We start from the raw sequence: 57,671 nt of genomic DNA, 5'->3' as shown, positions 1-57,671 counted from the left end.
AAATGAATTCTAAATGTTAGAGTTAGTAAATTAACTTTATAATTTAGAAGAATAGAGAATAGTTATTTAATAAATGATATAAAGTGATGAATAATAAATTCATCACTTTAATTATATAAAATATAAATAATTAACATTGTAAAAGTAATAAAAGGAGAAATGAAATGGGGAAATTAGGAATATCAATATATCAGGAAAAATCGACAGAAAAAGAAATTTTAAATTATATAGATAGAGCTGCAAAACAAGGATTTTCAAGAATTTTCTCTTGTCTTTTATCAGTAGAGGAAAGTAAGGAAGAAATAGTTAGAAAATTTAAGGTTACTAATGAATATGCAAAAGCAAAGGGATTTGAAATAATAGTGGATGTAAGTCCAAGAGTATTTGAAAACTTAGGAATTAGTTATAATGACTTAAGTTTCTTTAAAGAAATCGGAGCTGATGGATTAAGATTAGATGCTGGATTTACTGGCTCAGAAGAATCACTAATGACATTTAATCCACAAGGTTTAAAAATAGAAATAAATATGAGTAATAATACTCATTATATAGATACAATAATGGATTATATGCCTAATAAGGATAATTTAATTGGATGTCATAATTTCTATCCTCATAATTATAGTGGATTAAATTTTGATCATTTTATGAAATGTACAGAAAACTTTACAAAGTATGGTTTAAGAACAGCAGCATTTATAACAAGTCAAAAAGAAGATACATTTGGACCATGGCCTGTAACATATGGATTACCAACTTTAGAACTACATAGAAATCTACCTATAGATGTTCAAGCTAAGCATTTAATTGCTTTAGGGAATATAAATGATATTATAATTTCAAATTGTTATCCAACAGATGAAGAATTACAAGCTATTGGATCAATGAGAAAAGATATGGTTACATTTGATATAACATTAAATGAAAATACACCAGAAATCGAAAGAAAAATTCTTTTTGAAGAAATGCATTTTAATAGAGGAGATGTATCTGATAATTTCTTAAGATCTACTCAAAGTCGTGTTAAATATAAGGGACATTATTTTGCATTATTCAATGCTCCAGAAGTAATAAAAAGAGGAGATATAATAATAGAAAGTAGTGAATATGGTCATTATGCAGGAGAAGTTCAAATTGCATTAAATGATATGGTTAATAGTGGGAAATCAAATGTGGTAGGTCATATAAGAGAAGAAGAAATATTTATATTAGATTATATTAAACCATGGCAAAAATTCAGTTTTAAAGAAACTAAATAAGGAGATATAGTATGTATTTTTTAGGGGTTGATGGTGGAGGTACTAAGACTACCTTTACTTTAATGGATAAAAATGGAGTGGTTATACATTCAATAACTATGGGGACTTGTCATTTTAATCAAATAGGGTTTGATGGGATTAAAGAACTTTTAAAGAATGGTTTAAAATATATTATTGATGAATCTAATATTTCTAGAAAAGAAATTAAGCATTCATTTTTAGGATTAGCAGGCTATGGAAAGGTTAAAGAGGCTAAACCTAAAATAGAAGCTACTGTTGCAGAAGTATTTAAAGGTTTAGACTATACTATAGATAGTGATGTTAGAGTAGCTATAGCAGGTGCCTTAAGTGGTAACGATGGTATAAACATAATTGCTGGTACAGGGTCTATTGGACTTTCAATAAATGGTGATAAGGTAGAGAGATGCGGAGGCTGGGGAGCTTCTGTTGGAGATGAGGGATCAGCTTTTTGGATAGGAAAAAAAGCTATACAAACTTTCAGTAAAGAATGTGATGGAAGACTTAAAAAAGGAGCTCTTTATGATGTATTCATGAAAGAGCTAAATTTAAAAGATGAAAATGAAATAATTACATTTTTAAATGAGAAAATTAAAAATGATAGAGGGGAAATTGCAAAATTAGCATATTTTTGTTTTGTAGCAGCATTAAAAAATGATGAAAATGCTATAAGAGTTTTTAAAGAAGCTGGAGATGAATTAGCGGAAATAATAAAGGTTCTTATAAGTAATTTTAAAGGTGATAAGGAAATTTTAGTTTCATATACGGGTGGTGTATTTAAGTCTGGTGATTTAATATTAGACCCTATAATAAATAAGTTAAATAAGTATAATGTAAAACTTATGCCACCAGAATTACCACCACATTTAGGTGCTTGTTTACTTGCATATAAAAAATCAGGTAACATACAAACTAAAGAATTAATTAATAATATGAAAAAATTTAGATAGTTTAAATAAAAGTAACAAATTAAATTCTAATGATTTTAATTTGTTACTTTTATTATGTTATGAATATATAAGGATAAAAGTAAATATAAATCTAACTCTAGATTGCTATTTCATCATTATTATTTCCTTGGTTTAATAATTTTGAAGATGTAACTTTTATACCAATAGCACCAATTGGAGCAGTTACTAAAACACTTAAAATAGCGATAGCTTGCATTATTTCTCCACCAACAACTCCCATTTGAAGAGGTATTCCAGCTTTTGCTGATTGGACAGTTGCTTTAGGTAAATATGCAATTACACAAAAAACTCTTTCTTTAAATGATAAATCAGTACCTATTAATGAAATAACTACACCTATAGAACGTACAGTTAAAGATATAATAAGCATTCCTATACCAATCCATAGGTATTCGCCAACAAGACTTGGATTAATGGCCATACCTACAAAGGTAAATAAATATAATTTTCCATACTTCCAAATAACATTAATTCCATCTTGAATTTTTTTAGCCAGATCATCTAAATAAGTTCTTAAGAAAAATCCATAAATCATTATAGTTAATAAAGAATTAAACATTTCTAAATGAAAATTATTTTCTACAAATCTAATTAATAAACAAATAAATAAAGCAAAAGTCACCCTAAATACATTATTATTTATAGATTTTAAAATACCTTTAGTTAAAAGGGAAAGAAGCCATCCAATAGCAATACTTATAAGTATAGTAAGAGGAATTGATATAAGTTCTTTAGAAATAGATACTGATTTTCCACTTACACCAGACATATAAATGCCTAAAAATGTTGTAAATAAGGTAATTGCAACTGTATCATCTGCAGAAGCACCTACTAAAAGCATTTGTGGTATTGCCTTATCTTGTCCAATTTTTCTTTTTATTAAATCAACCATTGAAGGAACTAAAACAGCTGGACTTACAGCAGCAATTATAAAGCCTAAAATAGCTCCTTGTACAAAGGTGAATTTTAAAAATATCATAGATAAAAGAGCAATAGTTAATCCTTCTAAAGTAGCAGGAATAACGCTTAATAAAACAGCAGGTCTACCTATTTTCTTCATTTGATTTAAGCTTATTCCTAGTCCTCCTATAAATAATACTGTTACTAATGCAATATCTTTAATATATGGTGCTATATCTAATGTTATTTTTGGAATAACATTTAAAAATGAAGGACCTATAAACATACCTAGTAAAATCATTCCTATAAGTGATGGAAGTTTTATAAATTCTACTAGCTTTCCTGCATAATTTGCTAAAAGTCCAATTAAAAATAGACTTAAAATGATTAAAAAAACTTTCGTTAACATAATAATTCTCCTTAAAGTTGTATTTAAATTTGATGAAGAACTGAATTTTATATTTCAGTTGTAAATAAAAAAAAGCTAATGATTTCTACAACAAAAAAAGTTGTAGAAGTCATTAGCTATAATAAGCGGTTTTGATAATTATCAAGGGAGAACTTCATTCCCTACAGTTCTTGATTATATCATAAGCAAATATATATTTCAATAAAACTAATATTGGAATAATATTAGTTTTAAAACCATTCTGTTTATAGGTATTATTTGTTTGTTTAGGGAAACTTAATAAGTAAGAGGGTAAAGGAGTGAAACAAATGAAAAGTACTACAATAATAAAGTTAGCTTTAATATCTATATTAATAGGTGGAATTTCAGGATTATTCATAGGTATATTTTTAATACTATTAGAAAAAGCTGTTGATTTAAATTTAAAATATTATTGGTTAATATTTATTTTACCTTTATCAGGAGTTTTTATGACTTATCTTTATACAAAGTTTGGTGATAATTCTCAAAAGGGAAATAATTTAATAATAGAAGATATAAATGGTAGTAAAGAAGAAATAAAATTTATTATGGCTCCTTTAGTTTTTTTAGGGACTATATTAACTCATCTTTTTGGTGGATCAGTAGGTAGAGAGGGTTCAGGAGTACAAATAGGGGGAACAGTAGGAAGTTCTTTAGCTAGAAGTTTTAAAAGTACAGTAGATGAAAAGAAAATTTTGTTAATAAGTGGTGTTGCGGCAGGATTTTCATCAGTTTATGGGACACCTATTACAGGAACAATCTTTGCTTTAGAAATAGCTAATATAGGTAGTCTAAGTTATAACTCTATGGTTTCAGCAATAATAGCTTCTATTACTGGGAATGCCGTTGTTAAGCTTTTAGGTGTAAAGCATAGCCATTATAAAATACCACCAGTTGAAGCTTTTTCATTAATAATGGTATTAAAAGTAATTGTAATGGCAATTTGTTTTGGGTTAGCAAGCAGATTATTTGTATATATGACTCATTGGTTTAAAAAGGTATTAGGAAAGTACTGCAAAAATTCTTATTTAAAGATATTTGTAGGTGGAACCTTAATGGTAATAGCAACATTAATTTTAGGAAATAGATTGTATAATAATTTAAGCCTTGGATTATTAAGTGATGCATTTGAGGGTAATGTTCCTTATTTGGCATTCATAATAAAACTTATATTAACAACTCTTTGCTTGGGGGCTGGATATCAGGGTGGTGAAGTTACGCCTTTATTTGTTATTGGAGCTACTCTTGGAGCAACTTTATCACATACATTTGGAGTTCCTTTTGCATTTGCAGCAGCATTAGGGTTTGTTGGAGTTTTTTCTGGTGCAACTAATGCACCTATAGCCTGTTTTATGATGTATGTGGAGCTTTTTGGAGCTAATGATATAGTTTTTGCAATGATGGTTTGTATAATAGCGGTTTTTGTATCCGGGCATAAAGGAATTTATACATCACAATTATGGAATGAATAAAATACAAACAAAAATTAATATTGACATATACAATGTTCGTGATATAATACGTATGTAAGATGAAAAAATCTCGTATATAATCGGTAATATGGTCCGAATGTTTCTACCTATTAACCTTAAATTAGTAGACTACGAGGAGTTGCAGAGTTAATAAGATTTGAATTTATAGCAACGCCTCAATTTGTTTTGAGACGTTGTTTTTTTAGGACACAATTTACATGGTAGGTATGTTGTATGAAATATTTACTAAAATTTAGTAATAACCGATTAGATATAAAAGGGAAGTTTATAGTTATTAGAAATACTAATACAAAGATGAGAGGAAGATAACCTAATGAAATGTGAAAAGAATTATGAAACGGATATTAATTTAACTTATGGGGTTGATGATAATCCAAGCTTACCAAAGAAAATTTTATTTGGAATTCAGCATATATTTGCAGCATTTGGTGGAATAATAGTAGTTCCATTAGTAATAGCAAGTGCACTTGGATTAGATGCAACAACTACTACGGCGTTAATAAGTGCAACAATTTTAGCATCTGGAATAGCAACTATAATACAAGCTAAGGGAATTGGAAAAGTAGGATCAAGAGTTGCTTGTATAATGGGAACAGACTTTACGTTTGTATCTCCATCCATTTCAGTAGGATCAGTTCTTGGGTTACCAGGAATAATTGGTGCAACTATCCTAGGAGCATTTTTAGAAATTATATTAAGTTTCTTTATAAAACCATTAATGAAGTTATTTCCACCATTAGTAACAGGTACAGTTGTATGCTTAATTGGATTAACTTTATTACCAGTAGCTATAGATTGGGCTGCAGGAGGAGTAGGAGCTTCAGATTATGGTAGCTTAAGAAATATAGGAATAGCAGGATTTGTATTAGTAATAACACTTATATTAAATAGATATGGAAAAGGTATAATAAGTAGTGCGTCTATACTTATAGGAATGATTGTTGGATATATTATTTGTATTCCGTTAGGAATGGTTGATTTTAATGCTGTTAAAGAAGCAAGCTGGATTTCGATTCCTAAGATATTTGAGTATGGAGTAACTTTTGATTTTAAAGCATTATTAGCATTTTTACCAGCATATTTTGTAACTACAATTGAAACTGTTGGATGCTTAAAGGCAGTTGGAGAAAGTTCTAATATAGATATGAAAGAGGAACAAGTTGGTGCAGGTGTTTTAGCAGATGGTGTAGGTAGTATAATTGGTGGAGTAGTTGGTTCATTCCCTAATACATCATTTAGCCAAAATGTTGGAGTTATATCATTAACTAAGGTTGCTAGTAAATATGTAGCTGTTATGGCTGGTATAATATTAGTTGTACTTGGATTTTTACCTAAGGTTGCAGCATTAGTAACTCAAATACCACAACCTGTTTTAGGGGGAGTTGGAATAGTTATGTTTGGTACAGTGGCAGCTGCTGGTATAAAGACTTTAAGTAAGGTTAAACTTACAGAACGTAGTTTATTAATAATTGCTACATCTATTGGATTAGGTTTAGGAGTAACATTTAGACCAGACTTTATTGCTCAGTTACCAGAAGGAATCAAGATGGTATTTTCATCAGGAATTTCTATTGGAACTATAGTAGCTTTAGTACTAAATTTAGTTTTAAAAGAGGATAAAGTTACAAGTGAAAAAATGAATAATGTAGTAACAGCGTAAGATAATATCAATCTCAGTAATCTAAAATTTTGATTGCTGAGATTTTTTTATTTAATTTAAAGTTTAGGTAACACTATTATGTATAGAGAAAATAAATTTGTGATATAGTTACAAAATAAATTTACTAGGAAGTATATACTTACTAAAGTAAGATAGATAATTTGTTTAGGAGGAATAATATATGAAAAGTAATACTTGGATAAAAGGAGCAATAATACTTGGGTTATCTTTTTTTCTTGCAGTATTTCTTGTTAAACCTATAGGTGTTTCAACAGAGTTTTCGGTATTTTCAGGAATTATTCAAAGTAGCATAGATAAAAATATTATTACAGTAGATAATTCAAGAGAAAGTGGATATAAAAGTACTAATGCATACTATGATAAAAATGGTGGAGAAATAGCTAAAAAAATTAAAGAACCTATTAATTATGGAAATATTTTTGTGCTTTCAATACCAGTTGGAAGTTTTATAGGCTATTTATTATTAAGAAATAAAAGGATAAAAAGAAAAGAAGATGAGCAAAATGAAAATTGTAAATTAGGAAGAAACAATCCATTTATAAATACGTATTTAATACCGTTCATTGGTGGATTTATATTATTATTTGGAGCAAGAATGGCTGATGGATGTACTAGTGGACATATGATGAGTGGTATGATGCAAGGTAGTATAAGTGGATATGTATTTGCAGCTGCTGTTTTTGCAGTAGGAATACCAACAGCCATAATTGTTAAGAAAATTAGAACTAGAAAGGTTTAGTAGGTGAATATAGATGAATATTATACTTGCAATATTGTTAGGTGTTTTTTTTGGATTTGCTTTATATTATGTGGGGGCTACTGGGTTTAGTAATATATCAAAGATGTTAAGATTAGAAGATTTATCATTAGCAAAAATAATTTTATTTGCTATAGGTTTTTCAAGTATATTATTATCTATTTCAGCAATGTTAGGTATATTTGATATTTCACATTTAAGCATTAAGTCTATGAATCTTGGTGTTATAATTGGTGGATTAATATTTGGAATTGGATTTGGATTAGCGGGGACTTGTCCTGGAACTTGCTTTGGATCCCTTGGTGGAGTTTTTGGAATTAAAAAGGCAATTAGTGGAGTTATTGGTGGATTATTTGGAGCTTTTACCTTTTCTATTTCATATGGATATTTTAAAGAATTGGGATTATTCAACAGTTTAGATTATGGAAAAATAACTTTATTTAATATAAGTGATAAATATCCAGCTGTAGTTAATGTTGGATATATTGGACTATTAATTTTAGGTGTATTATTTATGTTAGGAGCATATTTATTACCTGAAAAAATATTAAGTGAATAATTATATTTATAAATGTGATATAAAATTGTTTAAATACAAGTTTATATCACATTTTTTATTAAGAAAAACAAATGAATACAGCTTATATATGCTGGAAAGAATATAAATAATGAAATTTAATAACTAAAACTATTGAAAGAGAGAAGAAAATGATAAAAAATTTTAAGAAGATAGATAATACTATTTTAAGATGGATAAATGTTAATTTTAGAAACAAAACTTTTGATAAGATAATGCCTATTATAACTTCAGCGGGGAACTTAGGGATTATATGGATAATAATGTCTGTTTTGTTAATGACAAAAAAGGATTATAGGGTATTAGGACAAATGATACTTATAGCACTTATAATTACGACTATTTTAGGTGAAGGAATAATAAAACATATTGTAAAAAGAAAACGACCGTTTTATGATGATAATGATAAAGAACTTTTAATATCAAGACCAATTACTTATTCATTTCCATCAGGACATACTGCATCATCTTTTGCAGTAGCTGCTGTTTTTATAGAAACGGACAATGCGGCTTCTTTAGAAATAATATTACTAGCAAGTTTAATTGCTTTTTCAAGAATTTATTTAGGTGTACATTATCCTTCAGATGTTATTGGAGGTGGAATAATAGGATTTTTATGTGGATTATTAACTGTAATATTGTTTTTAGGAAGACTTTCTTAAATATAAAGAAGTTTATTTAAAGGAGATTGAAGGTATGACTAATATAAATGATATACTTCAATATATGGGGAAATACGGATATATATTTTTAGGTATTATAGTTTTTTTAGAATATCTAAATTTGCCAGGTTTACCAGCAGGATTAATAATGCCTGCTGCAGGTATATTGATTAAAGCAGATGGATTGAATTTTATATATACTCTTATAATATCAGTGATTGCTGGACTTTTAGGAAGCTTTGTTTTATATGCTTTAGGGCATTATTGTGGAAAACCTATTTTAAACAAATGGGAAAAGCGGTTTCCTAAATCTAAAAGGGCTATAGACAAGACTTTTATGTATATAGATAAATATGGAAATATTGGTATTCTTATATCTAGAATTATACCTGTTGCTAGAACATTAATATCTTTAGTTGCAGGTACATTTAATGTTAAGTTTATACAATTTGCTTTATATTCAACAATAGGTATTACTATATGGAATTTTGCATTTATATATGCGGGATATGCATTTGGACATTTATTCTTGAAATAAAATGTTTTTAGGGAAAATAAGTAGTATTATTTTTAAAATTATATATGAAATAGAAGTTTTTTGTGTTAAAATTGTAATAAATTAACAAAATATTAATATTATAATGAAAGATGCAGAAATAAAAAGGGTTAATTCGTTAACTATTTAGTGTTAATGGTATGGGAGGAAAGTATGAACTTTAAAGTGCTAAATGGGGATATTTATTTTCCAGATGAATTTATTAAGCTAAATGAGATAAGAGCAAAATTTTTACAAGAAGCGTTTAATTCAATTCCGACATTTACTGAAGAATGTACAAAGAAATTTAATAGTATTGAACAATTATTAAAAGATGGGGAAAGTTTTGGATATGAATACTTAGAAGGTTATATTTCTAAAGGAATAAAAATTATTAATGAGTTTGGAATAACTGAAATTGATAATGATACATTTAATAAAAAATACTATCTAAATAGTTATTGTACATGGGAAAAGACTTTAGATGAAATAAAGAACAATAATAAAGACCCGAATAATTCAGGTGATGTAATATATGCTAAGTTAAATATTAACTCTGAATTAATAAAAAGGCCTTTTAAATTGAAGGAAAAAGATATAGTTTTAGAGAAGGAAAAAGTTAAAAATGATATTTCTTTAGAAATTATAAATAAATTAATTAATTCTATGATAGAAAGTATATTTAATATTAACTTTGCAGTAATAGATATTTTAAATGAAAATAATGTGGACAAGGTATCAGCATATAATAGTGTTGAGGATATAAGTAAATCTAATAGGTTAATTAAAAATTTATTAGAAAATAAAATTTCAAAAGGGGAAGAATTAAATACCATAAAAGAAATAATAAAATTAAACCCATATAATGAAAATATATATAAAGCTTTATTATATAAATATGGAGATAAAGGCAATCAATTAGAAGACTTATGTGAGTTTTTAGGATATAATAATATTCGTGAATATAAAAATAACCTGTTAGATGAGTATTATAGGAGTTTATCGGTTAAAACTAAGGAAGATGTAAGTAAAGCAAAAGAACGTATTGTGTTATTTGCAAATAAACTTAGTATTAATGAGTATTCTAAATATATAGACGAGCTTAACAAAATAGTTGAAGATCAGGTTAGTTTAGATAATTCAATAAAAACTAAAGAGATAGAAAGAACTGTTGAAATGGCAACTGTAGAAGTGAATGAAAAAACTATAAAGGATAAAAAAAATAAGAAAATTTTTATATCAGCAGGAATAGTAGTAGGTAGCTTATTAGCAATATATTTAATAATGGCTGCATATTTTAATAGTCACTTCTTTTTTAGAACATATATAAATGGGGTTAATGTTACTGGAAAGAGTGATAAGTCGGCTCAAGAGGTGATGGCTAAAAAAGCAAGTGATTATGTATTAACTATTAATGCGAGAGATGATAGTACTGAAGAGCTAAAGGGAACAGATATTAGTTTAAATTATGATTTTTCTAATGGAATAGATGAGTTATTAGAAAAGCAAAATCCTTTTTTATGGATTAAGTATATATTCAAAAATAATGAATATACAATCACTGATGGAATTTATTATGATGATGTATTATTAAAGCAAGTATTAGGTAATCTTCAATGTTTAAATGAAGAAAACATGAAGGACCCTGTAAATGCATATATTAATTATACAGATGGTGGATATGAAGTTATAAAAGAAGATAGAGGAAATAAAGTGAAATATGATGAATTTTATTCAAAGGTTTTAACTCATATTCAAAATATAAATAATGTTTTAGATTTAGATAAAGAAGGGTGTTATGAAGAGCCTAAATATACGAGTGAAACAGATGTAGTAGTTAAAGCTAAAAATACTGCTGATAAATATATTAAGGCAAAAGTTATTTATAATACTTCAGGGGAACAAATTATAATAGATTCTAGTCTGATAAATACATGGATAAATATAGATGGGGATTTTAATGTTACGTTAAATGAGGATGCTATTAGAGAATATATAAATACTTTAGGAAGTAAATATGATTATTTAGGTAGTTATAGAGATTTTACTAGATGGTCTGGAGAAGCTATAAAAGTTAGCACAACATCAGGAATATATTATATAGATAGAGATACAATTATTAGTGAAATAGTTGAAGCTATAAATAGTGGTAAAGAAATAACAAAAGATTTAACATTTAAAACACCAAATGCAACTGATGATTATGTAATAAATACTTTTGTTGAGGTAAATTTAAGTAATCAAACAGTTGTTTATTATAAAAATGGTGAGTTAATTACTCAAGGAAATGTAGTTACTGGAAATGTAAGTAAAGGAAATGCAACTCCTTCAGGTGTATATAGATTAGACTGGAAGGCTAAAGATTTTGTATTAAGAGGAGACGGATATGCATCACCAGTAAGTTTCTGGATGCCATTTAATGGTGGAATAGGTCTTCATGATGCAAGTTGGAGAGGTAGTTTTGGAGGATCTATTTATAAAACAAATGGATCTCATGGATGTGTTAATATGCCATATAGTGTAGCTGAAGCTATTTATAATAATATAGAAGATAAAACTACTATAATTTGTAGTTATTAATTATAACTTCGTAATACTTTTATTTAATAGTATTACGAAGTTTTTTATTAATATTAGCAATAATAAAACTTAAATATAAGTGCAAATAAAATATATATTTACAAGAACAATGTTCGTGGTATAATACCAATAAGTGAATTTGTAAAAATCTCGTATAAAATCGGTAATTGGTCCGAAAGTTTCTACCTACTGACCGTAAAACAGTAGACTACGAGGAGTTGAATTTATGTTTTTATATTTATAAGCATAAATATAAGTATTATCAACACCTCAATTTATATGAGGTGTTTATTTTTTAAAATAAAAATGTTGTTGAGGAGAGAAGAGATAATGGATATTTTAAAGGAACGTATATTACAAGAGGGTAGAGCGTTAAGTGAAACAGTATTAAAAGTTGATTCTTTTTTAAATCATGGAGTGGATGCAAGGCTAATGTATGAAATAGGAACTTGTTTTAAGGAATACTATAAGAATCATGGAATAACTAAAATATTTACAATTGAAAGTTCAGGAATTGCACCTACAGTAATGACAGCAATGCAGATGGAGCTTCCAATGGTTACATTAAAGAAGCAAAGTTCTAAAATTTTAAATGGAGAAGTATATCAAACAACAGTACACTCATTTACAAAGGGCTCTGATTATGAATTAACATTATCGAAAAATTATATTTCACCAGAAGACAATATATTAATTATAGATGACTTTTTAGCAAATGGAGAAGCTGCATTAGGAGCAATTAGATTAGTTGAGGAAGCTGGAGCGAAGGTTGCAGGTATAGGAATAGTAATAGAAAAATCATTCCAACCAGGAAGAAGAGTTTTAGATCAAAAAGGATATGATGTATACTCTTTAGCTAGAATTGGGAAATTAGGTAAAGGAATTATAGAATTTATTTAATTGACAAATTTAAATTATAGGCATAGTATAAATTAGTAGATAAAAATTAAATAATTTGTTAGGTGAGGCTCCTATAAGGAAAAATGCTGCTGCCCAGAAAAATCTAGAGATTCCAATGGGTTAACAGGAATCATCGCTAAGGTGATTTTTAATGTAGCTGACTATTATTTATTATAGTCTACGCTTTATAGTGCTAAAGCTCTACAATTTAAGAAGTAAGATTTAACAAGGCTTTTTGTTTGTAGGGACAAAGAGTCTTTTTTTGTGTGTAAATAGGAGGTGGTATTTAATGGACTCGTATCTGAGTAAAAGTTTAATTATTGGAAAAATTAAATATATGATATATGGGAATTTAGCTGTTAATACCACTAATTTTAAAAGTAAAATTTTTTTAGTGTTTTAACTTCGATGTACTATTTATAAGTTTTAGCATGCTTTTTCCTATATAAAAGGTAGGAGGAATAGCTATGAAGTTAAATATGAATAAAGAAGAGTTAAGAAAATTTTTATTGCATGCACCACAAGTAAGTATAATTAAGTATTATGAGAATATTCATCCAGTTGATATTCTTGATATATTACGTGAATGTCCAGATGATAAAAGTGATATTTTATGTAGATTACCGGAGGAGTTAATTGCAGATATAATCGATGAGGCTGAAAATGAAGAAAAGTATGATATATTAATGGAATTCTCTGAAAATAAACAAAAGAATATTATAGAAGAAATGTCATCAGATGAATTAACAGATTTACTTGGTATGTTGGATGAAGAACAATCCAATAAGATATTAGAAAAAATGACAGATGAAGATGCTAGAAAGGTTAGACAATTATTAAGTTATGATCCTAATACTGCTGCCGGTATAATGGCTACAGAGTTTGTTGCTCTTAAAGAAAATATGACTGTGGAACAAACATTAAAGTATTTGCAAAAATATGGAGATGAAAATGAAAATATATATGACTTATATGTTGTAGATAATTTTGATAAGCTTAAAGGAGTAGTATCTTTAAAAGAATTGGTAACAACTAGCTTTGAAACTAGGATTTCAGAAGTAGCGCATACTAAAGTTGAAGGAATATTATTTAATACAGATCAAGAAGAGGTTGGACATAGATTTGAAAAGTATGGATATTTAACTATGCCAGTAATTGATAATTCAAATAGATTACTTGGTGTTGTAACTGTTGATGATGCGATGCAAATATTAAGAGATGAAACTACTGAAGATATTCATCGTTTAGGTGGAATTGATGAAGGTGAAAAAGTTGATGGGAAACTTAGTGAATCAGTAAAAAGTAGATTACCTTGGTTAATAGTAAATTTATTTACAGCGATTTTGGCATCAGCAGTTGTGGGAGCATTTGAGGGGACTATTCAGGCTGTTGTTTCACTAGCTACATTTATGCCTATTGTTACAGGAATGGGTGGCAATGCAGGAACACAAACCTTAACAATTATAGTAAGAGGATTAGCTTTAGGAGAATTAAGCTTTAAAAATATGAAAAAAGTATTTTTAAAAGAAGTTGGAGTTGGACTATTAACAGGAATAGCTATAGGACTTATAATTGGAGTTTTAGGATTTTTATGGGAAGGAAACTTTATATTTGGAATAATAATAGGAATAGCTATGATTTTAAATATGGTAGTAGCTACAATTACGGGTTATTTAGTACCAATAATATTAAAGAAATTTAAAGTTGATCCGGCTTTAGCATCATCTATATTTGTAACAACATTTACTGATGTATTAGGATTTTTCTTCTTCTTAGGATTAGCGACACTTTTAATACAATATCTTGTATAAAATTAATAAATTATATTTTTAAAGTCGGTAAAAACCGGCTTTTTATTTTAGGATATAACAAATAAAAAACGCATCGGGCGCTATAACGATGCGTTCTAATTATTAAAAATGTAATATACAATAATTATTATTGCATAAAACTATGAATTTTGTTAAATCTATCTAGATTTTCTTTTAAAATTATTTCATGTTTAACATTAATAAATCTTTCAACAAGGCAACAAGCAAAATTTTTATCTGCTGTATGAATTAGTCCATTAATTTCAACTAGTGGACGATTATATTTATCGAAGCCTTTTAAAGAAATAGAAAATCCATTGTTTTGTAAATATTTTAGTACTTTTCCTAAAAATTCATCAGTATCAGTTATACTCTTATCACTTATATACACATCAAAGCAATCGTTATTATGTTTGTAAATACCTTCCATATTAACCCCTCACTTATAAATTTAATTAATAGATTTTAATATTTATATATATATATTTCGATAAAAATTAAATAATTCCTTTAAACGTTTACAAAAAGTTTTCAATTTATTTAAATAAATGCAAAAACAGGAGTACTAGCAGACTACCCCTGTTTCAAACCTATTTTTGCCTGGTAGGTTTATGAATTAATTATACCATAAAAATACAAATAGTTAAATACAATATATTCATAATTTTGAGAAAAATATAATTTTTTATGAAGTATTATATTTTTCTTAAAATTAATTTTAAAATAATATAGTAAATAATTGACAAATTAAATTTGTTGGCATATAATAACTCCTATAAAACAAAATATCTCTATTAAAGGGGAGTAGTAAAAAATATAGCATCAACAATCGCGGTTTATGCCTGGTGTTATATACCATTTTGGTTACGAGACTTTTAATATAATCCTTAAGTTATTTTACTTAAGTTTGAGGATTATATTAAGGGTCTCTTTTTTATTAATAAATAAAAAAGTTTTCCAAGTTATAAAATTTATTATTTAAAGTAAGGAGGATTTTATGGAAAAGTATTTTTGTAAAACTGTAGAAGATACATTAAAGGGCTTTAATGTATCAAAAGAGGGATTAAGTAATGAACAAGCAAAGGAGAATTTGGACTCATATGGGTTCAATGAATTGAATCAAAAAAAGAAGAAAAGTATACTACAAGTATTCTTTAGTCAATTTAAGGATTTATTAATATTCATTTTAATTGCAGCAGGAATAATTTCTATGCTAAGTAACAATGTAGAAAGTACTATTGTTATTTTTACTGTAATAATTTTAAATGCTATATTAGGTACAGTTCAGCATTTTAAGGCAGAGCAATCTTTAGATTCATTAAAGGCTTTATCAGCACCCTGTGCAAAGGTAATAAGAGATGGTAAAAAGATAGAAATTCAATCAAGAGATGTGGTACCAGGTGATATTTTAGTTTTAGAAGCTGGAGATTTAATAATTGCTGATGGTAGGATAATTGAAAGTTATTCTTTACAAGTAAATGAAAGTTCACTTACAGGAGAGTCTTTAAGTGTAGATAAAATCATTGATAAGATAGATAGTGAAGAGGTAGCATTAGGAGATCAAAAAAATATGGTGTTCTCTGGTTCATTAGTAACCTATGGTAGAGCTTTAGTAACTGTTACAAGTACAGGAATGAAAACTGAAATAGGTAAAATAGCTACTCTTATGGAAGAAACTCAAGAAAAGAAAACTCCACTTCAAGTTAGCTTAGACGATTTTAGTAAAAAGCTTGCTATTATAATATTAATTATATGTGCAATTGTATTTGGATTATCTTTATATAGAAATATGCCAGTTCTTGATTCATTAATGTTTGCTGTTGCTTTAGCAGTTGCTGCTATTCCAGAGGCTTTAAGTTCTATAGTTACTATTGTTTTAGCATTAGGAACTCAAAAGATGGCTAAGGAAAATGCAATAATTAAAAAACTTAGAGCAGTTGAAGGTTTAGGGTCAGTTTCTATAATATGTTCAGATAAAACAGGTACCTTAACTCAAAATAAAATGACTGTTAGAAAAATATATGTTGATGGTAAATTAATTAATGGCTGTGAAGTTTCATTAGATAATAAAGTTCAAGAATATTTAGTTAAAAACTCTATTTTATGTAATGATTCAACTTCCATTGATGGAAAAGAAATTGGAGATCCAACAGAAGTTGCATTAGTAAACTTAGGACACGATACTTTAATAAATGAATTGGAATTAAGAAATGAATATAAGAGATTAGCTGAAATTCCATTTGATTCTGATAGAAAACTAATGAGTACATTGCATAAAATTGATAATAAAAATGTAATGTTTACTAAAGGCGCTTTGGATGTTATTTTAGATAGAGTTAAATTTATAATGACTTCAGATGGTGTTAGAGAATTAACTAATAGTGATAAATCAGAAATATTAGATGTTAATAGGAGGTTGTCAGAGTCAGGATTAAGAGTATTATCATTTGCATATAAAGAATTAGATGAGATTAAAGAATTAACTTTAGATGATGAATATAGCTATACTTTTATAGGGCTAATTTCAATGATTGATCCACCAAGAGAAGAAAGTAAACAAGCTGTTGAAGATTGTATAATGGCTGGTATAAAACCAATAATGATTACTGGTGATCACAAGATAACAGCGTCAGCTATAGCTAAGGAAATAGGAATACTAAGAGATGGAGACAGAGCAATCGAAGGATTAGAAATAGATAAAATGTCAGATGAGGAACTAAAGGAAAATATCGAACATATATCTGTTTATGCGAGAGTATCTCCAGAGCATAAAATTAGAATAGTAAGAGCATGGCAGGAAAAGGGACAAATAGTTGCTATGACAGGTGATGGTGTAAATGATGCCCCAGCATTAAAGCAAGCAGACATAGGTATAGCGATGGGTATAACAGGTACAGAAGTTTCTAAGGATGCAGCTTCAGTAATTTTAACAGATGATAATTTTGCAACAATAGTAAAATCAGTATCTAATGGTAGGAGTATTTATAGCAATATAAAAAATTCTATAAAATTTTTATTATCAGGTAATACTTCAGGAATAATAGCAGTACTATACTCTTCAATCATGGCATTACCAATGCCTTTTGCAGCTGTACACTTACTATTTATAAATCTTTTAACAGATAGTTTACCTGCCATAGCTATAGGTATGGAGGAATCTAATAGAGATTTATTAAAGGATAAACCAAGAAGTAAAAACGAATCTATTTTAAATAAGAACTTTCTATTTGGATTAGGATTAGAAGGATTATTAATTGGTATGTTTACTATAATTGCTTTTTATGCAGGAAATCCAATGAAAACTCCTTTAACAGCTTCAACGATGGCATTTGCAACACTTTGTTTAGCTAGATTGTTTCATGGGTTTAATTGCAGAGGTAAGGGGTCAATATTTAAATTAGGTATATTCTCTAATAAATATGTTTGGTATGCATTTGGAATAGGTTTAGTATTATTAAATGCTGTTCTATTTATACCATTTCTTCAAGGATTATTTGAAGTAGAGAACTTAAGGTTAAATCAATATGTAGCAATATATATATTGGCATTTGTACCAACTTTAATAATTCAATTTATTAAAATTATAAATGAATTAATAGAGAGTAGAAAATCAAAAAAGAACTCTTCAGGTAAGTTTGAAGATAATTTAAAAAATATAGCATAATCATTAAAAAATAATAATTAACCGTCTAGATTAAAATTTTATATAAAAATAATTTAGACGGTTTTATTATTAAAAAAATAAAAAAAGAATTATTTGGGAAAATAATGTTGACTAATTTAGTAGGATAAGCATATAATAACAATATAACATATGAACAATTATTCATATGTTCATTAAAGGTATTAAAAATATAATTATAACTATAAATGCAAATAATACTTATAATAGGAGTGAATAGGACATGGAAAATAATAATGATAATAAAGTAGAAAGATGTTGCTGTAACGTAATACATGGAGATATAGTAGCAAAAGTTAAGGATAGTTTACCACAAGAAGAAACATTATATGATTTAGCTGAGTTATTTAAGGTTTTTGGAGATAGTACAAGAATAAAAATACTTTGCGCATTATTTGAAGAAGAGATGTGTGTATGTGATTTATCAGCATTATTAAATGTTAGTCAATCAGCAATATCACATCAATTAAGGGTTTTAAAATCAGCAAGACTTGTTAAGTTTAGAAGAGCTGGAAAGATAATTTATTATTCTCTAGATGATGAACATATTAAGCATATATTTGATGAAGGATTAAAACATATCACTGAATAGATATGACTAAAAAATAAATAGGAGGATAGGTATGGAGATTAAATTAGTTTTAGATGGATTAAATTGTGCTAATTGTGCTAACAAAATAGAAAGTAAGGTTAATAAAATAAATGGAGTTAAAGAAGCAACCGTTAATTTTTCAACATCTGTATTAACAGTAGAAGCTCACGAAGAAAATTTGAGGGAAGAAATAATAAATGAAATAAAATCAATAGTAAAAAAGCTAGAGCCACATGTAAATGTTCAGGAAAAAGTAGAAGGCAAAAAAATAAAAATTAATCAAGAGTTATGTAAGAGCCGTTGTTGTTCTGATAATCATTCATCTCATAATGAAAATACTCATAGTCATGAACATGATTATGGTCATGATCATAGTCATGAAGTTAAGGATAATAATGAGGGAATAGTAGGATATATAAAAGATAATTTAATGTTGATAGTTGGGACTATTATTTATATTATTGCATTACTTTATAAGGGAAATGAAAATTTACTATCTGTACTATTATTTATATCTAGTTATTTAGTTATTGGTGGGGAAGTGCTTTGGACTGCTATAAAAAATATTTCTAGAGGTGAAATATTTGATGAAAACTTCTTAATGAGTATTGCAACATTGGGGGCGTTCTTTATTGGGGAATATCCAGAGGCCGTTGCAGTTATGCTATTTTATCAGGTAGGGGAAATGTTCCAAGGATATGCTGTAAGTAAATCAAGAAAATCTATATCTTCTCTTATGAATATAAGAGCAGATTATGCTAATGTTCTAAGAAATGGTGAAGAGATAAAGGTAGATCCACAAAATGTAGCTATAGATGAAGTTATTATTATTAAACCAGGTGAAAGAATTCCACTAGATGGTGTTGTTTTAGATGGAAGAAGTTTTATAGATACTTCTGCATTAACAGGAGAATCAGTACCACGTGAAATTACAGTTGGTGATGATATACTATCAGGTGCAATAAATAATAATGGTGTTTTAAAAGTTAAGGTAAATAAGGAATTTGGAGAATCAACAGTTTCTAGAATATTAGAATTAGTTGAAAATGCTTCAAATAAGAAAGCACCAACAGAGAAGTTTATAACTAAGTTTTCAAAAGTATATACACCTATAGTTGTTATAATTGCAGTATTAGTTGCAATTATACCTCCATTATTGATTTCAGGAGAAACTTTTTCAGTATGGATATATAGAGCATTATCATTACTAGTTGTTTCTTGTCCATGTGCATTGGTAGTTTCAATTCCGTTAGGATTTTTCTCAGGAATTGGAGCAGCTTCTAAAAAAGGTATATTAGTTAAAGGTGGAAACTATTTAGAAGCTCTTAAGGATAGTGAAATAGTAGTATTTGATAAAACAGGTACTTTAACAAAAGGTGTATTTAATGTAACTGAAATAAATCCTAAAAATATAAGTAAAGAAGAGTTATTAGAAGTTACAGCTATGGGAGAATCACATTCAAATCATCCAATTGCAATTTCAATAGCAAAAGCTTATGGAAAAGAAATAAATAAAGAAGAAATAAAAGATTATAAAGAAATTTCCGGTCATGGAATAGAAGTTACTATAAAGGGTGATGATATATTACTTGGTAATGTTAAATTAATGAAAGTTAATAATATAGAATTTGATGAAATAGATTCTATAGGGACAATAGTTCATGTTGCTATCAATGGAGAGTATAAAGGTAATATAGTTATTTCAGATGAAATAAAAGAAAATGTAGAGGTAGCATTACGCGATTTAAAGAATGCTGGAATAAAGAAAACTGTAATGCTTACAGGTGATAATAAGGCAGTTGCAGAAAAAGTAGCAAAAGCAATAGGAATTGATGAAGTATATTCAGAACTTTTACCAGGAGATAAGGTGAGTAAAGTAGAAGATATATTAGATAAAAGTGATACAAAAGGAAAAGTTCTATTTGTTGGTGATGGAATAAATGATGCACCTGTCTTAGCGAGAGCTGATATAGGTGTAGCTATGGGTGGTATAGGTTCAGATGCGGCTATCGAAGCAGCTGATGTTGTTTTAATGAAAGATAAAGTTGAAGCAATAGCAGAAGCTATAAGAGTATCCAGAAGAACTAATAAAATACTATGGCAAAATATCATATTTTCATTAGTTGTTAAGGTTATAGTAATGATATTAGTTGTGTTGGGGTTAACAAATATGTGGGCTGCTGTTTTTGCTGACGTAGGGGTAACGTTAATAGCTGTTTTAAATTCAATGAGAATAATTCGATAAATATTGACAAAGAATATTACCTTGATTATAATAAGATAAGTCGAGAACATTTTAGGCGTAAGGGCGTAGCATACAAGATCATTTTGACTCTTGTAGATAGGTCAGATAGTCCATAATATCTGACTTTGCTTCTATATGAGACTTATGTATAACTGATCTGCTAAGTTATACATAAGTCTCTATTTTTTAAATTATAAAAATAAATACTAATCTTTAAAAGAATTTCATATATAAAAATTAATAAAATTAAATAAAATAGTAAAAACTAAATTTGGATATTTTAATAAAAAAATTTTACTTATATATTAAAATATAGATAAAAAATGAAAAGTATGTTATTATATTATCAAAGTTGGATTGGAATAGGAATATTATTGAAGTGTATTAAGGAGATTCATATACTATGGAGAAAAAGAAAAGTGTTTCTATGGCAGTAATTAAAAGATTACCAAAATACCATAGATATTTGAAAGAGCTGATGAGAAATGATGTAGATAGAATTTCATCTAAAGAATTAGGAGAGAAAATTGGATTTACAGCTTCTCAAATAAGACAAGATTTAAATAATTTTGGAGATTTTGGACAACAAGGATACGGATATAATGTAAAAGAGTTATATAAGCAAATAAGTTTAATTTTAGGGTTAGATAAAGATTATACTGGAATAATAATTGGAGCAGGTAATTTAGGTCAGGCTATAGCTAATTATAATAGATTTTCAGAATTAGGTTTATCTATTGAATGTATTTTTGATGCTAATCCAAAGCTTGTAGGAATGAGAATAAGGGATGTTGAAATAAAAGATATAGATACATTAGCTGAATTTTTACAAGATAATAGTATTGATATTGGAATTATATGTGTTCCTAGAATTAACGCACAAAAGGTTTGTGATATGTTAGTTAAGGGTGGAATTAAGGGAATTTGGAATTTTGCACCTGTAGATTTAGTTGTTCCTGATGACGTTAAAGTAGAAAATGTTCATCTTTCTGAAAGTTTATTAACTTTAGTATATTTAATGAAAGATAGTTAAAATAGCTGTTGCATTTGCAACAGCTATTTTTATTTATAATGTTAATAACTCAACAATCAAAAAGAAGAACAAAAAAAGGAAAAAGAAAACGTATTCTAAGAAATACATTGAAAAATTGTAATTTATATACTAATTAAGAAAATATTAATTGCAAATGATAAATTTAGATATTATAATTATAAGTGGGTTGTGATTATTCAGAATCTTCTAACCAAAGAAGAAGGAATAAGAGAGTTTTTTTTAAGGTTCTTTGTTAATTATCTAACAATAAAATGGGTATTTATGAGATTAATTGGTATATAAGGGAGGAATTTTAATGGAAATCAAAAATGTTATTTTGGAAGAAGAGTTAAAAAATGTAACTCTTGAAAAGGATGGGAATTTAGCGATTATAACAATAAATAGACCAAAGGCATTAAATGCTTTAAATTCAGAAACTTTAAAGGATTTAGATATAGCTATTACAAACATTGAAAATGATAGCAATGTTTATTGTGTAATACTTACAGGTTCTGGAGAAAAATCTTTTGTTGCTGGAGCTGATATAGCAGAAATGAAAGATTTAGACTCTAAGGCTGGAGAAGAATTTGGACTTTTAGGTAATAAAGTATTTAGAAGATTAGAAAATTTAGACAAGCCTGTTATAGCAGCTATCTCTGGATTTGCATTAGGTGGAGGATGTGAGCTTGCAATGGCATGTGATATAAGAATTGCATCAGAAAAGGCAAAATTTGCTCAACCAGAAGCTGGACTTGGAATTACACCAGGATTTGGTGGAACTCAAAGATTACCTAGAATAGTTGGATTAGGTAAGGCTAAAGAATTAATTTATACTTGTTCAATGGTTAATGCTGAAGAAGCTTTAAGAATTGGATTAGTTAATAAGGTTGTTCCATTAGAAAATTTGATGGAAGAAGCAAGAAAAATGGCATCTACTATTTGTGCTAATGCTCCAATAGCAGTTAAGCTTTGTAAGGATGCTATAAATAGAGGAATGCAAGTAGATATAGATAAAGCAATAGAAGTTGAAGCAGAGGATTTTGGAAAGTGCTTTGATTCAGAGGATCAAGTTGAAGGAATGGCTGCTTTCTTAGAAAGAAGAGCAAAAAACTTTAAAAATAAGTAAAATAGTTTATTTAATAAAATTTAAATATATAAATAGAGTGTGTTTTACATAAGTTAAGCTCTAAATTATTAATTTAGTTAGCAAAACTTGCATCGATGATTAAAAATTAAAAGATGGTTTCTAATTAGGAATTGTAATTATACACATAAAAGAGGGTATTGCAGGGAGGTAAAAAGCAATGAATTTTGGATTAACTAGAGAACAAGAGTTAGTAAGACAAATGGTTAGAGAATTTGCAGTTAATGAAGTAAAACCAATAGCTGCTGAAATTGATGAAACAGAAAGATTTCCAATGGAAAATGTAAAGAAAATGGCAGAGCTAGGCATGATGGGTATTCCATTCCCTAAGGAATTAGGAGGTGCTGGAGGCGATGTATTATCATATATCATCACAGTTGAAGAATTATCAAAGGCTTGTGGAACACATGGGGTTATAGTTTCAGCTCATACTTCACTTTGTGCTTCATTAATTTATGAAAATGGAACACCAGCTCAAAAGGAAAAATACTTAGTACCACTTGCAAAAGGTGAAAAAATCGGTGCTTTTGGTTTAACTGAACCAGGTGCAGGAACTGATGCTGCAGGGCAACAAACTACAGCAGTTTTAGATGGAGATAATTATATTTTAAATGGTTCTAAAATATTCATTACTAATGGTGGTGTTGCAGATACTTTCATAGTATTTGCTATGACTGATAAATCACAAGGAACTAGAGGAATATCAGCTTTCATAGTTGAAAAAGATTTCCCAGGATTCTCAATTGGTAAGAAAGAAGATAAGTTAGGAATTAGAGCTTCTTCTACAACAGAGCTTATATTTGAAAACTGTGTAGTACCAAAGGAAAACTTAATTGGTAAAGAAGGTAAAGGATTTGGTATAGCAATGAAAACTCTTGATGGAGGAAGAATTGGTATAGCTGCTCAAGCTTTAGGTATAGCAGAAGGAGCTTATGAAGAAGCTGTTAAATATATGAAGGAAAGAAAACAATTTGGTAGACCATTATCAGCATTCCAAGGATTACAATGGATGATAGCTGATATGGAAACTAAAATTGAAGCTGCAAAATTATTAGTATATAAAGCTGCATGGGCAAAACAAAACAAAATTCCATATTCTGTAGATGCTGCTAAAGCAAAATTATTTGCGGCTGAAGTTGCTATGGATGTGACAACTAAGGCTGTTCAAATCCATGGAGGATATGGATATACTAAGGAATATCCAGTAGAAAGAATGATGAGAGATGCTAAGATAACTGAAATTTATGAAGGAACTTCAGAAGTTCAAAAGATGGTTATCGCAGGCGCTGCATTAAGATAAGAGGGGGCTTTAATAATGAAGATAGTAGTTTGTTTAAAACAAGTACCAGATACAACAGCTGTAAAAATAGATCCAAAAACAGGAACTCTTATAAGAGATGGTGTTCCTTCAATTATAAATCCAGAAGATAAGCATGCTTTAGAAGCAGCATTACAATTAAAAGATAATTATGGGGCACACGTGACTGTAATCAGCATGGGACCTCCACAAGCTAAAAATGCATTAAGAGAAGCATTATGTATGGGAGCTGATGAAGCTATCCTTTTAACAGATAGATCATTTGGAGGAGCTGATACATTAGCTACTTCAAAAACAATTGCATCAGCAATTAAAAATTTAGAATACGATATAATTTTTGGCGGAAGACAAGCTATTGATGGGGATACTGCACAAGTTGGTCCAGAAATAGCTGAACATTTAAATGTACCACAAGTAACTTATGTACAAGGTGTAGAAGTTACTGAAGATGGTTTAGTAGTTAATAGAGCATTAGAAGATGGATATGAATTAATTAAAGTTCAAACTCCAGTACTTTTAACTGCTATTGAAGAATTAAATCACCCAAGATATATGAATGTTCAATATATCTTCGATACTGCAGAAAAAGAAGTTAAAGTTATGACTGCAGCAGATCTTGATGTACCAGTTGAAGAATTAGGATTAAAAGGTTCTCCAACAAAGGTTAAGAAATCTATGACTAAAGAAGCTAAGGGTGCAGGAGAAATTGTTAAAGAATCAGCTCCAGAAGCAGTAGCATATGTATTAGGAAAATTAAAAGAGAAGCACTACATCTAAGATAATAGGAGGGAATTTTGAGATGAATATATCAGAATATAATGGCGTTTGGGTATTCGCTGAACAAAGAAATGGTGAATTACAAAAAGTTTCTTTAGAAATTTTAGGAGAAGGAAGAAGATTAGCAGATGAGTTAGGAGTTAATCTTACTGCAGTATTATTAGGAAATAATATAGCTTGTTTAGCAGATATTTTAGGCGAGCATGGAGCTGATGAAGTATTAGTAGCTGAACATGAAGAATTAGAAAATTATACTACGGATGGTTATACAAAGGTTATTTGTGATTTAGCAAATGAAAGAAAACCAGGAATATTATTTATTGGGGCTACTTTTGTAGGGAGAGATTTAGGGCCAAGAGTTGCAGCAAGACTTTCAACAGGATTAACTGCAGACTGTACATCTTTAGAAGTAGATGTAACTAATGGTGATTTACTTGCTACAAGACCAGCATTTGGTGGTAACTTAATGGCAACAATCGCTTGTCCAAATCATAGACCACAAATGGCTACAGTAAGACCAGGGGTATTCTCAAAGATTACTGAAAAGAAAGAAAACTTTAATATAGAAAATGTTAATGTTGATTTAGAAGCATCAGACATTAGAACAACTGTATTAGAAGTAGTTAAAGCAAATAAAGATATCGTTGATATCGGTGAGGCTAAAGTTATAGTTGCTGGTGGTAGAGGAGTTGGAAGTAAGGAAAATTTCGGTATGCTACAAGAATTAGCTAATGCTTTAGGCGGAGTAGTTGGAGCATCTAGAGGTGCTGTAGATAAGGGATGGATAGAAAGAGGTTATCAAGTTGGGCAAACTGGTAAGACTGTAAGACCAACAATATATGTTGCTTGCGGTATTTCAGGAGCAATTCAACACGTTGCAGGTATGCAAGAATCAGATATGATAATTGCTATTAATAAAGATGAAACAGCTCCAATTATGAAGGTAGCTGATTATGCAATAGTTGGAGATTTAAATAAGGTAATTCCAGAAATGATAAGTAAATTGAAAGAAAGTGCAGATGTTGAAGAAGTTTTAACTTGTAAATTATAAACATTTAATATTTTTTAGAGTAGTAATAGTAAGAAATATTTAATTAATATACATTTAAAGAGGTTCAGGGTAATTTAACAATATTCATTTTAACTTATGAAATATAAATGGCCATTGTATTTTATAAGTAGTTATAAATTAAAATAACCTAGGATTTTATATTTATAAATAAAATTGTGGATAAAATGTTATTAAGTTTTTAAGTATGTGTATAAATTTTGAGAATTAAAAAAGTGAAAATTAATATTGTTACTATTATCTAATAGTCTTAGTTTTCACTAAATAAAGGGGAGAGTTTATTATGGAAAAGATTTTTGTTTTAGGCGCAGGGACTATGGGTGCAGGAATAGTGCAAGCTTTTGCTCAAAAAGGTTATGAAGTTATAGTCAGAGATATAAAAGATGAATTTGTTGAAAGAGGAATTGCTGGAATCAATAAGAATTTATCTAAATTAGTAGCTAAGGGAAAAATTACTGAAGAAACTAAGGAAGATATTCTTTCTAGAATCTCAGGAACTACTGATATGAATTTAGCTGAAGACTGTGACTTAGTTGTTGAAGCAGCAATTGAAAATATGAAAATTAAGAAAGAAATATTTGCAGAGTTAGATAGAATTTGTAAGCCAGAAACTATTTTAGCTTCAAATACTTCTTCTCTATCAATTACTGAAGTTGCTTCAGCCACTAACAGACCAGATAAGGTTATAGGAATGCATTTCTTTAACCCAGCTCCAGTTATGAAGTTAGTTGAAATTATTAGAGGTATGGCTACTTCTCAAGAAACTTTTGATGCGGTTAAAGAATTATCTTTAGCAATTGCAAAAGAACCAGTTGAAGTTGCAGAAGCTCCAGGATTTGTAGTTAACAGAATCCTTATTCCAATGATTAATGAAGCTTCATTTATTTTACAAGAAGGAATTGCATCAGTTGAAGATATAGATACAGCTATGAAATTTGGTGCAAATCATCCAATGGGACCTTTAGCTTTAGGTGACTTAATTGGATTAGATGTTTGTTTAGCTATAATGGATGTTTTATACAATGAAACAGGAGATACTAAATACAGAGCTAGTAGCACTTTAAGAAAATATGTTAGAGCTGGATGGTTAGGTAGAAAGTCAGGTAGAGGATTCTACAACTATAATGCTTAAGATTAATATTAAAAATTAATAAAATGAATTTTAAATATTTCTAAAGGGATAGAGATATTTATGTAAATATGCTGTTATAAAAAAATCATAGATTTATATATTTAAAAAGAATAAAATTAAGAATACGCTTTAATTTAACTTTAAAAGGTAACTATCGACGGGTAGTTACCTTTTATTGTTTCATGATATAATTTAAATAAGATTTTATTATAGTTATATATGATTGGAGGAGCTATAGTATGGAAGATAGTAAGAAAAGAGAATTTAATTTTTATGGAGAAATTGAAATTCCAACATCATTAATGCAATTTGTAGGTAATAATGAAAGACCTTTATTTGCTGTAAAAACTGTTAGAGATGCAGCGTTATTTACAGATAAAAAGGTGCTTATATGTGATAAACAAGGAATTACAGGCAAGAAGACAGAGTATTATGCAATTCCTTATAATAAGATAGTAACTTATTCAATAGAAACAGCAGGTCATTTTGATATTGACTCAGAAATTAAATTATTTCTAACTGGTGGAATAGAAATAGAAATGCAATTCTTAAGAGGAAAGAATATGGATCAATTACTTAAAAAAGTATTTAGTGTTATAAATGAGAATGTAACTTTATAGCAAATTAGGTTTTATATAGAAAGAGAGATTAACTAAATGTTATTAGAAACAACAATGAAATATTACGATAAGAAATATGATTTAAATTGTGCTGAATGTATACTTGTAGCAGTGAATGAAGAATATGATTTGAATATTTCTAAACAAACCTTAATGACTATGTCATCATTTGGTGGTGGTATGGCAATAGGGAGTACTTGTGGGGCTGCAACTGGAGCAATAGCTGCATTAGGTATAATGTTTACTAATGAGAGAGGTCATAATAGTCCTCACGTAAGAGAAATGACAGGAAGATTTTTAAGTGAGTTTAATAGAAGAATGGGAACATTAGATTGCATTCCGTTGAAAGATAAATATTTTGAATTTGAAACTAGATGCTCGAAAATGATGAGAGTATCAGCTGAAGTTTTAGAGGAAATAGTAGAAGATTATAAGAAGATGTATTCAATTAATAGATAAAATTTATATAATAACTTAAGCCATTATAGATAAGTAAGTATAACTATAATGGCTTAAGCTAATTATAGGATTTTCTATTGAAAAGTAATGATAATTAATATAGCATAGATAATATAAATTATTAATTAATAATATTTTTCTCTGGAATATAAAATTATAAACTTAGAAAGAATAAAGTATAAATGATAAATTAAAAAAGATACCATAAATAATGAGGTGGAAATATGAATTATACAAATATAATAGAAAAAGAGAACTCAATAGTATTAGAGAATGTTAAAGATTTTAATATAAAACAGATACTAGAGTGTGGACAATGTTTTAGATGGGAAAAAATAAGTGACATTAATTACATAATAGTAGCATATAGAAGAGTAATAGAGGTTATTCAAGAAGGAAGTACAGTAACTATACTAAATACTGACATGAATGATTTTAATGAAATATGGAAAAATTACTTTGATTTAGATGTTAATTATGAAGAGGTAAAAGAAGAGTTATCAAAGGATGAGCTTTTAAAGAAAAGTGTTGAATTTGGATATGGTATAAGAATATTAAATCAAGATCCTTTTGAAATGTTAATAAGCTTTATAATATCAGCAAGAAATAGTATTCCTTCAATAATGAAAACTATTAAAAAGATATCTGAAAGATGGGGAGATAGGATAGAATATAAAGATAATATTTATTATGCATTTCCAACTCCAGAGCAATTAAAGGAAGCATCTTTAGAAGAAGTAAAAGAAACAGGAGCATCTTTTAGAAGTAAGTATATAATAGATACTATTGAAAAAGTAAATGCAGCACTTGATGCTAAAAATGATGGAGAATTAACAGAGGAACTAGAGCAATTTGATTTAGAATATATAAAATCATTACCTGTTGATGAATGTCATAAAGCATTACAAAACTTTATGGGGGTTGGGGCTAAGGTAGCTGATTGTATAATGTTATTCTCAATGAGTAAACATTCAGCATTCCCAGTAGATGTTTGGATAAAGAGAGCAATGATACATTTCTATTTAGCACCGGATGTATCATTAAATAAAATAAGAGTATTTGGAAGAGAAAAGTTTGGTGAGCTAGCAGGACTTGCACAACAATATCTATTCTATTATGCAAGGGAAAACAATATTAAAGTAGAATAACTAAATTAGTTAGTTTTTAATTTATATGTAGTAATATCAATAATAGATTGTATTAATTTATTATTGATATTATTTTTTTATATATATTCTAAATATATTTAGAATATATATAGGGCGAAATGGTTAATATAAAAAGAAATGGCTAGAATTTAATATATTAGGAGAGGTTATTATGAATATAAAAAATAAATTAAAATCTATTATAGCTAGTACGTTAGTTTTAAGTTTACTTTTCACTGGTTGTGCTAATGGAATAGAGAAGAATGTATATAGTAAAGATATAGTTTCAAATAGTGATCAAATAACTAATAAAGTATATGAAGATCCTAAGAATTTAGATATTGAAAGTATAATGAAGGAACTAACATCAGATGAATATTTATCTAGAGTTGTTGGGACTGATGAAAATACTAAATCAGCAGAATTTATAAAAAGTTACTTTGAAAAAGTTGGGTTAGAAGCATTTAATAATGGTAGTTTTTATCATCAAATTACTTTAAATAAAGAAATGAGATCTATATTTAATCCAAATGAGGAAAATGATAATGAAGTAAATAATATTATTGGACTTATAAAAGGTAAAGATAGCTCTAAAGCAGTTGTAATTTCTGCTCATTTTGATCATGTTACTATAAGACAAAAGCTTGAAGAGGCATCTAATAATAATGATAATTCACAAATAAAAGTAACAAAAATTGAAGGGGCTATTGATAACGCTTCAGGAATTTCAGTATTATTAGAGTCTGCTAAGGATTTAGCCAAATATTATAAGAATAAAAAACCAGAACATGATATAATTTTTGCAGCTTTTAATGCAGAAGAGTTAGGGTTAATAGGAAGTTTAAAATTTGTAAATGATTTCAGGGATGATTATGAAGATTGGTATAATATAAATATAGATTGTGTAGGTATAAAAGGAGATGAGGGATTAGCTGTAAAAAATACTAACCCATTATGTCAAGAACTATATGATGATTTTATTGAAGTATTAGATGAAGATAAAGTTTATTATGAAATGGTTCCATATGCTAGTAATAAAGAAGGAAGAATTGTAGGTAGTAGTGATCATATGTCATTTAGAAAAGATAATGATGCATCTTTAGTAATTGGGCAAGATGGAATAGTAGGAGTTGTTCATAGTGAAGAGGATAATATGTCTATTGTTGATTTTGAGTTAATAGAGAGTATTAAAGATGCTTTAGTAGACTTTATAATAAAGAATGATAGTAAGATTTATTAGAGAGTTATAAAATTAGTCTTATGAATTTATTTCGTAAGGCTTTTTTTATTTGTATTAATTTATCATTATTATATTTATTATGAGTTAAACAGTTAAAAAACTACAAAAAATATGTACTATAATGCAAAATAAATTTGAGAAATAAAATTGTCAGAATATTATGAAATGAAGGTCAAAAATGGCAAAATATTGTATAATTAGAAGTGGTATACAGAATGGATGGGAGTGGTGATATGTTTAAGTTTGAAACTCAGTTAAAGAAATTAAAGCATGAAGTATTAACGGAAGTTGCAAGGCTTGCTAAGAATGATGATATTAATTTGGAAAGTATTGAAAAGGTTCCTTATGAAGTTATTAAAGGAGATGTAGCTCAATATAGATGTTGTGTTTACAAAGAAAGAGCTATAGTTTTAGAAAGAGCAAAGCTTGCTGCTGGATATTTAGCAAATGGTGATAATGCAGAAGAGTCGCTAATAGATATAAGACCAGATGAGCAAATTATTTATGTTATAGAAGCAGCTTGTGATAGATGTCCTATAAATAAGTTTAACGTTACAGATTCATGTAGAAATTGTCTTGCACATAGATGTAAAGAAGCATGTAATTTTGGTGCTATAACAATTGTGAATGGAAGAGCATATATAAATCAAGAATTATGTAAGGAGTGTGGAGGATGTAAAAAAGCATGTCCTTACGATGCTATATCAGAGGTTATGAGGCCTTGTAAGAGAGCATGCCCAACAGGTGCTTTAGATATAAATCCTCATGACAGAAGAGCTATGATAAAGGAAGAAATTTGTGTTAACTGTGGATCATGTATGAGATCATGTCCATTTGGAGCTATTTCTGATAAAAGTTTAATAGTACCAGTTGCTAAGAGATTAGGTAGAAATAGAAAAATGTATGCCGTAGTTGCACCAGCAATAACAGGTCAATTTGGGCCAACTATGAATTATGGTAAAGTTAGAAATGCAATAAAATCTCTTGGATTTAAAGATATGGTTGAGGCAGCATTAGGGGCAGATGCAGTTACAGTTCATGAAGCGAACGAATTTGTTGAGAGAATGGAAAAAGGAGATAAATATATGACTAACTCCTGTTGTCCAGGCTTCTTGAGTTTTATAGAAAAAACCAATCCAAGTGAGAAGGATAGAATTTCAGGAACGGTATCTCCAATGGTGGCAGCAGCAAGATTTATAAAGAAAAATGATCCTGATGCAAAGGTTGTATTTATAGGCCCTTGTACAGCTAAGAAGGGTGAAGCTGTTAGAGTTGGAATAGCAGATGCTGTTGATTATGTATTAACATTTGAAGAGTTGCTTGCTTTATTTGAAGCATTTGATATTAATCCTTTTGAGTGTGAAGAAGAAAATGTTAATGATGCTTCTGTATTTGGAAGAAATTTTGGAGCAGCAGGGGGATTAACTGCAGCTATTAAGAATTATGTCACAGATAGTGGAGTAAAAGTAGACTTTAAGCCAGTTCAGGTATCTGGTCTAGATTGTAAGAAGACAATGATGCTTGCAAAGTTAGGTAAATTACCTGGAAACTTCATTGAAGGTATGATGTGTGAAGGTGGATGTATTAATGGCGCAGGAACAATAGTCCCTCCACTTAGAGCTAAAGTAGCATTTACTAAAATTAATAATGGAACAACTATTAAGGCGGTTCTTAAGAATATAACTCTAAAAGAGTTTGAAGATATTAATTTAGAAAGATAAATTATTTAAGAAGAAAGTAAATAATTATTTTACAAGTTACAAATGTACACTTGAAATATATAAATAAAATATTTGTATTTTAAAATTGAAAGCTATGAGTTTATGAATAAAGCAATAAATTCATAGCTTTTAAGGTACAGAAAAAAAGAATTTTACACAAAGGATTTAAAAATACTAGAAAATTAATGGAAAACAAAGTAAATTAAAAATAAATTACTATAATTAGTAATATTTCAACCTAGTAGGGTAATAATATAGAAAGTAATTGTTGAAAGATTACAGTTAAAATTATATTATAAGTATAAAGGTGTTAGCACTCTATCTGATAGAGTGCTAATAATGAAAATATAGGAGGGTTTATTTATGAATATAAAACCATTAGGTGATAGAGTAGTAATACAAAAATTAGAAGCTGAAACAACTACAAAGAGTGGAATACTTTTAACGGGAAGTGCAAAGGAACAACCTCAAGAAGCTAAGGTAGTTGCAATAGGACCAGGCGCAATGGTTGAAGGAAAGAGAGTTCCTATGGATGTAGAAGTTGGAAATAAGGTGTTATATTCTAAATATGCAGGAACAGACGTAAAAGTTGATGGCGAAGAATATATAATATTAAAACAAGATGATATATTAGCAATAGTAGAATAGTTGGGAGGTAAATTATTATGGCAAAGATGATTCAATTTGGTGAAGAAGCTAGAAGAGCAATGCAAGTTGGTGTTGATAAGTTAGCGGATACAGTTAAGGTTACTTTAGGACCTAAAGGAAGAAATGTAGTTTTAGATAAGAAGTTTGGTTCACCGCTTATTACTAATGATGGTGTTTCAATTGCAAGAGAAATAGAATTAGAAGATCCATATGAAAATATGGGAGCTCAATTAGTAAAAGAAGTTGCAACAAAAACTAATGATGTTGCAGGGGATGGTACTACTACAGCTACTCTTTTAGCACAAGCTATTATAAGAGAAGGATTAAAGAATGTGACAGCTGGAGCAAATCCTATGTTACTTAGAAATGGTATAAGAACAGCTGTAGAAACAGCAGTTAAAGAGATATTAGAAATATCTAAGCCTGTTAATGGTAAAGAAGATATAGCTAGAGTTGCAGCTATTTCAGCAGCTGATGATGAAATAGGTAAGCTTATTTCAGATGCTATGGAAAAGGTTGGAAACGAAGGTGTTATTACTGTTGAAGAGTCTAAGTCAATGGGAACTGAATTAGATGTTGTTGAAGGTATGCAATTTGATAGAGGATATATATCTCCATATATGGTAACTGATACAGAAAAAATGGAAGCTGTATTAGATAATCCACTTATCTTAATAACTGATAAAAAGATTACAAACATACAAGAAATATTACCAGTATTAGAGCAAATAGTTCAAGCAGGTAAGAAGTTATTAATTATAGCTGAAGATATTGAAGGAGAAGCAATGGCTACATTAGTAGTTAATAAATTAAGAGGAACATTTAATTGTGTTGCTGTTAAAGCACCAGGATTTGGTGATAGAAGAAAGGAAATGCTTCAAGATATAGCTATATTAACTGGTGGTCAAGTAATTTCTGAAGAACTAGGAAGAGATTTAAAAGAAACTACTATAGATATGCTAGGTCAAGCTGAAAGTGTTAAGATTTCTAAGGAAAATACTACTATAGTAAATGGTAGAGGTGATAGCACATCTATTAAAGAAAGAGTTCATCAAATAAGAACTCAAATAGAAGAAACTACTTCTGAATTTGATAAAGAAAAATTACAAGAAAGATTAGCTAAGCTTGCTGGTGGAGTTGCAGTAATTAAAGTTGGTGCTGCTACAGAAACAGAACTTAAAGAGAGAAAGCTTAGAATAGAAGATGCTTTAGCTGCTACTAAGGCTGCAGTTGAAGAAGGTATAGTACCAGGTGGTGGAACTGCTTATGTTAATGTAATTAATAAGGTTTCAGAATTAAAATCAGACGTTGCTGATACACAAGTTGGTATAAATATTATAGTTAGAGCATTAGAAGAGCCTATGAGACAAATTGCTACTAATGCAGGTGTTGAAGGTTCTGTAATAATAGAAAGAATTAAGAATTCAGAAACTGGAATGGGATATGATGCATTACATGATAAGTATGTAAATATGCTTAAAGCAGGAATAGTTGACCCAACTAAGGTTACAAGAAGCGCACTTCAAAATGCTGCATCTGTAGCATCAACATTCTTAACAACAGAAGCAGCTGTTGTAGATATTCCACAAAAAGAAGCTCCAATGCCAGGTGCACCAGGAATGGGCGGAATGGATGGAATGTATTAAAACAAATATAAAAAAATTTAACTTTAATAACATAATAGCTTTTAGCTATTATGTTATTTTTTTGAATTAATATTTATAAGATATAAAAATATCTTATAAAGTTTCAAATAACGATAAAATAACTAAAGGATAAATAGTAATTAGAAAAAAATAACAAAAACACTTAATGAAATATAGAAAAACAATATAACAAGTGGTATAATATTCAAGCTAAATATTAATTAATAAGTACTATTTGAAGGAGTAATAATGGAGATTGTTTTAATAATATTATTAGGATTAATTATAGGAAGTTTTTTAAATGTTTGTATATATCGAATAGCTAGAGAGGAATCAATATCCTTTCCACCATCACATTGCACAACTTGTGGTTATAATTTAAGGCCTAAAGATTTGGTACCGGTTTTAAGTTATATATTTTTAAAGGGTAAATGTAGAAATTGTAAAGAAAAGATATCTATAAAGTATCCAATAGTTGAAATCTTAAATTCATGTATATATGTATTAATTTATTTAAGATTTGGATTTACTTTAGATTTATTTAAATTTTGTATATTTACTTCGCTATTACTTGTAATAGCCTTTATTGATTTAGAAACTAAGTATGTTTATAATTCAACTGTCGTTTTAGGTGTTGCTTCGGGAATTTTATTTAGTATATTAACATGGATAGAAAGTAAATCTATACCATGGAATTATATAGTTGGTGCATTTATAGGATTTGGTGTTATTTATCTTATAGTTATATTGACTAAGGGAATGGGTGAAGGTGATATTGATATTGCAATGATTTGTGGATTGTTTTTGGGGATTAAAGGGATTTTTATAACACTATTTATAGCAATAATTTTAGGGGGAATTGTATCATCATTAATCTTAATTTTAAAACTTAAGGATAAAAAAGAAGAAATTGCCTTTGGGCCTTATTTAGCAATTGGTGGAATAATAGCTTGTCTTTATGGGCCTCAATTATTAGATATATATTTAAAATTTTTTTAAAAATTTTAATTTAATAATAATATAAATAATGGTTGAAAAAGAAAAAAATAGAAAATATAATAATTTAGTAATACTTATAAGTAATACTAAATTATTATTACCATTAAAGAAGGATATGTAAAAGTAGTATATTGGAGGACAAATGAATCGAAGAAAAAGATTAGGTGATATGTTAATTGAACTTAACTATATTACAGAAAATAATTTACAAGAAGCATTAAAGATTCAAAAGAACACAAGTGGTAAAATTGGAGAAATATTAGTTGATAGAGGATTTATTACTGAGGATGATTTACTTCAGGCTTTAGAAATACAGCTTGGAATACAAAGGGTTTATTTAGATATATTGACTGTAGATAAGCAAGCTGTAAAAACAATACCTGAGTCTTTATCAAAAAAATATAATGTGTTACCTGTCCAATTTATTGATGATAAATTGTTAGTATTAATGAATGATCCCCTTAATCTAATAGCCGAAGATGATGTAAGAATTGCTTCTGGACGAGATGTGAAAATTGCATTATGTGGTAAGTATGAAATAGCACAAGCAATATCTAAGTATTATTCAGAAGATTATATGAAGAAAACAGCAGAAGAGTTTAAGGTCTTAGGAAAAATACAAGATGTTTTTGAGGAAGAGTTAAGCGAGGATATAAAAAATGCTCCAGCGGTAAAGCTTGTTGATTCTATAATTCAAAATGCAGTAAGAAGTAAAGCAAGTGATATTCATATTGAGCCTTTTGAAAATAGAGTTTGTGTTAGATATAGAGTTGATGGGGAGCTTCAAAAGCAATTTGATTCACCTAAAGAACCTTTAGCTGGAATAATTACAAGAATAAAAATTATGGGGAATATGGATATTGCGGAAAGAAGAGTTCCACAGGATGGAAGGATATTTATTAAAGTAGATAATGAAAATGTAGATTTAAGAGTGTCTGTATTACCAACTGTAAATGGTGAAAAAGTAGTTATAAGAATACTAGATAAAAGTGCTTTTAATGTTGATAAAGTATCACTTGGTATTACTGATAATGATTTATGTAAAATAAAAAAAATAATAAATAGACCACATGGAATAGTGCTTGTTACTGGACCAACGGGAAGTGGGAAAACTACAACTTTATATTCTTTATTAAAGGATTTAAATAAGGAAGATAAAAACATAATAACAATAGAAGATCCTGTTGAATTTTCAATGGATGGAATTAATCAAGTTAATGTTAATACAAAAGCAGGATTAACATTTGCTTCAGGATTAAGATCAATATTGAGACAAGACCCTGATATTGTTATGCTTGGTGAAATTAGAGATGCCGAAACAGCTGAAATAGCAGTAAGAGCGGCTATAACAGGACATTTGGTTTTAAGCACAATACATACTAATGATGCACCATCATCAATAGTAAGGCTAAAGGATATGGGGGTAGCTCCATATTTGGTATCATCGGCTTTAATTGGAATTATTGCTCAAAGACTTATAAGAAAGCTTTGTGTAGATTGTAGAGAAAAATATATTGCAAGTGATTATGAAAAAGAACTTTTGAATATACCTAAAGAACAGGAATTAATTCTATATAGAAAAGTAGGCTGTAATAGATGTAGTAGTACCGGATATAAGGGAAGAGTAGGTATATATGAGATAATGGAAATAAATAGGGAAATAAGGGAGCTTATTAATGCTGACGCAACAGTAGATATTATAACAAAGTCAGCAATAAAATGCGGAATGAAGACATTAAGTAAGTCAGCAATAAATGTTATTTTAAATGGTAACTCTACTGTTGAGGAATTATTAAGGGTAACACTATTAGGTGATTAAAGGAGAAGTAACTTATGCCTGTTTTTTTATATGAGGGTAAGTCATTAGATGGATCTAAAGTAAAGGGTATGATTGATCTTGAAACAAAAGATGAGGTTAAAGAAATGCTTAGAGTTAAGGGAATATTTCCAACATCAATAAGAGAGAACAATAAAGGTGCTACATTAGAGTTTAATATAAAGAAGGGAATTCCCTTTGAATATTTAGCTATCCTTTGTAGACAGTTTTATTTTGCTTTGTCAGCAGGTATACCTATGCTTAGATCTATAGCAATGATTAAGGATCAAATTGAACATAAAAAATTAAAAAGAATATTAGAAAATGTATATGAAGAAGTTCAGAAGGGAAGTTCTCTATCGGAAGTATTTCATAAACATAAGGATATACCATTTATGCTTACTTCAATGGTTGAAGTTGGTGAAGTAACTGGAAATATAGATATGGTTATGGAAGAAATGGCTGATTATTATGATAAACAACATAGGCAAAAGAAAAAGATAGATGCAGCATTAACTTATCCTAAGTTTTTGTTGATATTTTCTCTTTGTATAGTGATAGGACTTGTAAGTTTTGTTGTTCCAACTTTTGTTGACAGTATATTATCTGCAGGGCAAGAGTTGCCAGTACCAACACAAATTATTATTTTAATTAGTGAATTTGTTAATGGTAATTTTGTATTAATAGTTTTAATATTAATTGGGTTGTTTGCAGTAAAAAAGTTATTTATTGATACAAATTATATAATTCAGTATAGAATTGATAAATTTCTTATTGTGGACAGGCATTTAGGAAAAATAACTCAGCAAATATTTACTGCAAGGTTTGCAAGAACATTTGGAATGTTAGTTAAGGGGGGAATGAGTATTATTGAGGCTTTAACTATAGCTGCTAATGCAGTTGACAATAAGTTTATTAAGAAACAAGTTGATGAAGCTACAAAGCTTATAAGTGCTGGAGCCGGTATAGGTGATACATTAGAGGCTAAAAATATATTTCCACTTATGTTAACTCAAATGATTAGGGTTGGTGAGGATACAGGTAGTCTTGATAGTATTTTAAAGAAGACTTCTGAGTATTATGAAATTGAGGCGGAGTTTGCTATTCACAAATTAACTTCATTAATAGAACCAACAATGATAGTACTTTTGGCTTTTATAGTAGGCTTTGTAGTAGTATCAATAGCAATGCCAATGTTCCAAGTTATGGGTGCAGTTTAAGATATTTAAATATAAATAATAATGTTATAAATGCTAGTATCATTTATATAAATAATAAACAATACATGGAGGAATGAAATATGAACTTAACAAAAATGAAGAAGAAAAAAGGATTTACATTAATCGAACTTATGGCTGTTATAGCTATTATAGCTATATTAGCAGCAGTATTAGTTCCAACTGTTACTGGGTACATAAATAGATCTAAAAAGACTGCTATAATTACTCAGGTTAGAACAGCAGTAAATTCTGTAGAGGCGTATAATGCAACGGCAGATTCTAATCAATATCTTTCTGATGATATAATATTGATTAATGAGGTAAATGCTAAGGGGAAAGATGCTACGGCTAAGTTAACTAAAGCGGAATTATTATATAAAGAAGATATCGATAGATTAAATGGAATTACATTAAAGCAAGCAAGAGAAATAAATAATGATAAAAATGCTTTAGATAAAATAAAAGTTGCAAAAGATGGAACAATAGAATCTTATAATAATGAAATTATTACTAAAGTTAAGAATAACTAATAAAAGTTATATAATTATTTAAACTTTATAAATTCAGGGCCTTTTAGGTCCTGAATTTTTTAAGAGGACATTATGAAAAGTAATAAAAAGGTAGCTTTTACTCTAATTGAATTAATATCAGTTATCTCAATAATAGCCATATTATCAGCAGTATTAATTCCTAAAATAACAGGATATATAAATAGAATCAAAAAAAACGTTGTAATAGATCAATGCAAAATTTTATATAGAGCTATTCAATTAAGGAAATCAGAAGAAAATTTTAAATTTAAAGATGAGGAAAATCAAATAAAAGATTTATTTAAAGAAAATGCTTCATTCTATAATTACGATTTAATAAAAGAAGAAACAGTAAATAAAGTATTAGAAGTGAATTTAAATGATGAATTAACATATATTTCAACTGAAAGCTTTGAGCTAGTAATCAAAAATATAGAAATATATATGACAGGAAAATTTATAAAGTTAAATAAGTGACATTATTAAAGAGGTGGAGGTAGCTTTATGCCATTAGTAAGTAATAAAAAACTAGCTATCCAAATAACAGATACATCTATAAATATTCTTATAGGAAATAAAAATAAGATATATGAAACACATACCATTAAATTAGAAAATGGTGATTGTAAGGATGGTAATGTTAGAAATAAAGAAAAGATAATAAGGCTTTTAAGTAACTATTTAGAAGTTAATGCAAGAGACGTTAAAAAAGTATCCTTTGTTTTAAAAGGAACAGATATAATAACAAGATACATAGAAGTACCAATACTTAAAGATGATGCTCTAAGAGAGGCTGTAAGTTATGAGTTTAAGCAATTTATACCTGATATAGAGGATTATTATACAAACTTTGAAATTGTAGAAAAAATAAATACTCAAGATAAAAAGGCTTATAAAATATTATTGGTTGCATCAACTAAGGAAAAAATAGATCCTATAGTAGAAATATCAGAAGAGATAGAAAAAGAATTAGAAACAATTGATATATTATCAAATACATTAGCAAGAGTATTAAAAAATAGTGATCATCTTACTAGTGAAGAATCAACTGGTATATTTTATTTTGGAGCTGACAGCTCAACACTTAGTATAATTGATAATAGTATTTTAAAATTTGAAAGAAACCTCCCTTTTGGAGTTAAAGATATATTTAATGAAGTTTATGATGAGATTGCAGCTACAACATTAGAAGCAAAAGAATTAAGTGATATTTTTAAAAATAATTCAAGAATAATGATGAGTTTTGAAAATTTATTGGCAAGTGTTAGTAATACGATTAGATATTATAATTCTGAAAAAAGTAATAAGCCAGTTACAAACTTTATAATAATAAGTTCTGATGCTTTTATGGTTAATATGGAGAAGTATTTAGAAAAATATTTTGAATTACCATGTGTTTTAGTAAAAGAACCTTTAGATTTAGGAATAAAGTTGAAGTTTGAAAGTGATTTTCCTAAATATATGCCTTCATATGGTTTATTACTTAGAGGAAGTAACAGTAAGTTTCTTAATTTAAATCCTAAAGCAATAATTAAGGAAAAGAAAAAATCAAATATTGATGGAATGCTATTAAGATTACCTATAATAACTTTAGTGGGAGTTATGACTATAGCAATTCCATTTTTAATAATGAATAAAGTTATTAAAAATAATATAGTGTCAGTTGAAGAGGATATAAATAGGTATAGTGAAATAATAGAGAAGAATTCTATGCTTAAGGCTGAAAATAGTAAAATGGAGTACTTTATAGAAAAAGTAAAAAATATAGAAAGTAGTACAACTAAAACATCAACAATTTTAACAAAAATAAATACATATGTACCTAAAGAAATAACATTTATGAACTTAGCATTTTCAGAGAGTGGATCTATAAATATTACGGGAGAATCTTATACATATAGTGCAATACCAGAGTTTTTAGCAAATTTAGAAATGAGCGAAGAGTTTTGTAATGCAACTATTAGTTATATTAACCCAATAGAAAAAACTATAGAGATATCTGAAAAGGTTGGTGATACATCAACAAGAAATACCTTATTACCAATTGCTATGATTGGAAACTTTAATATATTTGAAAATATAATGTTGGCATCAGATTACTCTAAAGAAGGTAATATTACTAATGATAGCATAGGTGATACAAGCAATTCTCAAAATTCTAATGGGCAAGTAAGTAATGTTAATAATAAAGATAATAATTCGAATAAGTCAAATAATGAAAATAATAGCTCAGGGAAGGTTAATAATACTATAACAAAATATAGTTTTTCAATTTCCATAGAGGGGGTAAGTAAAGATGGAAGTAAAGCAAAGCAAACAGAATAGTATTATAGTGTATTTAAAAAATCTTTCTAAGAAGGACAAGGTTATATTATCATCTACGATTATAGCTTTATCACTTACCTTTGGATTAAAGTTTTTAATAGTACCTCAGTTGGAGCAGTATACAAATAATTTAATGATATTAGATATGAAAAAATCAGAACAAGCTAGAGTAAAGATTATACCATCCCAAAATAAAATATTAGAAGAAAAGCAAGAAGAGTTAAAATTTCAATACGACTCAGCTTTAGAAGAACTTTCAAAAACACCGGCAGTAGCTCAAGTAATATATGATTTAGAACAGCTAATTAGGAAAAATAATATTGAGCTTAAGTCTTTAAGTTTCTCTAATTCGGATGTATTTGAAGAAGAGATAAATTCAGATGAGGATGTTAAAACGGATGAAAATGGAGTTGTAACTGAAGTTGATAGGGGGCTTGAAATAGGAAACTCAGAAGGTGAAGTTTATGAAGTTGGAGATGAACAAGCTGTTAAAAAGCAAATAGTTAATATAAGTTTAACTGGTGAATATGAAAATATAATTAATTTTATTAAATCAATTGAACAATATTCTAGAATTTCCGATGTATCTAATATATCACTAAGTTCTGGAGAGGGAAATTTATTAAATGTAAGTTTAACAGCGAACTTTTACAATTTAAATTATAAGGAGAGTGAATACTATGATTTCAATAATAAAAATTATGGAAAGGAAAACTCCTTTAATTAAAAATAATAAGTCAAAAAAGGCATTTACTTTAATTGAATTAATGGCATCATTAGCGATAGTAACTATATTATTTGGAGTAATAGGAACGTTTATAGTTACACTTGTAAAATTAGAAGATAAATCAAATACATATTTAAGTAATACTCCGTATATAAAGTCAATAATGGATTTAGCATCTGTAGAGAATAACTTTAAGAAAATAAAAGAATTAAGTAATAATGAGGAAATTATATATTTTGATGAAATTAATGAGTTACAGGATAAATTATTATCTAATATTAGTAATATAGAAGATTTAAGCAAGAATTATAAAGCTGAAATTATAATAGAAGCAAAAGATAGAGTTAATGAATTATATTTGCTAAAGGTTAAAATAACTAATTTAAAAAAGAAAAATAACTTTATAGAAAAGGAAATGTATATAGATTATAGTAGGGTGAATAGTTAATGAAGAAAAAAGGGTTTACATTAATAGAATTAATGGCTAGTTTAGCAATATTAACTATATTTATGCTATTAGTAAGTGGTGCATTTATTCAAAATTATAAAATTACTAAAAAAACTGAAGAACTTGATAATATTCAAAATCAATATAGAAATGCAGTAATGAGTTTAGAAAAGGAAATTAAAAGTAATAAAAATTTAAAGGTTATAGTTTATGATGATTTAAAAAAATGTACTATTGAAACTAGTGTTGGAGAAACAATTAATGAGGTTAAGCCGTTAGTTTATATAAAAAGGCCTGTTGATAGTGATAAATCAATGATTCTATATGCTTTAGTTATTAATGGATCTAGAAAAGAATTACAAGAAATTTTAGTTCAAAATATAATTAGTGGAGACATTGAGGATATAAGGGGAACTTCAACATTTTTGTTTAAACCAACTAGTAACAAGGTATTGATTAATAATATAAATAATGTTACTGCAGAAAGAAAAGTAGATAGTACTGAAATGATAAATATTAATTTTGAAGAAATAATTTCAAATAATGAAAAGAGAAGTTATCCTGTATCATTTACTATTAAATATAACGAAGATGAAGTAATAGATATAGGAAAAGAGTCTGTAGTTGAATCTGTTGATGAGTTTATTTCTGAATTGGGAAAAAATAATATTAATATAGTTGGAAATGGTGGACAAAGCGTTAAGTCTACTGGAAATTCAGTATTTGTAGTTCAGAAGGGAAGCCTGGGGTTTAATAATATAAGCAATCAAGATATTAATGAATTAAAAAACAGAGGATGGAGCAATGATACATCTGAAGAAAATAAAAATATTAATACTATAAAATATAAAAGAGGTATTACAGCTAGCAATATAACAATAAGTAATAATTCTAAAGATTACATGCCTATTATTACTAATGGAATTCCAGTGGTAGATAATAGAAACGGGACAAAGGCAACTATAGTCTTAGTTAATGGAAATGTTTATTTATCAGGAAATTTAGAGTTAAATAATACAATAATAATATCAAATGGATTAATTAATTTTACTAAAAATTCTAATATTTACTTAAATAATAGTGTTTTATATTCAAAGTCTATAGATATAGATACAAAATGTGAGATAAAAATAAATAATGATTATGGAAAAGAAGGGAATCCAAAAGGAATATTGAATGATAGTGAAGTAGTACAATCGCTAAATACTATATTACATTCAAATTTAGAAACAAATTAATGTGAGGATTGGTAAAATGATAAAAAGGAAAGGTTCTTCTTTAATTTTAGTAATGGTTTTAGCTGCAGCATTATTAATTACAGGTACAGCGGTTATGTTATCAGTAAAGAATACTATGAAATTTAATGTTAAATATAATGAAATTAATAATTTAGAGTTAGCAGCTGAATCAGGAGTTAATATAGGAAAAAATTATTTAATAAATAAGATTAATGAAAGGAACACAAATGAAAAAATCATAAGTGTAAATCAAATTGATTATAAAATTAGTAGCGATTATATATATACAATAATTACAGAAGATCAGGGAATTGATTATAACTTAACAATAGAAAAGTCAGCTGAATCAACAGATAATAAAGGAATATATATTATTAAATGTGATGTTGAAAAAAGCGGAGTTAAAAAATCAAAAAATAAAAGTGTAGTTGTTAACTTGAACAATGGTAAGATAGATAGTGAAGAGAATGAAACCGAGGAGCCTACAAAACCTTCATATCCAGATGATTTAGTACAAACTCCAGGTTATTTAACACAACAATCATATGACGTATCTCATATGAATAGTTTAAGTAGTGCTACAAATGCTGATTGGAGCAATAGAACAGACGTATTTAGAAACTCGTATGGCATAGTTAAATATATACCAGCAACTATATCGGACACATATAATAAATATGCAGGTAATTTTAGTAGTGATAAAACTACTGCGACTATTTTTACTCAACATTTAGAATATGTAAAATCTTATAAAGAGTCAAAAAAGGTTTGGGGATATATAAAAGTTGATTCTGATGGCGAGTATAAATTTAGAACACAGTCAGATGATGGAATTATGCTTGTACTTACAGTAGATGGAATAAGAAAAACTTTAATAAATAATTTTAAGCCTAAGGGATATAATCCGCCTGATTATGCAAAAGAAAATGTATATTTAAAGAAGGATGTGTATTATCCTATATATATGGAATATTTTAATTGGGGAGGAAATGCAAGGTATTTATTACAATACACTAGAGTTAATTCAGGAGTTTATAATAATGTTCCTGCTAATTGGTGTTATCCGTCTAACAATCCTATTCCACCAACTGAAACTGAAGATAATAGTACTAATGGAGATTTAAATGGAGCTTTGAATAAAGAAGTATCATTGATAATACCAAATACGTCAAAGATAATTTCTTTAAATCATGTAAATAATGGAATAATATTAGTAGATAAAAAAGAAAAATATGATAATTATAATGAGTTATCCGGAGTGCATAACAATAAAGTCTCAATAAAGCAAAATATTTCTTTGAATATTCCTAAATTAAATGTTAAAAATATTAGAACTGGTACTTTTTATCTATCTAATAGTGGAATTACTAATAGTATAAATAATAGGGAATATTATAAAATGACAGTTAGTAATGGAGAATATGAGATAAATAATAATTATAAAGGTTTTATAATAGTGAAAGTAAATGGAGATTTAGAGATATACGGAAATGGAAATGCTCAAAATATAAATATACCAATAATATTTGTTGTAAATGGAAATGTTTTATTGAATGGAAACCAGGCTAATAATATTCAGTCTATGGTTATTATGGCAAATAAAGTTGAAAATAACAGTAAATATACAATAGGATTTAATAGTGCATTAATAATTACTAAAGAGTTAAAATTACCAAAAGGACATATAAATAAATTAAATACATGTACTATTGCAATTGACATAATAGATAAAATAATTAAGAACAAAGAATTATTATAAAAATATATTGAAATACTTGATTAGGTTAAATTAAGTTTTAAATTAAAAGATATGTATTATAATTATCTTATTAATATTTAGTGAGTTTAAATATTAAATTATTATAAATTTTAGTATAATATTAATAAATATTAATGAATTGTTATACAATATAAAAGTTTTTAGTAATAATGTATTATAAAAAAATAAAATATAATATTATGGAAGAATTGATACTATTTATTATATTGACAAGCTATTATTCATAAACTATAATAATAAAAAGCGAAAAAACACGAATAATAAAACAACTCATATAAGCCCTGAATATGGCAGGGCGTTTCTACTGAAAACCTTAAATTTTCATCTATGAGTGAATTTGATATATTTACCTAAACACGAATAATGTGTAAAGTAAAAGTATATTAACGTTCACTTCATAGATAGTGGACTTAATATGCTTTTTTTTTATTTTAATTAGCCCTAAAAGTAAGAAAAAAGGCATTTACAAATATATAGATAAGAAAATTAATAATGATGGGAGAGATTAAGTATGGCAAGAATATTAAAAACAGCTTACACATTTGATGATGTATTATTAGTACCAAATAAATCAGAGGTTTTACCACATCAGGTTAGTTTGAAAACTCAATTAACAAAAACAATAACATTAAATATGCCATTAATGAGTGCAAGTATGGATACAGTTACTGAATCAAAAATGGCTATAGCTATGGCTAGAGAAGGTGGAATCGGAATTATCCACAAAAACATGCCAATAGAAGATCAAGCAAGAGAAGTTGATAGAGTTAAAAGACAAGAAAATGGAGTAATTACAGATCCAATATTCTTAAATGAAGACCATACAGTAAGAGAAGCATTAGAATTAATGGCTAGATACAGAATTTCAGGAGTTCCAGTTACAAGAGGAACTCAATTAGTTGGTATAATCACTAATAGAGATATTGTATTTGAAACAAACTATGATAAGTTAGTTTCAGAAGTTATGACTAAGAGCCCGTTAGTAACAGCTGGAGAAGGAACTACTTTAGATGAAGCATTAGAAATATTAAAGACTCATAAAATAGAAAAATTACCTTTAGTTGATAAAGATAATAACTTAAAAGGTCTTATTACAATAAAAGATATAGAAAAGGTTAGAGCATATCCAAATGCAGCAAAAGACTCAAGAGGAAGACTTCTTTGTGGAGCTTCAGTTGGAATAACAGCTGATATGATGGAGAGAGTTGATGCTTTAGTTAATGCACAAGTTGATGTTATTACATTAGATACAGCTCATGGGCATTCACAAGGGGTTATTAATGGAGTTAAGACAATAAAAGCTAAGTATCCAGACCTTCAAATAATAGCGGGTAATGTTGCTACGGCAGAAGCTACAAGAGATTTAGCTGAAGCTGGAGCTGACTGTGTTAAAGTTGGGATAGGACCAGGATCTATTTGTACAACAAGAATAGTTGCAGGTGTAGGTGTGCCTCAATTAACTGCAGTTATGGATTGTGCTGAAGAAGGAAGAAAATATGGAGTTCCAGTAATTGCTGATGGTGGACTTAAGTATTCAGGGGATATAGTTAAGGCTTTAGCTGGAGGAGCTTGTGCTTGTATGATGGGATCAATGCTTGCAGGTTGTGAAGAAGCTCCAGGAGAAATGGAAATATATCAAGGAAGAAGCTATAAAGTTTACAGAGGAATGGGATCTTTAGGAGCAATGGAAAAAGGTTCATCTGATAGATACTTCCAAAATGGAACTAAGAAATTTGTTCCAGAGGGTGTTGAAGGAAGAGTTGCTTATAAGGGTTATGTAGCAGATACTTTATACCAATTAATTGGTGGAATAAGATCTGGAATGGGATACTTAGGAGCTCCAACTTTAGAAGATTTATATGAAAATGCAGGATTTGTTGTTCAAACTGCATCAGGAATAAGAGAAAGTCATCCACATGATATAAATATTACTAAGGAAGCTCCAAACTACAGCGTTAGAGAGTAATATAAGTTAATAATGGCAAGTAGCAAGTTAAATTGTTGTTTGCCATTTAACTTGCTACTTTATATGACGAATTATTGTTCTTAAAAGTAAATAAATGTTCATGTTTTTGTTGAAAAATGTATAATTTTACGAGATAATAAAGAAAAAGACATTAGGAGGATTCTAATGAATAGAGAATTAGTATTAGTACTTGACTTTGGTGGTCAATATAACCAATTAATTGCAAGAAGAATTAGAGAGTGTAATGTATATTGTGAGGTTCATCCTTATAATTTAAGCGTTGAAAAAATAAGAGAAATGAATCCAAAAGGAATGATTTTCACTGGTGGACCAAATAGTGTGTATGGTGAAAATTCTCCTTTATGTGATAAAGCTATATTTGAATTAGGAATACCTGTACTTGGTATTTGTTATGGTTCACAACTTATGGCTCATGTTCTTGGAGGAAGTGTTGCAACTGCTCCAGTAAGTGAATATGGTAAGACTGTAGTTAAAGTTGATAATAAATCAAAATTATTTGATGGTGTACATGAAACAACAATTTGTTGGATGAGTCACACTGATTATATAGAAAAATCTCCAGAAGGATTTAAAATAGTAGGTAATACTCCGGTTTGTCCAGTAGCAGCTATGGAATGTGAAGAAAATAATCTTTATGCAGTTCAATTCCATCCAGAAGTTATGCACACTGTAGAAGGAACTAAAATGTTATCAAACTTTGTTTATAATATTTGTAAATGTTCAGGGGACTGGAAAATGGATTCATTTGTTGAAAAAACAATTGAAGAAATAAGAGAAAAAGTAGGAAATGGTAAAGCATTATGTGCATTATCAGGTGGTGTTGATTCATCTGTTGCAGCAGTAATGTTATCAAAGGCAATTGGTAAGCAATTAACTTGTGTATTTGTTGACCATGGTCTACTTAGAAAAAATGAAGGTGATGAAGTAGAAGCTATATTTGGACCGGAAGGGCAATATGACTTAAACTTCATAAGAGTAAATGCTCAAGAAAGATTCTATGAAAAATTAGCTGGAGTAGAAGATCCAGAAACTAAGAGAAAAATCATAGGTGAAGAATTTATAAGAGTATTTGAAGAAGAAGCTAAGAAAATTGGGGCTGTAGACTTCTTAGTTCAAGGCACAATTTATCCAGATATAATTGAGAGTGGATTAGGTGAATCTGCAGTTATTAAATCACATCATAATGTTGGAGGACTTCCTGACTACGTTGATTTTAAAGAAATAATCGAACCATTAAGATTATTATTTAAAGATGAAGTTAGAAAAGCTGGTTTAGAGCTTGGAATTCCTGAAAAATTAGTATACAGACAGCCATTCCCAGGCCCTGGTCTTGGTATAAGAATAATTGGTGAAGTAACTGCTGAAAAGGTAAGAATAGTTCAAGATGCAGATGCAATTTACAGAGAAGAAATAGCTAAGGCTGGTATTGATAAAGAAATTGGTCAATATTTTGCAGCCTTAACTAATATGAGATCTGTTGGAGTTATGGGAGATGAAAGAACTTATGACTATGCAATTGCTTTAAGAGCAGTGACTACAAGTGATTTTATGACAGCAGAATCTGCTGATCTTCCATGGGAAGTACTTGGAAAAGTAACAACTAGAATAGTAAATGAAGTTAATGGTGTTAACAGAGTAATGTATGACTGCACTGGTAAACCACCTGCTACTATAGAATTCGAATAAAAATAATAAAAACTGTAACTTTAGAAAATCTAAGGTTACAGTTTTTTTATGATTCAAGTAATAATTGTTTATATTTACGTGGACTTATTCCTATTATATTTTTAAATACTTTAGAAAAATGTTGTACGTCACCAAGTCCTACATTTAAAGAAATATCAGTAAGTGATTGATTAGTAGTAAGCATTAGATTAACGGCCTTGTTAACTCTATAAAGTGTTAAATATTGAAAGATAGTTAAATTAGTTGCCTCATAAAACAGCTTGCTTAAATAACGTGAGGATATATTAAGACTTTCAGATATATCAGAAATAAGAATTTTTTCAGAGTAGTGATTTTCAATATATTTAAAGGAAAGTAAAACATATCTAGGTGTAATTGTATTTTTAAAATTTAAAAATAAAGATGTCATATCTTCTTTTTTTATAACATTTATTATAAATTCAATTAAATGTAAATTGCATAATGTTCTTGAAATAATGCTCGTATCATTTTTTTCTTTAATTATTGAATATAATAATGATTTTAAATTTTTATCTGCAATTATTCTATAATGATATTTTATTGAAAAAATAATTGGAATTAAATTAATCTTAATATTATTATCCATTGTAAGAAATAATTCTAATTCATTAATATCAATGTGAATATGAATAAATTTAGTCTTTTCTTTTGTTTCTAAATAAAATGAATGAACTATATTAGGTGGAATTATAATAATATGTCCATTATTAGCAGTAATAACTTCATCCCCAATATCCATTTTACAAGATCCCTCTATAAAATAATAAATTTCAACACTTCTATGCGTATGTCTAGGAAATGTATAATAATTTTCCCTTTCCTGAATAGTAGCACTTATGATGTATTTTTTATTTATATTTATTAAGGTATCAGAGACGATTTCATTATCAACTTTAATCATATAAGTACCTCTCTTTTATTTGTTCCGTTTTAGACAACTTTATTTATAAACCAGACTTTATTATATAAGATTTAAAAATTAATTATTGATATAATTATAATATAATAAACTAATATTTTCTATATAAAGAATAAATAGGGAAAGAAGTGATGAGATGAAAAAGAGTAAAGCAACGAAGATGAAAAGTAAATTAAAATTTAGAAGTAAGTTAGTATGTACGATATCTATAACTATAGCACTAATATTAGTAATAAGTACGCTTGTATATTCTAGAACGATTAATAATATAAACTTACAAATTGAAGGTAGTAAAATTAGCAATAATGAATATATTCGTGCTATGAATAGTAAAAAATATGAAGTTACACAGTATTTTATTGAAAAATATGGAGCGAAAATTACTGATGACTTTTGGACTAAAGAATTTGAAGGAGAATATCCTTATAAGATGTTAGGTGATAAAACTATAGAAGAGTTAAAGAGAATACATGGTATTTATGAAGTTGCAAAGGATAAGGGCTATGTTGATTCAGTAGAATACAAGGAATTCATTGAACGATTAAATAGTGAGAATGAGGCAAGAGAAAAAAGTATAAAAGAGGGAAAACCTATTTATGGGTTGTCTAAATATACCGAAGATATATTTTTAGAATATGAAACTGATTGTATTCAAAAGTCGTATTGTAATGACTTAACAAATGAAGGAATGGAGATATCTATAGAAGAAGGAAAGACATATTATAACAACAGTAAAGATAAGTTATTTCTTAAAAATGATGATTTTGAGCTAGCTTTTGTAAAGGTATACTATAGTGCGCTAGAGCTAGATGAAAATAAGACTAATGAAATAAAAAATAGCATGATAGAAGTAAGTAAAAAAATAGATGCTGATAATTCATTAGAAAGTTTATGTGAAAATAATCAACTACTTAATGAATACTTTAGCAAGGAAACAATATTATCTGCAGAAGTATCTTCTATGGCTAAAGTAATTGGGGATGTATTAGAGATTGCTATGGAACTTCAAACTGGAGATGTTACACAAGTAATAGATCAAAATGGTTGTTTATACTTGATACAGTGTATCAATAGAATAAATTATGATTATATACCATATGAGGAGGTGGCTGATAACGTAAAGAAAGCATTACGTGAGGAGCGTTATGAGGAGATTGTTGCAAAACGTGCTAATGAATTAGAGGTTAGTAAGGATATTAACAATATTTATAGTTTTACAAAAAATAATGTTAAATAGGGGGAGTTATGAAAAAGAGGTTATTAAAATCAGTTAGTTTAGCACTTACTGTAGGGGTTTTTAGTTCTTTATTTACAGTAGAGACTTATGCAGAAAAAAGTTTAAAGCGTACCACTGGAAGAGACTATTATATAAGTAGTCTTAATGGTGATAACAGTAATGATGCTACAACAGAAGATAAAGCATGGGAGACTTTAGATAAACTTGTTGGCGTTGAGTTACAGCCTGGTGATAGGGTGTTATTGGAATCAGGTTCTGTCTTTAATGGATTTATTCATTTAAAGGATGTCAGTGGAACAAAGGAAAATCCAATAGAGATAACTAAGTATGGTGGAGAAACTAAACCTATCATTAATGGTGATGGTGAGGGTGTTTGGTATCAAGATTATGTACAGCCTATGGACAACTCTGGTCATAGGAGTAAAGGATATGTATCATCTACAGTACTACTTTATGATACAGATTTTATTAAGATTAATAATTTAGAAATTACAAATAAATCAGATGACTTTGATTATTTAAGGGAAAGTGATAAGGTATCAGCTAGAATGGATCGTACAGGGGTCGCTGCTATAGCTAAAAATGGTGGCACTATGGAATCTATTTATTTAGAAGATTTATATATACATGATATTGATGGAAATATACAAGATAAGCATATGAATAATGGCGGAATTCAAATGAATGTTTCAAAGCCGGATAATGAGGAACAAACAGGTATTGCTAGGTATGATGATGTAGTAATTAGAGGATGTCATGTAAAGGATGTATCTCGTGCTGGAATAGTAATGGGATACACATATAATCATGGTAAATTTAATGGAGCAGCAATTGATGATGAAACCGTTAAGAAGTATGGACATACCAATATTTTAATTGAAGAAAATTATGTTCAAAACTCAGGAAATGATGCTATATGTGTTATGTATTCATATCGTCCATTAATACAAAAAAATGTATCTGATAGAGCTGGTGTAGATATGTTAGAGTATAGCTATTGGCAAAATTTCTGTGCTACTATATGGCCTTGGAAATGTAAGGATGCTGTTTTTCAAAATAACGAGGCTTTTGATACAATAGGTCAAAATAATGGTGATGGTCAAGCTTGGGATATTGACTGGTCAGATGGAACAGTATATCAATATAATTACAGCCATAATAATGGTGGAGGAGCAATGCTTATATGTTTAAATGAAGCATATAATGGTGTGTTCCGTTATAATATTAGCCAAAATGATTTAAATAGTTTAATTACATTCCAAGGTAATCCATTAGCTAAAATATATAATAATGTTTTTTATGTTGATGGAGATCGTGAAACAAGAATACATCATCCTCAACCAGGAAAAAGAGGTGGACAAGGATATTTAGCTAATAATATTTTCTATAATATTAGTACAGGTAATCCAAATGATGAGTGGGAGCCAGGAAATCAACAGTTTACACATAACTTATATTATGGGTATGATACTACTCCAAATAGTGATAAGTTTGCAATAACTGAAGATCCTAAGTTTATAAATCCAGGATCAGCACCTACAAGTTCTATAGGAAAGGTTCATGATATAAGTGTATTTGATGGATACAAGGTTAAAGAAGATTCACCAGTTATAAATTCAGGTATATATGTTGCTGGTGGAAATGATAAGGATTTCTTTGGGAATATTGTTGGACTTGTTCCTGATATAGGAATACAAGAGGTGGATACTAAAAATGAAAAACCTGTTAATGCAATTTATTCTAATGTTTATAACATTTCAGAAAATGATATTAGTGGGGTAGAGAAGAAAACTACTGTTAGTAATTTTATAAGCAGTTTTAAGTATTCTAATGGAGTTAACTTGAAAGTGCTTAATGGAAATAAAGTTGTAAATGAAAATGAGGTTGTTAAGAGTGGATACAAATTAAAGGTTACATTTGTAGATGAAACTATAAAAGAATATATAATTAATGTTAATAGAACATTTATAGAATATTCGGTAGATAACATGACTGCTACTGATGGAAGTCACCAAGAAGGTAATTCAACAGAGGGACCAGGAAGATTGGCAATAGATAATAATCTATCTACTATGTGGCATACTAACTGGAATGGATGTAAACGTGATGAAGCTTGGATAAGTATTGACATGGGAAAGGTACAACCTATATCAATGTTAAAATATGTTCCGAGACAATCTGGTGGAAATAACGGAATAATTAAAAAGTATTCTATTTATGTAAAAGAAAATGAGAATGATGAATGGATAAAGGTTGAAACAGAAAATGATGTTTGGGAAGTAAATAACCAAACTAAATATGCTTATTTTAACACTGTAAATGCAAGATATGTTAAGTTGCACGCTGATGAGAGTCAAACAAATTCAAGTAATATATATGTTTCAGCATCAGAAATTAGATTAGGTGTTGAGGCAATTGATGAGGAGGTGCAATAGTATGATAAAGAAAATTTTTGCTATGGCAGTATCATGTACTATGTTATTACAAACTCTAGCTTCACCATTAATAGTTAAAGCAGAGACTGTTAATGATCATATAGTAGGAACTACTTATTATGTTAGTTCATTAGATGGTAATGATAATAATAATGGGTTATCAGAAAAAGATGCATTTTATAGCTTGCAAAAAATTAATGATATAGAATTAAAACCAGGTGATAGGGTTCTTTTAGAGGCTGGATCTGTTTTTACAAATGGATTTTTACATGTTAATGGTAGTGGTTCAGAAGAAGCTCCAATAGAAATTAATAAATATGGAGAGGGTAATAATCCTAGAATTGATACAAATGGTCAAGGAATTTGGTATCAGGATTATGGAAAGCCACTTGATAGTTCTTCTCATAAACTTAAGGGGTATGTATCATCATCTATATTGTTGTATGATGTTGAATATATAAATATTAAAAATTTAGAAATTACAAATAATGCTCCAGAAATAGATTCTGTATATAATGATTTGAATACAATGAACCGTACAGGAGTAGCTGCTGTTGCTAAAAATAAGGGAACAGTAGACCATATATATTTAGATGGATTAAATGTTCATGATGTTAAGGGAAATGTTTATGATAAACACATGAATAATGGTGGTATTTATTTTACTGTGTTTAAACCTGATAATGAATCAGAAACAGGAATATCAAAATATAATGATGTAAAAATTGAAAATTGTATAGTTGAAAATGTTAATAGATGGGGTATAGCAGTAGGTTATACAGCATATTGGGATCAATTTACTGGTGCAGAAATATCTGATGAAGCAATTGCCAAGTATGGATCAACTGGAGTTGAAATAAGAAATAATTATGTAAAAGATGCTGGTGGAGATTCTATTACAACTATGTATTGTGATAGACCTATTATAGAGTATAATGTTTCAGATGGTGCAGCAAGACAAATCAACACAACTGATTATTCACAAACGGGTTCTGGAAGAGTTGCTGCAGCAATATGGCCATGGAAGTGTAAGAATGCTGTATTCCAATATAATGAAGCTTTTGATACTTGTGTGAATCAAGATGGTCAAGCTTGGGATGCTGATTCTGGAGATGGAACAATTTATCAATATAATTATAGTCATAATAATGGTGGGGGAACTGTTATGGTTTGTCTTGGTGAAGCTATAAATACAGTATTCCGTTACAATATAAGTCAAAATGATTTAGGTGGAATATTAAATTTACCAAATCACCCAAATGCAGATATATATAATAATACGTTTTATATTAAAGAGGGTGTTCCGTTTATTAGACCAGGTATGACTGGAGGAGTAGCAACTATAGAAAATAATATTATTTATAATGCAGGTCCTAAGAAAGAAGAAAATTGGACATTAAATAATACTAGAGCAACTTATAGTAATAACTTGTATTTTAACTATAGTAATACACCATCAGAGGATCAAAATGCTGTTACAGAAGATCCTAAGTTTGTTAATGCTGGAAATGGACCAAGCTCATATACAGGAATATTACCAAGTAATGATGATAAAATTATTCATGATTCAACTGCATTTGAGGGATATAAATTACAAAATGATTCACCAGCAATAAATGCAGGAAAGTTTATTGAAGATAATGGAGGTATTGACTTCTTTGGAAATGAAGTTAAAGGAACTCCTGATATTGGAGCTTATGAATCTAATATAACTACTTTAATTTTATACTCAGATGTTTATGATATAAACCAAGAAAATTTAACAATTTCTGGGGTGGAAAAGAATACAACTGTTGAAGTGTTATTAAGTAATTTATCTTATGATAAGGAAATAACAATAGAAATATTAGATAAGAAAGATAATGTATTAAGTGATAGTGACTTAGTAAGTGGTGGATATAAGGTTAAAATATCATTAAATGATACAGTAAAAGAATATATTATTTCAGCTAATGAAGATAATAGTATTCATAGCTCAATATATATGCAAGATGAAAGTAATAAAATATTATATGTGCCTAGCTTAGATACTAATCCTACAACTGTTAGTGAGTTAAAAGAAGGAGTAGTTACTCATAGCACAGCAAATATTAAAGTTTTTGATGGTGATAAAGAAATTAAATCAGAAAATATAAAAGATGGAATGACTTTAAAAATTATTGCTGAAAATGAATCTGAAAATTCATATACTATAAAGGTGAAAAATGATTATCAATGGGCTCTTGATTATACAGGTAAACAAGGAAATGTATGGTTTGCTCAAAAGAAATCAAATGAAGGATATAAAAATTTAACAGTATATGATTCACAGTATCCACAATGGAATGGTAATAATTATGGTGGAGTGGGTATAGACGCTCCTAATCATTCAACTACTCCAAGCGATGCAACACATGGATTACTAGTAGATACAATGGGAACTACAGGACGTGAAGATGGACATTCTATGGTATATAGAGTTCCTAAATCAGGAGTAATATTATTGTCTGTTAAGGATGATGAACCATATTTACGTCAAAATGGAAATAGTGGTGGAAAAGTTAAGTTAAGCTTTACTCATAATGGAGAAGAAATAAATTCATATGAATTATCAGAAAGTTTGGTTAAAGTTGATGTTGAATCTATGGAGATTGAAGTTAATAAAGGCGACTTTATTCGTGTAGAGGCAAGAAATATAGAAAATCCATCTAAGCCATCTATTCATGTAACTCCAAGAATAGTATATAAAAATGTTGAATTAGTTGATACAGAAGCACCTACAACGCCAACGAATATAAGGGTAGAAAATATAACAGAAAATAGTGCAGATATAAGCTGGGAAGCATCTACAGATAATGTAGGAGTAGTAGCGTATGAAATTTATAAGGGAGATGTATTATTAACTACAATTACAGAAGGAACATCTGCTAGGTTAAATGAACTTACATCTGGAACAGAATATAATTTAAGTATAAAAGCTGTTGATGTAGCAGGAAATAAATCAGAAGCAGGAACAGTATCATTTAAAACAGAAGAAATAAAGCCTGAAGTTGATATAGAAGAACCTACAGTGCCAACGAATATAAGGGTAGAAAATATAACAGAAAATAGTGCAGATATAAGCTGGGAAGCATCTACAGATAATGTAGGAGTAGTAGCGTATGAAATTTATAAGGGAGATGTATTATTAACTACAATTACAGAAGGAACATCTGCTAGGTTAAATGAACTTACATCTGGAACAGAATATAATTTAAGTATAAAAGCTGTTGATGC

Annotated in this window: 45 protein-coding genes and 5 riboswitches; of the genes, 42 read left to right on the top strand and 3 right to left on the bottom strand. The window is 28.4% G+C overall.

Translation table 11 applies throughout. The features are described 5' to 3' along the window. Positions 1-164: 164 nt before the first annotated feature. Together I4V51_RS03055 and I4V51_RS03050 are read left to right on the top strand one after the other, a co-directional pair. A complete protein-coding gene (locus I4V51_RS03055; protein ID WP_195986868.1) occupies positions 165-1,259 on the top strand; it encodes a MupG family TIM beta-alpha barrel fold protein in 1,095 nt (364 codons plus the stop codon). A gap of 11 nt (positions 1,260-1,270) precedes the next feature. Continuing rightward, the gene (locus tag I4V51_RS03050; protein ID WP_195986867.1) at positions 1,271-2,227 is read left to right on the top strand and encodes a BadF/BadG/BcrA/BcrD ATPase family protein; all 957 of its coding nucleotides are present in this window, start codon (positions 1,271-1,273) and stop codon (positions 2,225-2,227) included. A 97-nt stretch (positions 2,228-2,324) separates the two neighbouring features. On the opposite strand, the gene I4V51_RS03045 is transcribed toward I4V51_RS03050, so the two are convergent. Beyond that, positions 2,325-3,557, bottom strand: a complete 1,233-nt coding sequence (locus I4V51_RS03045; RefSeq protein WP_195986866.1) for a cation:proton antiporter — start codon at positions 3,555-3,557, stop codon at positions 2,325-2,327. Positions 3,558-3,653: 96 nt separating this feature from the next. Further along, positions 3,654-3,728, bottom strand: a riboswitch (Fluoride riboswitch). A gap of 137 nt (positions 3,729-3,865) precedes the next feature. Between I4V51_RS03045 and I4V51_RS03040 the strand changes: the two genes are divergently transcribed. From I4V51_RS03040 to mgtE, 9 genes are all read left to right on the top strand, one after another. Next, positions 3,866-5,050, top strand: coding sequence for a chloride channel protein (locus tag I4V51_RS03040; RefSeq protein WP_195986865.1), 1,185 nt, complete (start codon positions 3,866-3,868; stop codon positions 5,048-5,050). A gap of 50 nt (positions 5,051-5,100) precedes the next feature. Beyond that, a riboswitch (purine riboswitch) is annotated at positions 5,101-5,202 on the top strand. A 182-nt stretch (positions 5,203-5,384) separates the two neighbouring features. Beyond that, positions 5,385-6,731, top strand: a complete 1,347-nt coding sequence (locus I4V51_RS03035) for a nucleobase:cation symporter-2 family protein (RefSeq protein WP_195986864.1) — start codon at positions 5,385-5,387, stop codon at positions 6,729-6,731. A gap of 181 nt (positions 6,732-6,912) precedes the next feature. Then, positions 6,913-7,491 carry a YeeE/YedE thiosulfate transporter family protein gene (locus I4V51_RS03030; RefSeq protein ID WP_195986863.1) on the top strand — a complete coding sequence of 193 codons (579 nt, stop codon included), beginning with the start codon at positions 6,913-6,915 and terminating at the stop codon, positions 7,489-7,491. Positions 7,492-7,504: 13 nt separating this feature from the next. Beyond that, on the top strand, positions 7,505-8,068 hold the full coding sequence (locus I4V51_RS03025) for a YeeE/YedE thiosulfate transporter family protein (RefSeq protein ID WP_195986862.1): 564 nt from the start codon (positions 7,505-7,507) through the stop codon (positions 8,066-8,068). Positions 8,069-8,217: 149 nt separating this feature from the next. Beyond that, a complete protein-coding gene (locus I4V51_RS03020; protein WP_195986861.1) occupies positions 8,218-8,748 on the top strand; it encodes a phosphatase PAP2 family protein in 531 nt (176 codons plus the stop codon). A gap of 34 nt (positions 8,749-8,782) precedes the next feature. Continuing rightward, a complete protein-coding gene (locus I4V51_RS03015; RefSeq protein WP_195986860.1) occupies positions 8,783-9,286 on the top strand; it encodes a DedA family protein in 504 nt (167 codons plus the stop codon). 171 nt (positions 9,287-9,457) lie between these two features. Continuing rightward, entirely contained in the window at positions 9,458-11,863 is a 2,406-nt protein-coding gene (locus I4V51_RS03010) for a L,D-transpeptidase family protein (protein ID WP_195986859.1), read from the top strand. 130 nt (positions 11,864-11,993) lie between these two features. Further along, positions 11,994-12,094: riboswitch (purine riboswitch) on the top strand. Positions 12,095-12,193: 99 nt separating this feature from the next. Beyond that, on the top strand, positions 12,194-12,763 hold the full coding sequence (locus I4V51_RS03005) for a xanthine phosphoribosyltransferase (RefSeq protein ID WP_195986858.1): 570 nt from the start codon (positions 12,194-12,196) through the stop codon (positions 12,761-12,763). A gap of 47 nt (positions 12,764-12,810) precedes the next feature. Next, a riboswitch (M-box (ykoK) riboswitch) is annotated at positions 12,811-12,978 on the top strand. A 252-nt stretch (positions 12,979-13,230) separates the two neighbouring features. Continuing rightward, positions 13,231-14,574, top strand: coding sequence for a magnesium transporter (gene mgtE, locus I4V51_RS03000; protein WP_195986857.1), 1,344 nt, complete (start codon positions 13,231-13,233; stop codon positions 14,572-14,574). A 127-nt stretch (positions 14,575-14,701) separates the two neighbouring features. On the opposite strand, the gene I4V51_RS02995 is transcribed toward mgtE, so the two are convergent. Beyond that, positions 14,702-15,004 carry a hypothetical protein gene (locus tag I4V51_RS02995; RefSeq protein ID WP_195986856.1) on the bottom strand — a complete coding sequence of 101 codons (303 nt, stop codon included), beginning with the start codon at positions 15,002-15,004 and terminating at the stop codon, positions 14,702-14,704. 567 nt (positions 15,005-15,571) lie between these two features. On the opposite strand from I4V51_RS02995, the gene I4V51_RS02990 reads away from it, so the two are divergent. The 28 genes from I4V51_RS02990 (at position 15,572) to guaA (ending at position 49,804) form a co-directional block, all read left to right on the top strand. Next, on the top strand, positions 15,572-18,238 hold the full coding sequence (locus I4V51_RS02990; RefSeq protein ID WP_195986855.1) for a cation-translocating P-type ATPase: 2,667 nt from the start codon (positions 15,572-15,574) through the stop codon (positions 18,236-18,238). Positions 18,239-18,479: 241 nt separating this feature from the next. Next, positions 18,480-18,848 carry a metalloregulator ArsR/SmtB family transcription factor gene (locus I4V51_RS02985; protein ID WP_195986854.1) on the top strand — a complete coding sequence of 123 codons (369 nt, stop codon included), beginning with the start codon at positions 18,480-18,482 and terminating at the stop codon, positions 18,846-18,848. Between the two features lie 31 nt (positions 18,849-18,879). Continuing rightward, positions 18,880-21,093, top strand: a complete 2,214-nt coding sequence (locus I4V51_RS02980) for a heavy metal translocating P-type ATPase (RefSeq protein WP_195986853.1) — start codon at positions 18,880-18,882, stop codon at positions 21,091-21,093. Between the two features lie 403 nt (positions 21,094-21,496). Further along, complete coding sequence (locus I4V51_RS02975) at positions 21,497-22,126, top strand: redox-sensing transcriptional repressor Rex (protein WP_195986852.1); 630 nt, start codon at positions 21,497-21,499, stop codon at positions 22,124-22,126. Positions 22,127-22,442: 316 nt separating this feature from the next. Next, positions 22,443-23,252, top strand: coding sequence for a short-chain-enoyl-CoA hydratase (locus I4V51_RS02970; protein WP_195986851.1), 810 nt, complete (start codon positions 22,443-22,445; stop codon positions 23,250-23,252). A 178-nt stretch (positions 23,253-23,430) separates the two neighbouring features. Continuing rightward, positions 23,431-24,570: an acyl-CoA dehydrogenase gene (locus tag I4V51_RS02965; protein ID WP_195986850.1), complete on the top strand. Its 1,140-nt coding sequence runs from the start codon at positions 23,431-23,433 to the stop codon at positions 24,568-24,570. Between the two features lie 15 nt (positions 24,571-24,585). Then, positions 24,586-25,365, top strand: a complete 780-nt coding sequence (locus I4V51_RS02960; RefSeq protein ID WP_195986849.1) for an electron transfer flavoprotein subunit beta/FixA family protein — start codon at positions 24,586-24,588, stop codon at positions 25,363-25,365. 22 nt (positions 25,366-25,387) lie between these two features. Beyond that, on the top strand, positions 25,388-26,416 hold the full coding sequence (locus I4V51_RS02955) for an electron transfer flavoprotein subunit alpha/FixB family protein (RefSeq protein ID WP_195986848.1): 1,029 nt from the start codon (positions 25,388-25,390) through the stop codon (positions 26,414-26,416). Positions 26,417-26,717: 301 nt separating this feature from the next. Next, positions 26,718-27,566 carry a 3-hydroxybutyryl-CoA dehydrogenase gene (locus I4V51_RS02950; protein ID WP_195986847.1) on the top strand — a complete coding sequence of 283 codons (849 nt, stop codon included), beginning with the start codon at positions 26,718-26,720 and terminating at the stop codon, positions 27,564-27,566. A 239-nt stretch (positions 27,567-27,805) separates the two neighbouring features. Beyond that, the gene (locus tag I4V51_RS02945) at positions 27,806-28,186 is read left to right on the top strand and encodes a PH domain-containing protein (RefSeq protein ID WP_195986846.1); all 381 of its coding nucleotides are present in this window, start codon (positions 27,806-27,808) and stop codon (positions 28,184-28,186) included. A gap of 36 nt (positions 28,187-28,222) precedes the next feature. Beyond that, positions 28,223-28,645: a C-GCAxxG-C-C family (seleno)protein gene (locus I4V51_RS02940; RefSeq protein WP_195986845.1), complete on the top strand. Its 423-nt coding sequence runs from the start codon at positions 28,223-28,225 to the stop codon at positions 28,643-28,645. 224 nt (positions 28,646-28,869) lie between these two features. Continuing rightward, positions 28,870-29,793: a DNA-3-methyladenine glycosylase 2 family protein gene (locus I4V51_RS02935; RefSeq protein ID WP_195986844.1), complete on the top strand. Its 924-nt coding sequence runs from the start codon at positions 28,870-28,872 to the stop codon at positions 29,791-29,793. Between the two features lie 172 nt (positions 29,794-29,965). Further along, positions 29,966-31,033 (top strand): M28 family peptidase, encoded by a 1,068-nt coding sequence (locus I4V51_RS02930; RefSeq protein WP_195986843.1) that lies wholly within the window; start codon positions 29,966-29,968, stop codon positions 31,031-31,033. A gap of 233 nt (positions 31,034-31,266) precedes the next feature. Continuing rightward, the gene (locus I4V51_RS02925; RefSeq protein WP_195986842.1) at positions 31,267-32,754 is read left to right on the top strand and encodes a 4Fe-4S dicluster domain-containing protein; all 1,488 of its coding nucleotides are present in this window, start codon (positions 31,267-31,269) and stop codon (positions 32,752-32,754) included. 363 nt (positions 32,755-33,117) lie between these two features. Further along, positions 33,118-33,402, top strand: coding sequence for a co-chaperone GroES (gene groES / locus I4V51_RS02920; RefSeq protein WP_195986841.1), 285 nt, complete (start codon positions 33,118-33,120; stop codon positions 33,400-33,402). A 17-nt stretch (positions 33,403-33,419) separates the two neighbouring features. Continuing rightward, positions 33,420-35,048 carry a chaperonin GroEL gene (gene groL / locus I4V51_RS02915; protein ID WP_195986840.1) on the top strand — a complete coding sequence of 543 codons (1,629 nt, stop codon included), beginning with the start codon at positions 33,420-33,422 and terminating at the stop codon, positions 35,046-35,048. Between the two features lie 249 nt (positions 35,049-35,297). After that, entirely contained in the window at positions 35,298-36,047 is a 750-nt protein-coding gene (locus I4V51_RS02910) for an A24 family peptidase (RefSeq protein WP_195986839.1), read from the top strand. A gap of 142 nt (positions 36,048-36,189) precedes the next feature. Then, positions 36,190-37,866: a GspE/PulE family protein gene (locus tag I4V51_RS02905; RefSeq protein ID WP_195986838.1), complete on the top strand. Its 1,677-nt coding sequence runs from the start codon at positions 36,190-36,192 to the stop codon at positions 37,864-37,866. A gap of 14 nt (positions 37,867-37,880) precedes the next feature. Continuing rightward, positions 37,881-39,083, top strand: a complete 1,203-nt coding sequence (locus I4V51_RS02900; RefSeq protein WP_195986837.1) for a type II secretion system F family protein — start codon at positions 37,881-37,883, stop codon at positions 39,081-39,083. An 80-nt stretch (positions 39,084-39,163) separates the two neighbouring features. Continuing rightward, positions 39,164-39,613 carry a prepilin-type N-terminal cleavage/methylation domain-containing protein gene (locus I4V51_RS21330; RefSeq protein WP_279325437.1) on the top strand — a complete coding sequence of 150 codons (450 nt, stop codon included), beginning with the start codon at positions 39,164-39,166 and terminating at the stop codon, positions 39,611-39,613. A gap of 72 nt (positions 39,614-39,685) precedes the next feature. After that, the gene (locus I4V51_RS02890) at positions 39,686-40,090 is read left to right on the top strand and encodes a type II secretion system protein (protein ID WP_195986836.1); all 405 of its coding nucleotides are present in this window, start codon (positions 39,686-39,688) and stop codon (positions 40,088-40,090) included. Between the two features lie 27 nt (positions 40,091-40,117). Continuing rightward, positions 40,118-41,938, top strand: coding sequence for a pilus assembly protein PilM (pilM, locus tag I4V51_RS02885; protein ID WP_195986835.1), 1,821 nt, complete (start codon positions 40,118-40,120; stop codon positions 41,936-41,938). Continuing rightward, the gene (gene pilO, locus I4V51_RS02880; protein ID WP_195986834.1) at positions 41,910-42,665 is read left to right on the top strand and encodes a type 4a pilus biogenesis protein PilO; all 756 of its coding nucleotides are present in this window, start codon (positions 41,910-41,912) and stop codon (positions 42,663-42,665) included. The genes pilM and pilO overlap by 29 nt, the downstream gene beginning before the upstream one ends. Beyond that, positions 42,619-43,113: a prepilin-type N-terminal cleavage/methylation domain-containing protein gene (locus tag I4V51_RS02875; protein ID WP_195986833.1), complete on the top strand. Its 495-nt coding sequence runs from the start codon at positions 42,619-42,621 to the stop codon at positions 43,111-43,113. The genes pilO and I4V51_RS02875 overlap by 47 nt, the downstream gene beginning before the upstream one ends. Continuing rightward, entirely contained in the window at positions 43,113-44,351 is a 1,239-nt protein-coding gene (locus I4V51_RS02870) for a prepilin-type N-terminal cleavage/methylation domain-containing protein (protein WP_195986832.1), read from the top strand. Before I4V51_RS02875 ends, I4V51_RS02870 begins: the two co-directional genes overlap by 1 nt. Before the next feature lie 16 nt (positions 44,352-44,367). Beyond that, positions 44,368-46,110 (top strand): PA14 domain-containing protein, encoded by a 1,743-nt coding sequence (locus I4V51_RS02865; protein ID WP_195986831.1) that lies wholly within the window; start codon positions 44,368-44,370, stop codon positions 46,108-46,110. A 271-nt stretch (positions 46,111-46,381) separates the two neighbouring features. Next, positions 46,382-46,479, top strand: a riboswitch (purine riboswitch). Between the two features lie 163 nt (positions 46,480-46,642). Then, on the top strand, positions 46,643-48,097 hold the full coding sequence (guaB, locus tag I4V51_RS02860; protein WP_195986830.1) for an IMP dehydrogenase: 1,455 nt from the start codon (positions 46,643-46,645) through the stop codon (positions 48,095-48,097). Positions 48,098-48,262: 165 nt separating this feature from the next. Then, complete coding sequence (guaA, locus tag I4V51_RS02855) at positions 48,263-49,804, top strand: glutamine-hydrolyzing GMP synthase (protein ID WP_195986829.1); 1,542 nt, start codon at positions 48,263-48,265, stop codon at positions 49,802-49,804. A gap of 46 nt (positions 49,805-49,850) precedes the next feature. Here guaA and I4V51_RS02850 read toward each other — a convergent pair whose 3' ends face one another. After that, entirely contained in the window at positions 49,851-50,726 is an 876-nt protein-coding gene (locus tag I4V51_RS02850) for an AraC family transcriptional regulator (protein WP_195986828.1), read from the bottom strand. A 154-nt stretch (positions 50,727-50,880) separates the two neighbouring features. Here I4V51_RS02850 and I4V51_RS02845 point away from each other — a divergent pair, with 154 nt between their 5' ends. The 3 genes from I4V51_RS02845 to I4V51_RS02835 form a co-directional block, all read left to right on the top strand. Next, positions 50,881-51,981 carry a hypothetical protein gene (locus I4V51_RS02845; protein WP_195986827.1) on the top strand — a complete coding sequence of 367 codons (1,101 nt, stop codon included), beginning with the start codon at positions 50,881-50,883 and terminating at the stop codon, positions 51,979-51,981. 8 nt (positions 51,982-51,989) lie between these two features. Beyond that, a complete protein-coding gene (locus tag I4V51_RS02840; RefSeq protein WP_195986826.1) occupies positions 51,990-54,416 on the top strand; it encodes a discoidin domain-containing protein in 2,427 nt (808 codons plus the stop codon). 1 nt (position 54,417) lies between these two features. Then, positions 54,418-57,671: fibronectin type III domain-containing protein (locus tag I4V51_RS02835; RefSeq protein WP_195986825.1), on the top strand; the 3,254-nt coding region annotated here is incomplete at its 3' end.

It is taken from the genome of Clostridium sp. D53t1_180928_C8, assembly GCF_015667795.1.
Lineage (GTDB): Bacteria > Bacillota > Clostridia > Clostridiales > Clostridiaceae > Clostridium.
The sequence above is the reverse complement of the archived record's forward strand: the minus strand, read 5'-3'. Positions and strand labels throughout refer to the sequence as shown.

Excerpts from the sequence above, each read along its gene's own strand:
- pilM (WP_195986835.1), top strand. The coding sequence starts at position 40,118 with ATGCCATTAGTAAGTAATAAAAAACTAGCTATCCAAATAACAGATACA.
- I4V51_RS02985 (WP_195986854.1), top strand. The coding sequence starts at position 18,480 with ATGGAAAATAATAATGATAATAAAGTAGAAAGATGTTGCTGTAACGTA.
- guaB (WP_195986830.1), top strand. The coding sequence starts at position 46,643 with ATGGCAAGAATATTAAAAACAGCTTACACATTTGATGATGTATTATTA.
- I4V51_RS03055 (WP_195986868.1), top strand. The coding sequence starts at position 165 with ATGGGGAAATTAGGAATATCAATATATCAGGAAAAATCGACAGAAAAA.
- groES (WP_195986841.1), top strand. The coding sequence starts at position 33,118 with ATGAATATAAAACCATTAGGTGATAGAGTAGTAATACAAAAATTAGAA.
- I4V51_RS02950 (WP_195986847.1), top strand. The coding sequence starts at position 26,718 with ATGGAAAAGATTTTTGTTTTAGGCGCAGGGACTATGGGTGCAGGAATA.
- I4V51_RS02890 (WP_195986836.1), top strand. The coding sequence starts at position 39,686 with ATGAAAAGTAATAAAAAGGTAGCTTTTACTCTAATTGAATTAATATCA.
- I4V51_RS02970 (WP_195986851.1), top strand. The coding sequence starts at position 22,443 with ATGGAAATCAAAAATGTTATTTTGGAAGAAGAGTTAAAAAATGTAACT.
- I4V51_RS02995 (WP_195986856.1), bottom strand. The coding sequence starts at position 15,004 with ATGGAAGGTATTTACAAACATAATAACGATTGCTTTGATGTGTATATA.
- I4V51_RS02925 (WP_195986842.1), top strand. The coding sequence starts at position 31,267 with ATGTTTAAGTTTGAAACTCAGTTAAAGAAATTAAAGCATGAAGTATTA.
- pilO (WP_195986834.1), top strand. The coding sequence starts at position 41,910 with ATGGAAGTAAAGCAAAGCAAACAGAATAGTATTATAGTGTATTTAAAA.
- I4V51_RS03005 (WP_195986858.1), top strand. The coding sequence starts at position 12,194 with ATGGATATTTTAAAGGAACGTATATTACAAGAGGGTAGAGCGTTAAGT.
- I4V51_RS02875 (WP_195986833.1), top strand. The coding sequence starts at position 42,619 with ATGATTTCAATAATAAAAATTATGGAAAGGAAAACTCCTTTAATTAAA.
- I4V51_RS03040 (WP_195986865.1), top strand. The coding sequence starts at position 3,866 with ATGAAAAGTACTACAATAATAAAGTTAGCTTTAATATCTATATTAATA.
- I4V51_RS02980 (WP_195986853.1), top strand. The coding sequence starts at position 18,880 with ATGGAGATTAAATTAGTTTTAGATGGATTAAATTGTGCTAATTGTGCT.
- I4V51_RS02850 (WP_195986828.1), bottom strand. The coding sequence starts at position 50,726 with ATGATTAAAGTTGATAATGAAATCGTCTCTGATACCTTAATAAATATA.
- groL (WP_195986840.1), top strand. The coding sequence starts at position 33,420 with ATGGCAAAGATGATTCAATTTGGTGAAGAAGCTAGAAGAGCAATGCAA.
- I4V51_RS02955 (WP_195986848.1), top strand. The coding sequence starts at position 25,388 with ATGAATATATCAGAATATAATGGCGTTTGGGTATTCGCTGAACAAAGA.
- I4V51_RS03050 (WP_195986867.1), top strand. The coding sequence starts at position 1,271 with ATGTATTTTTTAGGGGTTGATGGTGGAGGTACTAAGACTACCTTTACT.
- I4V51_RS02940 (WP_195986845.1), top strand. The coding sequence starts at position 28,223 with ATGTTATTAGAAACAACAATGAAATATTACGATAAGAAATATGATTTA.
- I4V51_RS02865 (WP_195986831.1), top strand. The coding sequence starts at position 44,368 with ATGATAAAAAGGAAAGGTTCTTCTTTAATTTTAGTAATGGTTTTAGCT.
- I4V51_RS02910 (WP_195986839.1), top strand. The coding sequence starts at position 35,298 with ATGGAGATTGTTTTAATAATATTATTAGGATTAATTATAGGAAGTTTT.
- I4V51_RS02905 (WP_195986838.1), top strand. The coding sequence starts at position 36,190 with ATGAATCGAAGAAAAAGATTAGGTGATATGTTAATTGAACTTAACTAT.
- I4V51_RS02990 (WP_195986855.1), top strand. The coding sequence starts at position 15,572 with ATGGAAAAGTATTTTTGTAAAACTGTAGAAGATACATTAAAGGGCTTT.
- I4V51_RS03015 (WP_195986860.1), top strand. The coding sequence starts at position 8,783 with ATGACTAATATAAATGATATACTTCAATATATGGGGAAATACGGATAT.
- I4V51_RS03035 (WP_195986864.1), top strand. The coding sequence starts at position 5,385 with ATGAAATGTGAAAAGAATTATGAAACGGATATTAATTTAACTTATGGG.
- I4V51_RS02930 (WP_195986843.1), top strand. The coding sequence starts at position 29,966 with ATGAATATAAAAAATAAATTAAAATCTATTATAGCTAGTACGTTAGTT.
- I4V51_RS02840 (WP_195986826.1), top strand. The coding sequence starts at position 51,990 with ATGAAAAAGAGGTTATTAAAATCAGTTAGTTTAGCACTTACTGTAGGG.
- I4V51_RS02935 (WP_195986844.1), top strand. The coding sequence starts at position 28,870 with ATGAATTATACAAATATAATAGAAAAAGAGAACTCAATAGTATTAGAG.
- I4V51_RS03045 (WP_195986866.1), bottom strand. The coding sequence starts at position 3,557 with ATGTTAACGAAAGTTTTTTTAATCATTTTAAGTCTATTTTTAATTGGA.
- guaA (WP_195986829.1), top strand. The coding sequence starts at position 48,263 with ATGAATAGAGAATTAGTATTAGTACTTGACTTTGGTGGTCAATATAAC.
- I4V51_RS02845 (WP_195986827.1), top strand. The coding sequence starts at position 50,881 with ATGAAAAAGAGTAAAGCAACGAAGATGAAAAGTAAATTAAAATTTAGA.
- I4V51_RS03010 (WP_195986859.1), top strand. The coding sequence starts at position 9,458 with ATGAACTTTAAAGTGCTAAATGGGGATATTTATTTTCCAGATGAATTT.
- I4V51_RS02900 (WP_195986837.1), top strand. The coding sequence starts at position 37,881 with ATGCCTGTTTTTTTATATGAGGGTAAGTCATTAGATGGATCTAAAGTA.
- I4V51_RS03020 (WP_195986861.1), top strand. The coding sequence starts at position 8,218 with ATGATAAAAAATTTTAAGAAGATAGATAATACTATTTTAAGATGGATA.
- I4V51_RS03030 (WP_195986863.1), top strand. The coding sequence starts at position 6,913 with ATGAAAAGTAATACTTGGATAAAAGGAGCAATAATACTTGGGTTATCT.
- I4V51_RS02960 (WP_195986849.1), top strand. The coding sequence starts at position 24,586 with ATGAAGATAGTAGTTTGTTTAAAACAAGTACCAGATACAACAGCTGTA.
- I4V51_RS02870 (WP_195986832.1), top strand. The coding sequence starts at position 43,113 with ATGAAGAAAAAAGGGTTTACATTAATAGAATTAATGGCTAGTTTAGCA.
- mgtE (WP_195986857.1), top strand. The coding sequence starts at position 13,231 with ATGAAGTTAAATATGAATAAAGAAGAGTTAAGAAAATTTTTATTGCAT.
- I4V51_RS21330 (WP_279325437.1), top strand. The coding sequence starts at position 39,164 with ATGAACTTAACAAAAATGAAGAAGAAAAAAGGATTTACATTAATCGAA.
- I4V51_RS02975 (WP_195986852.1), top strand. The coding sequence starts at position 21,497 with ATGGAGAAAAAGAAAAGTGTTTCTATGGCAGTAATTAAAAGATTACCA.
- I4V51_RS02965 (WP_195986850.1), top strand. The coding sequence starts at position 23,431 with ATGAATTTTGGATTAACTAGAGAACAAGAGTTAGTAAGACAAATGGTT.
- I4V51_RS03025 (WP_195986862.1), top strand. The coding sequence starts at position 7,505 with ATGAATATTATACTTGCAATATTGTTAGGTGTTTTTTTTGGATTTGCT.
- I4V51_RS02945 (WP_195986846.1), top strand. The coding sequence starts at position 27,806 with ATGGAAGATAGTAAGAAAAGAGAATTTAATTTTTATGGAGAAATTGAA.